Below are 56,378 nucleotides of genomic sequence, written 5' to 3'. Positions count from 1 at the left end.
TTCTGTCGCGCTTTATGAAGGACGAGCGGCTCCGAAATTTCCCGACTACGTAATCGCACCGGACACGATCGTGTCGAAGTTGCTGCAAGTATCACCGGAGCTTACTAGGGAGGACATGGGAAGCGGTCTGGTTCGACTTACTCTGCCTAAGGCAGTGTAGGTTTCCAGGCTATCCACTCCGGCGCTCTGCTGACCGTTGGTTGACTGTGGCAATCGAGTATTATGGCTCGCTTATCGCCAGTGACCGGGCCGTGCTGCTCGCCAACCTCGAACTTTTGACGGCCCGTCCTTGTGTTGACGGGCCGTTTTCGCGTGGTATTCAGTTATGCCGTTGGCCCGCCTGCCATGCCGGATGGACGCGGGGTTCCACTTCTCCCGCGGGTGATTGAGGTTGTTGGGGCAGGTCAGCAGGGAGCCGTTGCAGTAGCTGGAGCACGAGAGCAACGGCACCCCCCCGGTGGGAGATGGCGATGTTTCGGCTCAACCTGCTGCTCCGCAAGCGGAAGTGGCCGTCGACCAACTGGTCCTGGCAGGCGTGACATCCTTGTTGTTAGTTCAATCTGGATGACATTGAGAAATGCTTCACCGAGGGCGCCGCCATAGGCTGTTTTTGGGGAGTGATCGGGAACCTTCCCGCAAGTAAGATCGGGAAGGCCGTCAAAGGAATTCCCTGAGATCGTCAAGGCTATAAAGCGGCTTACTGGGTTCGGCACCTTCCTTGATGAATCAGCCAAGGCGAAGAAGCTCGTCAAGGCGGCCCAGGAAGTCCTTGACAAATTCCGCAAGAAGCTTCCAGGCTGTGCAACAAGGCCCGGAATCACGCCAGCTTTGGCACTCAAAGCGGCCATAAACTGTGGAATCGGCAATGCGCTTAAATGCTGAAAGGCGAAGACTTACACCTTCGGCCAGAACTCTTTCACTCTGAGGAAAGCCGATCTCGCTCATATTTTGGAGGGTCGCCACCCCTCCTACCTGCGAGGGGACCCGGGTAAGAATACGTTGTTCGATGCCAATATGAGTATCGGTGACGTGAAAGAAGCTATATCCGCGGTCATGTGGCAAAACTACGAGAAGCTGCGCACCGCCGAGTACGGGCAAGGAAAGTGGGATAAGATATTCGGGGAAATGCAAGGGTGTGCAATACACCCTGGGGTTTGGGGATGGCGTAGCGGGGCAGTTTTTTCCGACGAAGATCGTGACCCCCGGCCGTCTCGTGCCGTAGGAGCCTTAGGTTATGGCAATCCAGTTGCGAACTCTGGTGATCTCCAGTCTCGGCGAATTGGAATCCGTCCAAGAATGCAACACCCGGTTCTCTCGGGACAAATACGTACAAGGCGTCATCGAACTCGACATCAACCATATTCGCATCCTGGGGTGCAAAGAAGGGGACACGATCGATGCACTTTGGTCGCTGCTGGTCACGGCGCTCGAAAATTTTTGCGACGGAAGAGACTTCGTAATGCCGTTTCCTGAGCGCTGCTTTGTTCTCAGCCTGTCGCGGCTATCTGGCGGAAGAGTTGTTGTCAAGCTGGAGAGTGACGTCGAAAGGCGGGTTGCGGTAGGAGATGCCAGGGATGTCGTGGAGGCCCTGGCAAAGGGGGCGGTGGAGTTTTTTCAGGCCGTGCTGCGCACATCTCCAAAAGAGGAGTGGAGCTACCGGCGGGATCTGAACAGAGCAACTCTAATTCTGACGGGAGGGTGTGATCGCAGCTGAGTTATGGTCAGTGGTTGCGTCGAGGGAAGCGGTGTACGGGTTTCCGCCCGTTCCGGGGGGTTGATCCAGTAACGGAGTGAGGGGCCCGGATGGATGGACGGCCACCGGCTGATCTCCAAGGCGTCCAAGTCCCAAGGGAGATCAGCACGATGACCTCACCCGACGGCCTGCCCTTGCATACGCTCACCGACGAGCCTCGGGGAGTCCCGACCTGATCCGCGCAATGATCAAGACGTTCGCGGAGTCGATGATGTCCGCCGAGCCCGACGCCCTGTGCGGCGCCGGGTACGGGCAGATCAGCGACGAGCGCGTCAACCACCGCAACGGCTACTGGCCCCGGGAGTAGGACGCCCGGGGCCAGCACGGTGGAGTTGGCCATTCGCAAGCTCCGCAAGGGCAGTTACTTCCCCGCCTGGCTGCTCGGGCGCCGCCGCTGGGCCGAGCAGGACCGGCTCCGTTCCCTGTGTTCACCTTCGAAGTGGAAGGCGACCACACTTACTTCGCAGGCACCCCACAGGTACTGGTGCACAATGCCTGCAAACTGTTCGCTAACCAGTTACCGGCGGAACTTGCCACGGAGCTCGCCGAGGCCGGGAGGCTGGGCGTCACCCCTGCCAGGCCAGGAACAGCCAACTTCGACCCCTACCTCGATTTTGACGGCCATGGAGAAGAGATCAAGTGGGCAGTGCTGGAAGATGGTTCCCTGGTCATCATGCCCGAGGAGGTTCATGGCGTGGAACTCAAACACCCTGTGCTCAGCGGTTGGGCGCCAGTGCGTGCCGCGGGGAAGCCCAGGTAGCCGGCAGCAGGGAGGCCGGATATTGGGGCCTGTACATCAACAACAGCAGCGGACACTTTAAGCCGTCACTGAAAGCTTGGAGATAGGCAAGGCGGCGTTCGCGGCAGTGGGAATCCAGTTCTGATGAGCGATCACTTCAGCAGGCCTGACCTGCTCGACCTGGAAGGGCACATTCACCGCTGGTCACAGCACGGCTCGGAGCCAGTTGAGGGGGATGTAAACGACTGGCTCGCCGCCGCGGATCAGTTTGCCGCCAGGGCACTGGACCAACTCGGGACTACGCCGAGGTCGCGATGGCGGGATTCGGCCGAGGCATGGTCGCGGTTGCTGGCTGCGGCTGAGCGGTCTGCCGGTCATCAACGTGGCCAATGGCTGCTACGGGATCTCAGCCTGACTGCCGCCCTGTTGGAGAGAGCGGGCCCGGATCCGGGCAATTCTCTCCTTGATCCGGAGAGACTGCTGAACCGAGCCCTGGACGCCATGCCCATGAGACTGGAACAGGCTAAGGAGTTGGCTCGCGAGATTCGGGACGTGCCAGTGCCACAGTGGGGTCCGTACCGTGAGCAGATCATCGCCCTACGGCGGATCAGAGCTCACCCGACTCGAAGTTTTGGCTGGGCGTACGCGGCTTCGGCGACCAGCGGATCCCCCTGCCGGGTTCCCGGAGCGTGTTGCAGCAGCTGACGCCAGGCACCTGGATGTCCCTGGCTCAGGCGGCCGGGGCCGATGGCGGTCAGGGGCAGTTGCAGCCACACGGACGCTGCCGCGGCACATCGATTCCGGGGGAGCGCTCAGCCACCCTCCTCCAGGCGGAAGCCGACCTTCAGGCCCACCTGGAAGTGGGCGATGGAGCCGTTCTCCAAATGGCCCCGGATCTGCGTCACCTCGAACCAGTCGAGCTCGCGGAGCGTCTGCGCGGCGCGGGAGATGCCGTTGCGGATGGCGGCGTCCAGGCTCTGGTCCGAGGAACCGACGATCTCGGTCACCCGGTAGGTGTGATTGGACATGTCTCCACGGTGCGGCAGGGAGGGCCGGTGCGCATGTCCGTGCGGGCCGTCCGTGCCCACGGGGCGGAGCGGCAGCCGGCCGCGCCCATGCGCGGCGGAGCCGTATCCCGCCGGGCCCACGGGGCGGAGCCCCAGCCCGTCGCACCCACGCGGCGGAGCCGCAGCCCGCCGCGCTCACGCACGCCCGACGCGGGCTACGGCACCACCGTCACCGGCCACCGCCCCGCCTTCACCAGGCGGACCGCCACCGAGCCCACGATCCGGTGCCCCGCCTGTTCGGAGGCGCCCACCACCACCGCGTCCGCCTTGAGGTCGTCCGCGGCCTGTACCAGGCCGGTGTAGGGGTCGCCCCGGAAGGTGTGGAACTCCCAGCGCACCTGGTGCACTCCATGCAGCCGCTCGCTGGTGGCGCGGATCTCGGCGAGCAGTTCCTCGGCGACCTCCTCGGTCAGCTCCACCACCGGCGCCCCCAGCGCCGCGCCGCCGGCCAGTATCGGCTGGACATAGACCAGGGCGAGCAGCGCGTGCTGGCGGCGGGCCAGGCCCGCCGCGTAGGCCGCGGCGCGCCAGGAGGTGTCGGAGCCGTCCACGCCGGCCACGATCACCTTGGGCCCGTCGGTGCCCCGTTCGAAGCCGGACGGAGCGTTCCAGGGCCGGGGCTGCGGCTGGTGCTGGGGCTGGGGCTGCTGATTTCTCTCCTCGTTCACACGGGGAGGCTAACCGGCACGGACAGGGACAAGGCGAACCGATCCCCGGCATCGGTCCACCAATGGGTCATTTCCAGCCCGGCCGCGGCCAGCTCCGCCCGCACCCCCTCGGGGCGGAACTTGGCCGACACCTCGGTACGCAGCTCCTCCCCGGCCTCGAAGTGAATGGCCAGGTCAAGGGCCTGGATCTTGGCCACCAGGGTCTCCCTGGCACGCAGCCGCATCTCGATCCACTCCTGGTACGGGTCCCACAGCGCCACATGGTCGAAGTCGTCCGGATCGAAGTCCGCCGCCAGCTCGCGGTTGATCACCGCCAGGACGTTCTTGTTGAAGGCGGCGGTGACGCCCCGGGCGTCGTCATAAGCGGCCAGCAGCACCCGCTCGTCCTTGACCAGGTCGGTGCCCAGCAACAGAGCGTCACCCGGGGCGAGTTGGGCGCGCAGCCCGCTGAGGAAGGCGGCACGCTCGGCGGGCAGCAGATTGCCGATGGTGCCGCCGAGGAAGGCCAGCAGCCGTGGTCCGGGGGTGTCGGGCAGGGCGTGGTCGTGCTGGAAGTCGGCCACCAGGGCGTGCACCGAGAGCGTGGGGTGCTCGGCCCGCAGGGTGGCGGCCGCGCCGCGCAGTGCCGACTCGCTGACGTCCACCGGGAGATAGTGGTCCAGGCCGGGCAGCGCCCGGATCAGATGGCGGGTCTTGTCGGAGGAGCCGGAGCCCAGTTCCACCAGGGTGCGGGCGCCGGTGGCCCGGGCGATGTCCGGGGCGCGGCTCAGCAGGATTTCGCGCTCGGCCCGGGTGGGGTAGTACTCGGGCAACAGGGTGATCTCGTCGAAGAGTTCGCTGCCGCGGGCGTCGTAGAACCACTTGGGCGGAAGCCGCTTGGGGGAGTTGGTCAGGCCGCGGGCGACGTCCTCGCGCAGGGCGGCGGCGGTGGCGTCGGGCGGCAGGGTGCGGGAGAGGGCGAACTGGCTCACGTACGGCGCTCCTTGCGCGAGGAGGGGGGAGGGGGAGGGAGGTGACGAGGCCGGGAACCGCGCGGGGTCACAGCCCTTGGAGAGTGAGGTGCTCGCGGTCCGCGCTGAGCAGGGTGCGGTCGGGGACCTCGGTCCAGCCGGGGTCGTCGTCATATGGCTCGGAGGCCACCACCACCCGCTCCGGGGGAGCGGCCAGGTACCACAGGGTGTCCCCCCAGGCGGTGGCGGTGATGGCGGAGCCATTGGTGAGCAGCAGGTTGAGCCGGGAGCCTGGGGCGGCCCGGTCCAGGGCGCGCACCGTGTCGGCCAGTGCCGGGCCGGGCGGTGAACCGGCCAGCAGCCGGTGGCGCACCAGGGCCCAGACGAAGGCGGAGTCGCAGCGTGCCTCCAGCCGCAGCAGCACCCCGGGCGGCAGGCCGGCGGCCAGTGCGCCCGCCGACTCCGGCCAGCCGGTCAGTGCCCCGTTGTGGCTGAACAGCCAGCGGCCCTCGGTGAAGGGGGCCGCGGCGGCCTCGCCGTCACCGCCGGGTGCGGTGGCGTCCCGGACCGCGGCCAGCAGTGCCGGGGTGCGTACCACCCGGGCCAGGTCGGCGAAGGACTCGTCGGCCCAGATCGGCCCGGCCCGCCGGTAGCGGGCGGGCAGCGGGTCGCCCGGGGCGTACCAGCCGACGCCGAAGCCGTCCGCGTTGACCGTGCCGTACCGCTGCAGCCGCGGGGCCCAGGACTGGCGCAGCAGGGAGTGCGGCGGTGCCAGCACGCTCTCCGCGATGGGGGAGCCGGGGCCCAGCACCGCCAGGTGCCGGCACATCAGGGGTGCTCCGCGTCGCGGGCGGTGCGGAAGCCGGCGAAGATCTGCCGGCGGATGGGCAGGTCCCAGTTGCGGAAGGTGCCCCGGCAGGCGACCGGGTCCACCGCGAAGGAGCCGCCGCGCAGCACCTTGTAGGGGCCGCCGAAGAAGACCTCGGAGTATTCGCGGTAGGGGAAGGCGGTGAAGCCCGGGTAGGGCAGGAAGTCGCCGGCCGTCCACTCCCAGACGTCACCGATCAGCTGCCCCACGCCCAGCGGTGAGCGGCCCAGCGGATAGGCACCGGCGGGAGCCGGGCGCAGATGGCGCTGGCCGAGGTTGGCATGGCAGGGGGCGGGGTCGGCGTCGCCCCAGGGGTAGCGCCGGGAGCGGCCGGTGGCGGGGTCGTAACGCGCCGCCTTCTCCCACTCCGCCTCGGTGGGCAGCCGCCGCCCGGCCCAGGCGGCATAGGCCGTCGCCTCGTACCAGCTGACATGCAGCACCGGCTCCTGGGGCGGTACGGGCTCCAGCACCCCGAACCGCCTGCGCAGCCAGTCGCCGCCCTCGCGCCGCCAGAACAGCGGGGCGGTGAGCTTATGGCGCCGTACCTGTGCCCAGCCCTCGGGATGCCACCAGCGGGGGTCGGTGTAGCCGCCGTCCTCGATAAAGCGGAGGTAGGCGCCGTTGGTCACCGGCAGGGTGTCGATATGGAAGGCGGGCACGGTACGCCGGTGGGCGGGACGTTCGTTGTCCAGCGCCCAGGGTTCGGTGGAGGTGCCCATGGTGAACGGGCCGCCGGGAACGAGCACTTCGGACGGCAGCGCGGCCGCGTCGGGTGCGGCCGGCGGGGGATCGGGGGCGTGCAGCACGGCGGGACCGCTGCGCAGCTGATGGGTGATCAGCATGGTCTCGTCGTGCTGCTGCTCATGCTGGGCAATCATGCCAAAGGCGAAACCGGAGGCCAGCAGGGGCTTTCCGGTCAGCGGGCTGGCGGCCAGTACGTCCAGGGCCCGGCCGCGTACCTCGTCCAGATAGGCGCGGGCCTGGGCGGGCGGCAGCAGTGGCAGCGAGACCCGGCGGGCCCTGGGGTGTTCGAAGGCGTCGTAGAGGGAGTCGAGTTCGGGGCGCAGCGCGTCCTGACCGCCCGCCGCGCGCAGCAGCCAGAGTTCCTCCTGGTTGCCGATGTGCGCCAGGTCCCATACCAGCGGGGACATCAACGGCGAGTGCTGGGTGGTCAGTTCGCGTTCATCCACACAGCCGGTGAGCGCCTGGGTGCGCTCCCGGGCGGTGGCCAGGGTGGCGGCGGCACGCTGCCGCAGGACCTCCGGGTCCATCGGGGCGGCGGTCATGACAGCAGCTCCCGGCCGGTGACCCGGTCCAGCAGATCGTCGGCTGGGCAGCGGCCGCGTTCCACATAGCGGGCGGTGAACTCATCCACCGCGTCCAGCACCCTGGCCGGGGCGCCCAGCCGGGGCAGTGCCTCCCGGGCGGCCGCGAAGCACACCTGGGCCGCCGCCCGCAGATCCGGATCGGACAGTCCGTCCCGGGCCGCCCGGCGCCAGAGCCGGTTGCGCGGGGTGGGCTCCCGGCCGGCGATGTCGGCCAGTGGCTTGACCGCGCGGTGGGCGGTCTCCACCGCCACCGGGTCGTCGAACAGGGCGGCCGTCACCGCCACCGGCACCAGCCAGCCGTCCTCGCCCGGCTGCGCGTCCATCATCCGCAGTTCCAGATGGCCCTGCGGCCGGATCGGCGGGAAGAGGGTGGTGAGGTGGTAGGCGACGTCCCCGGCGGTGACCGGGCGCGGACGGCCGGAGCGCAGCCAGTCGCGCAGCGCCAGCCCGGACACCGGCTCCCAGGGGGCGTCCTGGTGGCGGATGAACATCACCGGGGCGTCCAGCGCGTACTCGGCCCAGGCCGTGCGCGGCTCCAGGTCCTCGGGCGGGGCCAGGGTGCGGCCCGGGTCCATCGTGGCGTAGGTGGCCTGGCGCATCGAGCGCCAGCCGCCCGGACGCCCCAGGTGCAGCGGGGAGTTGGCGAAGGCGGCGGCCAGTACGGCGCCCAGCAGATGGGCCAGCCGCCAGCGCCGCTGGTAGCCGAAGGGGCCCGGTCCCTCGTGCCCGGCGTCCAGACAGACCTGGACCGAGGCGGTACGGCACATGATGGTGCGGCCGGCCCCGTTCCAGCGGTCGTAGTAGATCTCCATCGCGTTGTAGCGGGAGTTGTGCACCACCCGCTCCGGCTGGAACCAGGGCTCCTTGCCGTAGCCGGAGAGGAAGAGGCCCAGTTCGCGCAGTTCCGCCCGGGCCAGCGCCAGATCGGCGCCGACCTCCTCGACACAGGCCGTCAGGGAAGCGGCGGGCCGGGAGCTGAACTCGATCTGGCCGCCGGGTTCCACGGTGAGCAGGGACCGCAGGGGCAGGGTGCGCAGCCGCTCGGCGGCGGCCGCCAGCCGGTCGGGCCCCACCGGGCGGACCGGGTTGTGCAGATCATGGACGAGCCACTCCAGCTCGACCCCCAGCAGCCTGGGCGGGCCGGTCTTGAAACAGATGCCGTGGACCAGCGCCTCCGCCTCGGCCTCGCCGACCGTTCGGTTGGAGCCGTCGCCGTAAGCCTTGCTTTCGTCGGTCACGCTCGGTGCCCTCCTGTCATTGCCCCTTGCCCTGTACCCGCAACAGGCCGCGGACACTCGGCGGGAGCCGCTCCGGGGGCCGGAACCGGACACCGGGGCTCAGCTCCAGTGTGGCCAGGACGCGCCGCGCCCGCCAGAGGCCGTGGTACGGCCCCGGGCGGGCGCGGGGAGGGGAAGGGGGCGAGGGCGCCCGGTCAGACGGGAAAGAGTTCGGTGAACGGGCCGGTGAGATCGCTGACTTCACGGCCGAAGGGCGCGTTGAAGTCCCAGATCAGGAAGAGCAGGAAGGCGATCAGCGCGGTATAGAGCCCGGCCAGCAGCAACTCGCGGGGCGAGCGCCGGATCCGCAGGGTGAAGACCAGGCCCACCGCGATCAGCGCCCCGCCGATCAGTCCGAACCACACCACCCCGGGCATGGTGTCATCGGCGTTCTGGGAACGGGCGTTGCGGGCCCCGTTGACGGCGCCCACCTGGTCCAGCATCGGCTGGTAGGACTGGCTCTCATGGTCGTTCTGCGGGGTGTAGGAGGTGACATCGGTGCGCAGCTTGTCCAGCAACTTGGTGCCCTGCTCGGTCAGTTGCTGCTTTTTGATCATCACCGGCCATTCCTTGTGCACCACTTGGCTCACATAGGCGTCCACATCGGAGCGGATCCGGTCCCGGGCGGCCGGGGCGAAGGCCTGGGCGCGCTCATGCACCTCGTGCAGCGCCTGGGCCTCGGCCAGCACGGTGGCCTGCGCGGCATTACGGGCCTCCCAGACACCGGCGATGGCCAGGCCCAGCACAATGGCATAGACCACGCCGATCATCATGGTCATGTACTCCATGACGTCGGGGCCGCCGCCCTCCCCGTCCGGATCGCCGGCCTTGGCGCGCTTGCGTTCTCTGAGCGCGACGACGCCCAGGACGACCGCGATCGAGGCGGCCATAGCGATGGCCAGAACCAGCCATTCGGACATGCGGATCCTCCGGAGGTCGGGCGGGGCGGATGCGGCCGGGGCCAACGAGAGCCGGGGCCTCGCACGCCCTCCAGGCCATGCGCTCACGACTTGAGATGGTGTGGTCCCGCGCGGGGCGCTGACCAGCCGCTCCGGCTACGTTCCTCCGATCTGATGAATAACGGTCAGGCTGTGCATATCCGGGCCCCCGCCGCCTTTTCCGGCTTATCCGGCGTTCTTATCCGGCGTCCTTGAGGGTGGCCCGTTCCAGGACGGCCGCCAGGTCGGCGCCGGGCGGCAGGGTGCCGAAGGCATGCCCCCAGTCCCCGCCCAGCCGGGAGGCGCAGAAGGCATCCGCCACCGCCGGGACGCTGTGCCGCACCAGCAGGCTGCCCTGGAGGACCAGGGTGAGCTGCTCGGCCAGGACCCGGGCCGTCAGCTGCGCCCGGTGCGGATCGTCCAGGGCGCCCAGCGTCCGGCGCAGCCGGGCGATGGCCGCGTCCAGCCGGGGATCGGCGCCCGCGGCGGCGTCCACCTCGGCCAAGTAGGCGTCCAGCGCGGCGGGTTCACGCCGCAGCGCGCGCAGTACGTCCAGCGCCGCCACATTGCCCGAGCCCTCCCAGATGGACAGCAGCGGCGCCTCCCGGTACAGCCGCGGCATCCCGGACTCCTCCACATAGCCATTGCCGCCCAGGCACTCCAGCGCCTCGGCGGCGTGGGCGCTGCCGCGCTTGCACACCCAGTACTTGCCCGCCGCCAGGCCCAGCCGGCGAAGCGCCCCCTCGGCGGGGTCGCCCGCCTCCGAGCGGTCCAGGGCGGCCGCCAGCCGCAGCGCCAGCACGGTGGCCGCCTCGGACTCCACGGCGAGATCGGCCAGCACATTGCGCATCAGCGGCTGGTCGATCAGTTCCGCGCCGAAGGCCCGGCGGTGCCGGGTGTGGTGCAGGGCCTGGCGCAGCCCGGCCCGCATGCCGGCCGCCGAGCCCAGCACACAGTCCAGCCGGGTCATATTGACCATCTCCACGATGGTGCGCACCCCGCGCCCCGGCTCGCCCACCGGCCAGGCCACCGCCCGCTCGTACTCGATCTCCGCGGAGGCGTTGGAGCGGTTGCCCAGCTTGTCCTTCAGCCGTTGCAGCCGCATGGCGTTGCGGGTGCCGTCCGGCAGCACCCGGGGCATCAGGAAGCAGGTCAGGCCGTCGGGGGCCTGGGCCAGCACCAGGAAGAGATCGCTCATCGGCGCCGAGGTGAACCACTTGTGGCCGGTGAGCACATAGGAGCCGTCCCCGGCCGGCTCGGCGGTGGTGGTGTTGGCCCGGACGTCCGAGCCGCCCTGCTTCTCGGTCATCGACATCCCCGCGATCAGGCCCCGCTTGCCCAGCGGCGGGCGCAGCCCGAAGTCGTACTCGGGGGAGGCCAGCAACGGCACGTAGCTGTCGGCCAGTTGGGGCTGGGCGCGCAGGGCGGGCACGGCGGCATAGGTCATCGAGACCGGACAGCCATGGCCCGGTTCGGCCTGCGCCCACACATAGAACTTCGCCGCCCGCACCAGATGGGCGCCCGGCTCCCCGCTCACCCAGGGCGCGGCGTGCTGCCCGCTCGCCACGGCCTCGGCCATCAGACGGTGCCAGGCCGGATGGAACTCCACCTCGTCGATCCGGTGGCCATAGCGGTCATGGGTGTGCAGCACCGGGGGCACCGCCTCGGCCAGCCGCGCCCACTCCTGGACCTCCTCCGAGCCGGCCCGCCGGCCAAGCGCCCGTACCTCCGCCTCGCCCCCGCCTCCGCCGTCCCGGCGCAGCGCCTCCAGCAGGGCCGGGTCGTCGGCGGTGCTGAATCCGGTCAGGGGCGGGGCCTGGTTGAAGACCTCATGGGTGGCACTCACGTCGACGACCTCCGTTTGACGGGGTACGGACAATCAGGTGCCGGTCATTATCGTCCTCGCCTGCGCTTTCCGCGGAATATGAGGAATCGGTGACAGTTCCGCCGAGTGGCAGGCGGATGGCGCATTCATGTGCTTACCCGATCGATACTGTCCGTATGTCACGCGTGCTTCTGATCGAGGACGACCGGGCCGTCAGGGAAGGGGTCACCCTCACCCTGCGCCGCCGCGGCCACCAGGTCGAGGCGGCGGCCACCGGAGAAGCCGGACTGGCCGCACTCGGCGCCTTCCGCCCCGACCTGGTGCTGCTCGATCTGATGCTGCCCGACACCAGCGGCTTCGAGGTCTGCCGCCGGATCCGCGCCACCCAGCAGATCCCGATCATCATGCTCACCGCCCGCGGCGATGACATCGATGTCGTCCTCGGTCTGGAGGCCGGGGCCGACGACTACATCGTCAAGCCCGCCCGCGGCGAGGTGCTCGAAGCCCGCATCCGCGCCGTACTGCGCCGGGCCGCCCCGCTGGACGGCGGCGCCGAACCGGCCCCCGCCCAGGCCGCCGAGACCCATGGCGACCTGACCATCGACCGGGCCGGCCTGCTGGTCTCCAAGAACGGCCAGGACCTGGCACTGGCCCCCTCCGAGATGAAGCTGCTGCTCTATCTGTCCGCCACCCCCGGCCGGGTCTTCAGCCGCCAGCAGCTGCTGGAACACGTCTGGGAGCACAGCTACCACGGAGATGCCCGGCTGGTGGACGCCTGTGTGATGCGGCTGCGCACCAAGGTGGAGGACTCCACCCGCTCCCCGAAGTACATCCAGACCGTGCGCGGCTTCGGCTACCGGTTCGGGCCCCTGTGAGAGGGCCGGTACGCCTGAGCCCATTGGCCCGGCGGCTGTCCCTGCGCACCCTGGCCAGCGGGCTGCGCGCCCGGCTGATCGTCGCCTTTCTGCTGGTCGCCGCGCTCAGCGCGTTCGCCACCGCGGCCCTGACCTTCCGCGCGGCGCGTACCGCCATCCTCCAGCACACCCAGGACACCGCCGTGGACACCCTGCGGGCCCAGGTCAGCTCGCAGGCCCCCGACCTGCACTTCCCGCCCTCCATCGCGGACCTGCGCACCTTCGCCCAGAACATCGAACGGGCCGGCGAGGCCCAGCATTGGGTGATCCATGTCCGCTACCGCGGCGGACCGGTCCAGCCACCCGTCCTCACCGGCACCGGTGATGTCATCGAGCCCGGCGTCGGCAAACTGGTCCAGCGCGGCCGGGCCGCCGTCCAGCGGATCTCCCTGAACGGCAAGCCCTGGCTCACCATCGGCCTGCCGGTCACCTACGGCGGCAGCGAGGAGCCCTCCGGCCTGGAGGTCTACGCCCGGCTTCCGCTGCGCAACGACGAGGTCAATGTGCGCGCCCTGGTCCAGGCCGCCCAGAACGGCGCCCTGCCCGCCGTGGGACTCTCGGTGATCCCCGCCCTGATCGCGGCCGGCGGAGTGCTGCGCCCGGTCCGCGAACTGCGCCGCGGCACCCAGCAGATCGCCAAGGGTGCCCTGGACACCCGGCTCAAGGCCACCGGCCGCGATGAACTCGCCGACCTGTCAAGGACGTTCAACGGCATGGCCGAGGCGCTGGAGCAGAACGTCGCCGAACTGCGCCGGATGGAGGCCAACTCCCGCCGCTTCGCCGCCGATGTCTCCCATGAACTGCGCACCCCGCTGGCCGCGATGACCGCCGTGGTGGACGTGCTGGACGAGGACGCCGACGGCCTGGACCCGGACACCGCCTACGCGGTCCGCCTGATCAGCGAGGAGACCGGCAAACTGGCCCGGATGGTCGAGGACTTGATGGAGATCTCCCGCTTCGACGCGGGCGCCGCCGCCCTGCATCTGGACGAGGTGGACGTAGGCGAGACCGTCCGCAAGACCCTCCAGGCGCGCGGCTGGCAGGACAAGGTGCACACCGAACTCCCCGAGGGGGTACGGGCCCGGCTGGACCCCCGGCGCATCGATGTGGTGGTCGCCAACCTGGTGGGCAACGCCCTGCGGCACGGCGGGGAACCGGTACGGGTCTCGGTGCGCGCCGAGCCCGCCGAACGCTCCGGGCCGGGCCCGCGCCTGCTGATCGAGGTCGCCGACCGGGGCGAGGGCATCGACCCCGAGGTCCTGCCCCATGTCTTCGACCGCTTCTACAAGGCGGACGCGGCCCGGGTCCGCTCCGAGGGCAGCGGGCTGGGCCTGGCCATCACCCTGGAGAACGTACGCCTGCACAACGGAACCATCCGGGCCGCCAACGCGCCCGAAGGAGGAGCCGTGTTCACCGTGGAACTGCCGCTGCGCACCGGGGGTGAGGAGGGATGAGAACGGTACGCGCGCTGGCCGCCGTACTGGCGCTGGGCGCCGCCCTGACCGGCTGCGGCGTGGACCGGACCGACGCCATCGACTTCGGCCGCCCGGCCACCGGCGTCAAGCGCCCCGGCGCCCCGGTCAACCAGGTCCGGCTCTACTGGGCCTATCCCGGCGGGGTGTTCGGCGTCTCCCGCACCACCGCCGGCCGCCTGGGCGCGGAGGATGCGGTCCCGCTGCTGCTGGCCGGGCCCAGCGAGGCGGAGCGGCTGCGCGGCTTCTACAGCGAGGTGCCGAGGACCGGGCCGGTCAGCGTGGTCACCAGCGATGAGCGGGTCCTGATCCGGATGACCGCGGACCCCACCCACTTCACTCCCAATGCCCGGGTGCAACTGGTGTGCACGGCTGCGCACAGCGCGATTCCGGGCAACCCGCCGCCCGGGGATGTCAAGGTGACGCTGTCCGGCGCGGGGAAGACGATCTCCGGCGAGACCTGCGCCAAGGACTGAGGGCTCGGGCGCATTCGTTGTGCTCCGGGTGCGGGCCGTCTTGGGCTGGTCGCGCAGTTCCCCGCGTCCCTGACGGGGCGCCCGGCGCCCACCCGGCGACGGTGCGCGCCGGGTCAGTTCGCGGCCTTGAAACCCCGCAACCGCAGGCTGTTGCCGACCACGAACACCGAGGAAAAGGCCATCGCGGCCCCGGCGATCATCGGATTGAGCAGACCCGCCGCGGCCAGCGGCAGCGCGGCCACGTTGTAGGCGAAGGCCCAGAAGAGATTGGACCTGATGGTGCCCAGCGTCCGCCGGGCGAGCCGGATCGCGTCCGCCGCCGCCCGCAAGTCACCACGGACCAGGGTGAGATCCCCCGCCTCGATGGCGGCATCCGTGCCGGTGCCCATCGCCAGCCCCAGATCCGCCTGGGCCAGCGCGGCCGCGTCATTGACCCCGTCACCGACCATGGCCACCGAACGCCCCTGCCCCTGAAGGCGCTTGACCACCGCCACCTTGTCCTCGGGCAGCACCTCGGCGATCACCTCCTCGATGCCCACCTCGGCCGCGACGGCCCTTGCGGCAGCCTGGTTGTCACCGGTCAGCAGGACCGGGGTGAGTCCCAGGGCGCGCAGCCGGCGCACGGCCTCGGCGCTGGTCTCCTTGACCGCGTCGGTCACCTCCAGCACCGCCCGCGCCGCACCGTCCCAGGCCACGACGATCGCGGTCCGTCCCGCCGCCTCGGCCTGCGCCTTCGCCCGTACCAGCTCCTCCGGCAGCGGCACCGCCAGCAGCTTCTCCCGCCCCACCAGCACCGTATGGCCGTCCACCACGCCCCGCACACCCAGCCCCGGCCGGCTGGTGAACTGCTCCGGGACCGGCAGGCTGCCGACCCGCTCGGCAGCCCCGGCGGCCACCGCCCGGGCGATCGGGTGCTCCGAGGAGTGCTCCAAGGCCCCGGCCAGACGCAGCACTTGGGACTCGTCCACCCCGTCAGCGGGATGGACGGCCAGCAGGGTCATCCGGCCGGTGGTGACGGTTCCGGTCTTGTCCAGCACCACGGTGTCCACGCCCCGGGTGGTCTCCAGCACCTCGGGCCCCTTGATCAGGATGCCCAGCTGGGCGCCCCGCCCGGTGCCGACCATCAGCGCGGTGGGCGTGGCCAGCCCCAGCGCACAGGGGCAGGCGATGATCAGGACCGCCACGGCGGCGGTGAAGGCGGCGGTCAGCCCGGCACCGCTGAGCAGCCAGAACGCCAGGGTGCCCAGGGCGAGGGCGATGACCACCGGGACGAAAACCCCGGAGATCCGGTCGGCCAGCCGCTGGGCGGCGGCCTTGCCGTTCTGCGCGTCCTCCACCAGCCTGGCCATCCGGGACAGCTGGGTGTCCGACCCGACCCGGGTGGCCTCCACCACCAGACGGCCCCCGGCGTTGATGGTGGCCCCGGTGACGCCGTCACCCACACCCACCTCCACCGGCACCGACTCCCCGGTGAGCATGGAGGCGTCCACGGCCGAACTGCCCTCCACCACCCGGCCGTCGGTGGCGATCTTCTCGCCGGGACGGACGACAAAGCGGTCGCCCACGGCCAACTCCTCGGCAGGAAGGGGTACTTCGCGCCCGTCCCGCAGTACGGTCACTTCCTTGGCGCCCAGTTCCAGCAGCGCCTTGAGCGCGGCACCCGCCCGCCGCTTGGAGCGGGCCTCGAAGTAGCGCCCGGCCAGGATGAAGGCGGTCACCCCGGCGGCGGCCTCCAGATAGATATTGCTCGCGCCCTCGCCACGGGCGATGGTCAGCTCAAAGGGGTGCCGCATGCCGGGCATCCCCGCGTCACCGAAGAACAGCGCCCATACCGACCACAGGAACGCCGCCGAGGTCCCCAGCGATATCAGGGTGTCCATGGTGGCCGCGCCATGGCGGGCATTGGTGACCGCGGCCCGGTGGAAGGGCCAGGCGGCATAGGTGACCACCGGGGCGGTCAAGGTCAGCGACAGCCACTGCCAGTAGGTGAACTGCCAGGCCGGGACCATGGCCAGCACCACCACCGGCACCGCCAGCGCCACGGCGGTGACCAGCCGCTGCCGCAGCGGGGCCAGCTCATCGGCTTCCCCGCCCGCCCCGGCCGGTCCCGCGGCGCGGGTACGGGCCGGGGCGGGCGGGGCGGCGGTGTACCCGGTGGCTTCCACGGTGGCCACCAGGTCGGCCACGGTGACATCGGTGCGATGGGTGACCTTGGCCTTCTCGGTGGCGTAGTTGACGGTCGCGGTCACCCCGTCCATCCGGTTGAGCTTCTTCTCTATCCGGGCCGCACAGGAGGCGCAGGTCATACCGCCGATGGCCAGCTCGACCTCGGCGGTGCCGGTGGTACTGGGGGGCGCGGTGGTCATTCGCTGCTCCTCGGGTGGTTTCCCATACCCCTAGGGGGTATCTATTGAGCACATGTATACCCCCGGGGTGTATGCCACGCAAGAGCTCGCCGGTTACCCCGGGCGGGTATGTGCCAGGTTCCTCGCCGGGCGCGCCATCGGGGGCGTGGGGCGTGACCGGGCACGGACAGCCCGCACCCCGGACTGGGGGCCCGGCCATGGGTACGACCGGCCACCGACGGCCCGCAGACGCGGCACCGTGCGGCAGCCCCGCTCAGGGGCGCGGGGAACTGCGTGGCCGGCCCGGGGCGGCCCGCACATTACGACGCGACCCAATGTGTGGGGCCGCCCCACTCTCCGGCACCCCGGGCGGGGGCTACGGCTGGAGGCCGCCCAGCCGCCCTTCCAGCACCACCAGCAACTCGGCGAGGATCCGCGTCAGCTCCGCCCGGCGGTCCTCGTCCAGCCCGGCCAGCAGGGACTGCTCATAGCCGAGCTGCTGTGGGATGAGCCGGTCGATCAGCTCCCGGCCGGCCTCGGTCAGGGAGAGGTGGGCCACCCGCCGGTCCCGGTCGTCGGCCCGCCGGGAGACCAGGCCGCGTTCCTCCAGCGCCCGCAGCCGCTTGGTGACCGCCGCCCCCGAGGCGAAGGTCTCCCGGGCCAGCTGCCCGGGGGTCATCTCCCGGCCCATCCGCCGCAGGGTGCCGAGGATGTCGAACTCGGCCCGGTTGAGCCCCTCGCCGGCCAGCGGGGCGTCGGTGGCCTGCTGCAGCAGGGCCGAGCAGCGGTTGAGCCGGCCGATCACGGCCATCGGGGCGGTGTCCAGGCCGGGGTGGACCTTCTCCCACTGGCGCAGCACGCGTGCGACGATGTCCTCGGTCACGGGGGCGGTCCTCTGTGGTCGGGTGCGGTGAACTGGCTCGATTCTGCCGGGTCCGCGCATGCCTACGCCCCGTAGGGGCGTGCCGTCCATGGCCTTGAGGATCCAGCGCGGGCCGTGGGTGGCTGGTCGCGCAGTTCCCCGCGCCCCCTAAGGGTGCCCCCGTTGTGTTGCGAGTGCGGGCCCTGGGTGGTTGCTCGCGCAGTTCCCCCGCGCCCCTGGAGGCGCTCCGTTGTGTTGTGGGTGCGGGCCATCCGTGGCTGGTGGCGCAGTTCCCCGGGCCCCTGGTAGGGCGCAGCTGGTTGCGTGGGAGTGCGATCTGTCCCCGCGGCGCTTACGAGGGGGACCCCAGCAGCCGGGTCAGCCTCGCATGGGCCTCGCGCTCCACGGCTGCCGCCTCCGCCGGTGCGGTGACCCACCATTCGCCCGTGGCCACCTCCACGGCCTCCCGCAACTCCACCAGCGCACCGGCAAGTTGGTGCCGGGAGCCCGGCTCATCGGCCACCGTGCGCAGCCGGGTCACCGCCCGCTCCGCCCGGCGGGCCGCCCGTCGGTTGGTGACCAGCACACACGCCGCCAGACCCAGCACCGCCCCCACCACCGTGTCCAGCCAACGGTCCGCTGCCAGATGCCGGGCCGGGTGAGCGGCGGCGAATTCGCCCAGGAACAGTGCCATCGGCGTCACCCAGACCGTGCCCAGCCAGTAGTTGCACGCGATGGTCGCCTCCGCCGCCACCTGCAGGGCCAGGGTGATCAGCACCAGGGCCACCGCCCCGGTGCGGGCGAGCGGCAGCAGGGCGGTGAAGACCGCCAGGCCGAGCAGATTGCCCAGCACCCGCTGGACCCCGCGCTGCCAGGACAGAGCGGTATGGGCCTGGCAGACGGACGCGGCGGTCACCACCGCCCAGTAGGGGTGGCCGAAGCCCAGGGCCAGCGCCGTCCACCCGGCGGCGCAGCCGCCCAGCGCCACCCGGACCCCGGCGGACGGTGACAGAGGGGCGGACGGGCGCGGCATCTCCGGCTCGGCGGGCACCGTGACCCGGGACGGCGGAACCGGCCCGCCACGCCGCAGTACCCGGGCCCGCGTCCGCAGTGACTCCGCGGCCGCCGGATCCGCCGCACCGTCCGCCAGTGCCCGCTCGGCCTCCGCCACCAGCGGGCGCAGCGCCTCACGCAGCGCGGAACCGGCGATCGTACGCCGGGCCGCGCCGACCGCGGTGATCACCGCATGGCGGGCCCGCGCCTGCCCATCCGTCCCGGCGCCCCGCAGCCGGGCCGCCGCCTCCAGCGCGCGGGCCGTGGCGATCCGCTCCGGCCCGTACGGCCGTACCAGGCCCGGCGCCATACAGACCAGCCAGGCAAGTAGCCCCGACAGCACCACCAGGGCCAGATGGGCGGGCACCTCACCGGGCCGCTGGGGGACGAAGAAGGCCGTTGAGGTGACGAAGGTCAGCACGATATTGCCGGGCGGCCCCACCCCGGCCGCGTCACAGCCCGTCTTATGCGCCGCCGCCACCAGCGCCGCAAGCGCCACCCGCAGCGCCGGGGACGGCACCAGCGCGGCGCAGGTGAGCGCCAGCCCCACCCCGGCGACCGCGGCCAGTACCACTCCGCCCACCAGCCGGGCCCGCGCCCGGTACGGCCGGTCGTGGCCGTACAGCGCGCACAACGCGCCTGCGGCGGTGTAGAGGGCCAGGTCGAGGCGGCCGAGCAGGAGCAGCGTCAGCTCGGGGACGGCCATGGCGAGCGCGGCGCTGAACGCGGGCTTGTGCCAGATGTCGGCGGGCGGGTTCAGCCGGAGCAGGCCACGGAGGGGGAGAGGCTTTGCCATAAGTGAAAGGTTAGCAAGTGTTTTACTTGTGAAATGGTTCGGTGAGCACCCGTCGCCGGCACTCCCCGGGAGTGCCCCAGGCGCAGCGAAGGGCCCGGGCCCGCCCGATCCACAGCGACAGGTCGTACTCGGCGGTATAGCCGATCGCCCCATGGACCTGGAGCGCCGCCCGCGCCGCCGCGTACCCCGCCTCACCGGCGGCCACCTTGGCCGCGGCCACATCCGCGGCCGCCCGCTCCGGGGCGGCCGCCAGCGCCACGGCCGCCCCGTACACCAGCGGCCGGGCGAACTCCAGGCCGATCAGCACATCCGCCAGCCGGTGCTTGACCGCCTGGAACGAACCGATGGCCACCCCGAACTGCCGCCGCTGCCGGGCGTACTCCACGCTCCGGTCAAGCAACGCCTGTCCCACACCCAGCGCTTGGGCCGCCGTGGCGAACGCGGCCCAGAGGGTGGCCTCTTCAACAGCCGCCCGAGCGGCCGGCCCGTGCGCCAGCGGCTCCCCGCCGCGGGGCGGCCGGCTGAGCCGCCGCACCGGATCCAACGAGGACCCGGCCCCCGGCCCGCCCCCGATGACGGCATCCAGCGGCTCTTGGCCGCCCGCCACCCCGCATGCCCGAGCGTTCCCATCAGCCGGCTCCGGCCCCGCCGCCCCGCATGCCCCCCGCCACAGCCGCACCTCCGTCTCCCCGGCGACCACCACCGCATCGGCCGTCTCCGCGTCCAGTGCGTAGCCGTCCGATGCCGGCGCCGCCAAGGACAGCAGGGCGTGCCCGGTGCTCACCCGGGGGAGCCATTCCTCGGCCGCGCCAACACCGCCCAGGCGCCCCAGCAGTATCGCCGCCGCCACCGTTTCCACCAGCGGACCGGGCACCGCATGGTGTCCCAACTCCTCGAAGGCCACGGCGATTTCGACCGGAAGCGGGCCGCAGCCGCCGTGCTTCTCCGGCACCGCCAAGGCGAACACCCCGGCGTCGCCCAGCCGTTGGCACAGGGCGCGGCCCGGGCCGTACTCCCCTCGCGCCCATGCCCGGGCAGCCGCCGGCGCATCGGAGGCCGCCAGCAGCCGGGCCAGGGTCCGGCCGAACTCCCGCTGCTCCGTATCCAGGGAGAACCTCACCCGCGGCGTCCCTTCGGCAGGCCGAGCAGCCGCTCGGCGATGATGTCCCGCTGGATCTCATTGGTGCCCGCATACAGCGGACCGGCCAGGGCGAAGGTGTGGCCCGCCGCCCAGTCGCCGCAGTCCTCCTGCGATGGACCCAGCAGCTCCAGGGCCGTCTCATGCAGCGCCAGGTCCAGCTCCGACCAGAAGACCTTGGTCAGGCTGGCGGCCGCTGCCCCGCCCCCAACGGCCGCCCCGCCCGCGCCGGCCGCTCCGCCCCCAGCAGCCGCCCCGCCCCCGCCGGCCGGCGCGTATCCGTACAGCCGGTACGCCCGCGCCCGGATCAGCGCGTCCGCCACCCGCTCGCCCAGGGCCGGGTCGCCGGACTCCCGCCACAGCGCCCACAGCCGCCGCGCGGCGGCAGTGAAGCGGCCGGGGGAGCGCAGCAGCAGGCCCCGTTCGCTGGCGGCGGTGTCCATGGCCACCTGCCAGCCCCGCCCCGGCTCGCCCACCACATCCGCGTCCGGTACAAAGACCTCGTCCAGGAAGATCTCGGCGAAGGCCGGAAGGCCGTCCAGGCGGGCGATGGGCCGCACCGTCACCCCCGCCGCGTCCAGCGGGAACATCAGATAGGTCAGCCCCCGGTGCGGCCGTGCCTCCCCGGGGTGGCTGCGGAACAGGCCGAAGGCGTGGTCGGCGAAGGCCGCCCGCGAGGACCAGGTCTTCTGCCCACTGAGCAGCCAGCCACCTGCCGTGCGCACGGCCACCGAACGCAGTGCCGCCAGATCCGATCCGGCCTCCGGCTCCGACCACGCCTGGGCCCACACCGTCTCGCCACGGGCCATCGCGGGCAGTACCCGGGCCCGCTGCTCCTCGGTGCCATGGGCGAACAGCGTCGGCGCCAGCAGCTGGGTGCCGTTCTGGCCGACCCGGGCGGGGGCGCCCGCCGCGTGGTACTCCTCCTCGAACAGCAGCCACTCCACCATGGAGCACCCCCGCCCGCCGTACTCCACCGGCCAGGACACCACCGCCCAGCCGGCCTCGTACAACTTCCGCTCCCAGGCCCGGTGCCGGGCGAAGCCGCGCTCGGAGTCCAGGGGCGCAAGCGGGACGCGGGGTACGTTCCCGGCGAGCCAGGCACGGGCCTCGTCCCTGAATCCCCGTTCGGCGGCGCTGAGTTCCAGATCCACTTAGGACTCCTTCATCGCCCGCACATCCATCCCGCCGAGCGGATCCGCCGAGGTCTCCGCGTTGTGCGCATGCGCCAGGTGGTGCAGGGCGAAGGCCGCATCCAGGCCGGAGTGCAGTCCCTGGAGGTCCTCGGCCTGGTTGACCGCCCGTTTGGCCAGTGCCAGGCCCAGCCGCGGCATCCGGGCGATGCGTTCGGCCAAGTCCCGTACATAATCCGCGAGTTCCGTACGGGGCACCACCGCGTTGACCATGCCCAGCTCATAGGCGCGCCGGGCGCTCATCCGGTCGCCGGTGTAGAGGAACTCGCGGGCGATCCTGGGCGGCATCACCCAGGGGTGGGCGAAGAACTCCACCCCCGGAATGCCCATCCGCACCACCGGATCGGCGAAGAAGGCGTCCTCACTGGCCACAATGAGATCGCACACCCAGGCCAGCATCAACCCGCCCGCCACACAGGCCCCTTGAACCGACGCGATCAGCGGCTTGGGCAGCTCCCGCCAGCGTCGGCACATGCCCAGATAGACCTCCGACTCCCGGGCGAAGCGGGCCTCCGCGCCGCTCTTGTCCGAGTGGTCCCACCACAACCCGGCCCGCCGCTCGAAGGGGAGATGGGCGTCCCGGCCGGGGGAGCCGATGTCATGGCCCGCGGAGAAGTGCTCACCCGCGCCGGCCAGCACCACCACCTTGACCTGGTCATCGGCGGCGGCCCGGCCGAAGGCGCCGTCCAGGGCGTAAGTCATCGCGGAATTCTGGGCGTTGCGGTATTCGGGCCGGTTCATGGTGACGGTCGCGACCGGGCCGAGCCGCTCATAGCGGACTGTCATCGCCGATCCTTCCCTAACAAGTGTTAGGTAGGTTAACGTACCGTCATGAGCAGCGTCGAGCAGGCGCCCCCCTATCTCCCGGGCCACCAACTGCTGTTGGGGCGCAGCGCGGTCATCACCGCCGCCGCCGGGACCGGCATCGGCGGCGCCACCGCCCGCCGTTTCCTGGAGGAGGGCGCCGATGTTGTCCTCGGTGATGTGCACACCCGCCGCCTGGCGGAGGCGGTGGCCGCGCTGGCCGCGGAGTTCGGTGCGGACAGGGTGGCCGGGCTGCCCTGCGACGTACGCCGCGAGGGCGCCGTCGGCGCCTTGCTGGATCTGGCCGAGGACCGGCACGGACGACTGGACGTCCTGGTCAACAACGCCGGTCTGGGCGGCACTTCGGAGCTCACCGAGATGACCGACGAGCAGTGGGAGCAGGTCATCGGCACCAGCCTGACCGGCACCTTCCGCTGCACCCGCGCCGCCCTGCGCCGGATGCGGGCCGGCGGCACCGGTGGCGTGATCGTCAACAACGCCTCGGTGCTGGGCTGGCGGGCGCAGCGCGGCCAGGCCCACTACGCGGCCGCCAAGGCGGGGGTGATGGCCCTGACCCGCTGTGCGGCGGTGGAGGCGGCCTCCTATGGCGTACGGGTCAACGCGGTCGCCCCCAGCCTGGCCGTCCACCCGCATCTGGCCAAGGTCACCACCCCCGGCCTGCTGGCCGAACTCAGCGCCCGCGAGGCCTTCGGCCGGTCCGCCCGGCCCTGGGAGGTGGCCAACGTGATCGTCTTCCTGGCCAGCGACTACTCCTCGTATATGACCGGGGAGACGGTCTCGGTCAGCAGCCAGCACCCTTGACCGGCATCAGCAGCCGACACCCGTAACCGACAATGGAACCGTGCCGACCAGCAAGAAGACCGAGACCACCAGCCCCGCGGCCGGGCGCCGCCGGGAGCTCCTGGCCACCGCCGCCGAGGTGTTCGCCGCCCAGGGCTACAACGCCACCACGGTCCGCCGGATCGCCGACGCGGCGGGGATGCTCGCGGGCAGCCTCTACTACCACTTCGACTCCAAGGAGTCGATGCTGGACGAGATCCTCGCCACCTTCCTGGGCGAGCTATGGGCCGGGTACGAGACGGTGCTCGCCGCCCGGCTCGGCCCCCGGGAGACCATCGAGGCCCTGGTCACCGAGTCCTTCCGGCAGATCGACCGGCACCGTGCCGCGGTCGCCGTCTACCAGAAGGAGGCCCGGCACCTGGCGGACCATCCGCGCTTCGGCTATCTCGCCGAATCCCAGCGGAAGTTCGAGCGGGTCTGGCTGGGCACTCTGGAACGGGGCGTCGCCCAGGGAGTGTTCCGCGCCGACCTCGACCCCGGGCTCGCCTACCGCTTTCTGCGCGACACGGTGTGGGTGGCCGCGTCCTGGTACCGGCCCGGCGGCCGGCACGGACCGGAGGAGATTGCCCGCCAGTATCTGTCCATGGTTCTGGACGGCATGGCCGTACGACCCTAGGAGTCCACGATGGCCGAGGCATTCATCGTAGAAGCGGTACGCACACCGGTTGGCCGCAAGGGCGGCGCACTGGCCGCCGTTCACCCGGCGGACCTGGGGGCGCATGTGCTCCATGCGCTGCTGGAGCGCAGCGGAGCCGATCCCGCCGCCGTGGACGACGTGATCTTCGGCTGTCTGGACACGGTGGGGCCCCAGGCCGGTGATATCGCCCGCACCAGCTGGCTGGCCGCCGGGCTGCCCGAGTCGGTGCCCGGCGTCACCGTGGACCGTCAGTGCGGATCCTCCCAGCAGGCCGTCCACTTCGCCGCCCAGGCGGTGCTCTCCGGCACCCAGGACCTGGTGGTGGCCGGCGGGGTGCAGAACATGTCCATGATCCCCATCGCCTATGCCGCCCGCCGGGCCGCCGAGCCGCTGGGCCTCACCGAGGGGCCCTACGCCGGTTCGGCGGGCTGGCGACGGCGCTATGGCGACCGTCCGGTCAGCCAGTTCCACGGCGCCGAACTCATCGCGGAGCAATGGGGGCTGACCCGCGGGGAGATGGAGGAGTACGCCCTGCGCTCCCACCGGCGGGCGGTACGCGCCCTGGACGAGGGCCGCTTCCGGGCCGAGACCGTCCCCTACGGGGAGCTGACCATGGACGAGGGCCCCCGGCGGGACACCTCGCTGGAGCGGATGGCCGCGCTGGACCCGCTGCTGCCCGGCGGCCGGCTGACCGCCGCGCTGTCCTCGCAGATTTCCGACGGGGCCGCGGCCGTGCTGATCGCGGGGGAACAGGCCGTCAGCCGGTACGGGTTGACGCCCCGGGCCCGGATCCACCAGCTCGCGGTGCGCGGCGAGGACCCCATCCGGATGCTCACCGCGCCCATCCCGGCCACCGCCCATGCCCTGAAGCGGGCCGGGATGAGCATCGAGGAGATCGACCTGGTGGAGATCAACGAGGCTTTCGCCCCGGTGGTGTTGGCCTGGCTCCGGGAGACCGGCGCCGACCCGGAGCGGGTCAATGTCAATGGCGGGGCCATCGCCCTGGGCCATCCGCTGGGCGCCACGGGAGCGCGGCTGCTGACCACGCTGGTCCACGAACTGGAGCGAAGCGGTGGACGGTTCGGGCTTCAGGTGATGTGCGAGGGCGGTGGGCAGGCCAATGTGACCATTGTGGAGCGGGTGTAAGCGGGCTGCCACACTGGCCGGGTGATGGAACTCAACGGACGCCCCGCCGATCCCGAGGCGCTCAAGGCCCTGGCGCTGACCAACTACGGGCACTTCACCACGCTGCGGGTGGACGACGGGCGGGTGCGCGGGCTGGCGCTCCATCTGGAGCGGCTGGTACGGGACTGCCGTGCCGTCTTCGGCGCGGAACTGGATGCCGGGCTGGTACGGGCATACCTCGCTCGTGCGGCGGTTGGCGGGGGCTCGTTGGCGGTCCGGGTGACCGTCTTCGATCCCGGCCTGGACCTGGGCCATCCGGCGGGGGCCGCCGATCCGCATGTCCTGGTCACCACCCGGCCGGCCGGCTCGCTGTCGCTGCCCCCCATGCGCGTGAAGACCCTGCCGTATGTGCGGGAAGTCCCGTTGGTGAAGCACACCGGGCTCTTCGGTGCGTTGCATGCGCGGCGGGCGGCGCAGCTGGCCGGTTTCGACGATGCGCTGCTCATGGGGCCCGGGGGCCTGGTGACCGAGGGCGGTACCTGGAACGTGGGGTTCGTCGCCGCGGACGGGACTGTCGTCTGGCCGGAGGCGGAGGTTCTGCCCGGGGTCACCATGGCATTGCTGCGGCGCCATTTCCCGTGTGCGGCAGCCCCGTTGCAGGTGCGGGACCTGGGTGCGATGCGGGCCGCCTTCGCGACCAACGCGGCCATCGGGGTGCGGGCCATCACCGGGATCGACGAGTTGCGGTTCGCCGCGGATGACCCGGTGCTGGGGCGGTTGCGGGCGGCGTACGCGGGGGTGCGGGGGGAGCCGCTATGAGGTGCGGTGCGGCGCCGTTGCCGCCTGCGGCGGGCTCACCCCACCCACGGGCCTCCCGTGGCCCTTGTCCGGGTGGCTGGGCTCCCCCGCGGGGGCTGAGCGCCGTCGGCGGCATGACGCCGGCGGCGGGCGACCATCCACCGGAGAGCTCAACCGCCCCGGGATAGGGCCACGGGTGGTGCGTGGGTGGGGCAGGCCCCGCCGCAGGCGGGGAAACGGCGCCGCACCCGCCAACGGTGCTCAACACCCGGCTGCACTCGGAGCCGTGCTCACCCCGGCTGCACCCGGAAACGGTGCTCACCCCGCCGCAGGCGGGAACCGCAACCCCATCGGATTGGGATCCGGCAACACCGCCGCGCACGCAACCGCCAACGGCCGCAGCAACTCGGCGACCTCGCCGGCCGCCGAGTCCCGCCAAGGCCGCGACGCCGCCAGATCCGTCGCATCCTCCACCTCCGCCAGCAACCCCCGCCCCGCCTCCGTCGCGGTACCGTCCGCGGCCAGCAGGCCCCGTTCCGCGAGCCGCAGTGCCGCCGCGTCCCACTCCTCGTCCGTCCAGCCCCGGTTCGGCTGCAACATCGAACGCGGCACATCGATCCCGGACCGCAGTACCAGTACCTCGCAGCCGTCCAGCCCGGCGGCGATCAGCGCCGCCACATGGCCGTCCCCACGGTGCTCCCGCAGCAGTGTGGCCGCCTGCCACAGCCGGTCCAGCGGATCGACCGGCAGTCCGAGCGCCGCGTTGGCGGCGGCCAGCACCCGCCCGCCGCAGTCCAGTTCACCGGCCCGCTCGCCCAGCATTGCGGCCGCCTTCTCCACCTCCCGTTCCCGGCCGGCCAGCAGCCGGGCCAGGGCGGACCGGGCGCCCAGCCGTCGTGTCTCCAGGGCCTGCCCGGGGGAGGTGATCTCCCATACCGAGGGCAGTGCCCGGGCCACCATTCCAGGCGCGAAGTTGAGGAAGGAGGCCGTCACCGGCTCCGGGCCGACCGGGCCCAGGGGCGCGGCGCGGCCCGCGAAGTACCCGCGCCAGAAGCCACGCAGCCCTGCCTGCTCAAAGGCGTCCTTCGCCGCCGGCGCGAAGTAGGTGACCGCATGGATGGGTTCGAACAACTGCCAAAGGGCACGGGCGTCGCTCACGCGTACCTCCGATCGACGGACAGGGACGGCCAGCCTCGCAGAATTGCCGCCGCTTCCGCCACGATCCCCTCGATCAGCTCCGCACAGGACGGTATGTCCTCGATCACGGCGGCCACCTGGCCGGCCGCCATCACCCCGGAGTCCACCCGTCCCTCCACCATGGCCGCCCGGAGCAGCATCGGGGTGTTCGCCGCCAACAGCACCTGGGCCCAGCCCAGTCGCCGGGCCCGCCGCAGGGCCAGGCCGTCCCTCAGCAGCCCGCCCCAGCCCAGGCCGGAGACCCGGCGGAAGGCGGCCGCCTGCCGGAGCGCCCGCCACAACAGCCGTACCGGACCGGCTCGTTCCAGGGAGGCGACCAGGGGCGTACGCAGCATCCGGTGCGGCAGCCCGTCCACCTTGCGGGTGACGATCACATCGCCGGCCGAGGCGGCCAGATAGGCGGCCTTCACCGGCGCGGGAACCGTGCTGTCGGCGGTGAGCAGAAAGCGGGTGCCCATGGCGATGCCACAGGCCCCGTAGGCCAGCGCGGCCACCAGGCCCCGGCCGTCATGGAAGCCGCCCGCCGCCACCACCGGAATGTCCACCGCGTCCACCACCTGCGGCAGCAGCACCGTGGTGGCCACCTCGCCGGTGTGCCCGCCGCCCTCCGCGCCCTGGACCAGCACCGCGTCCGCGCCCCAGGCGGCCACCTTTTCCGCGTGCCGCCGGGCCCCCACGGTGGGCATCACCACCACTCCGGCGTCCCGGAGCCGGGCGATCAACTCCCTTGACGGGGCCAGGCCGAAGGACGCCACCCGCACCCCCTCCGCGGCCAGGATCCCGGCCCGTTCCGCCGCGTCGCCCGCGTCCGCGCGCAGATTGACGCCGAAGGGCCGGTCGGTACGTTCCCTGATCTCCCGGATGGCGCACCGGAGCTGGGGGACGGTCATGGTGGCCGAGCCCAGTATCCCCAGTCCGCCCGCCCGGGCCACCGCGGTCACCAGCCGGGGGCCGGCCACCCAGCCCATCCCGGTCTGCACCACCGGGTGCCGCACCCCGGTCAGCCGGGTGAGGGCGGTGTCCAGCAGCGGTGCGTTCATCCCGTCACCTCCCGCTCACGCAGCCCTTCCGGGTCCAGCACCTCGCGGATCAGGCGGAGTTCGGCCTCGGTGGGCTCACGGGTCACCGGGACGTCCCCGGGGATGTCCAGGGGGAAGCCGGTGGCCGCCCGTACCCGCTCGGCGGTGACGCCCGGGTGCAGGGAACGGACCCTTATGGTGCGGTCCGGGGTGGCGAAATCCAGGACCGCCAGATCGGTCACCACCCGGCGGATGTCCACCGCCGGGCCCCGGCCGTACCCCACCCCGCACACCATGTCCACCCGCTCCACCAGCACCCTGGGCGTATGCCGGGGGATCCAGTAACTGACCGTGTTGTTGAGGGTGTTGACGGGGGCCCCGCGCACCCCCAGCAGCTGGCGTGCGGGGCGGCGGACGTCACCGATGCGGCTGATGTTCTGGTTGCCGTGCCGGTCGAGCTGGGCGGCGCCCATCATCACATGCCGCCGGCCGCCCATGGCCAGTGCCAGATGTCTGCGGTAGGGCAGCCAGCCCTCCACCGCGCCGTCCGCGCCGACCAGCAGCGACTCCCCGTCCGTGAGCAGCAGTTGCGGCGCGAAGGTGAGCCGGGCCAGCCGCGCCCCCAGGGCGGGAATCACTCCCATCGGGGAGGCCAGGATCTCGCCGTCCCCGCGCCATGCCTCGGCGCAGGCCACCACACACACCTCGGCCCTGCTCATTCCGCACCCCGGCGGGCGGCCGCCACGGCGGCCCGGTAGTCCGCCTCGTCCCCGGACAGCAGCAGGGCCGGCGACTCCCCGGAGCGGGCGCCGCGTACATAGGCGGCCAGAAACTCCTCGTCGCGGCCGTAGTCCGGCACACAGGAGGTGAAGTGCGCCCCGCCCGGGGCCTCTATCACCCCGGTGACACAGTGCCGCTGCACCAGCAGCGACTGCGGACCGCCCGCGCTCGCGAACTCCTCGGTGTCCACACAGCGTTCACAGGACACATACGCCTCCCGGGCCGCCTCACAGAACAGGTCGTCGAAGTAGGGGTCCGGGCCCAGATACTGGGCATTGCCGCGCCGGTCGGCCCGGTTGAGGTGGACCAGGGCGGCATCCAGGGTGAGGGCCGGCACCGCGACCAGCTCCTCCCCGTCCCGGTAGGGGGAAACCACCGTCCGCAGACCGGGGTTGAGCCCCAGCACATCGGAGCCCAGCCCGGCCCGTACCGGCAGGAAGGGCAGCCGGTGCGCGGCCGCCGTCAGCCCCCACATCAGCATGGCCTCGTCCAGTTCGGTCAGTTCCGGACGGCCGTCCCGCTCCCGGGCGGCCCGGTAGTGCGGCTCCAGCGCCACGGAGTCCAGGGTGACAAAGGCGGTGATCAGGCGGCGGATGCGCCCCGCCGCGGCCAGCAGCCCGACATCGGGGCCGCCATAGCTGACCACCGTCAAGTCCGTGATGTCCGACCGCAGTAGCGCTCTGACCAGCGCCATGGGTTTACGGCGGGCGCCCCAGCCGCCGATGCCCACCGTCATACCGCTGCTCAGCCGGGCCACGGCCTCATCGGCGGTCATCCGTTTGTCGGCCGTCATCCGCTGGTCCGCGGCCCGCTGCCGGCCTGCCGTCATGGTGCCTCCCCCTGCCCGTTCCCGGTGGTGTCCCGGGCCTTGTCCACAAAGCCCCGGCGGTGGCGGTCGCCCAGGCCCGCCAGATTGGCCTCGAAGGTGAAGCCCTGCTCATAGCGGTAAGCACGGCGGACATCCACCGGGTCGATGCCATTGAGCGCGGCCTTGGCCATCCGCAGCAGGGTGCCGTCCTTGGCGGCGATCTCCCGGGCCAGCGCCAGGGCGGCCGGGCCCAGCTGCTCCTGGGGCACCACCCGCCACACCGCGCCATGGCGGTGCAACTCCCGGGCGTCAATGGTGCGGGCGGTGAAGTACAGGGTCCGCAGCAGATGTACGGGCACCAGGCGGGCCAGATGGGTCGCGGCGCCCAGCGCCCCCCGGTCCAGCTCCGGCAGCCCGAAGGTGGCGCCCTCGGCGGCCACCACGGCATCGGCATTGCCGACCAGGCCGATGCCGCCGCCCAGACAGAAGCCCTGGACGGCCGCGACCACCGGGACGGCACAGTCGTAGACGGCCGCGAACGCCTCCGCGCAGCCATGGTTGGCGCCCAGCAGCGCCTGATGGCCGGGGGAGCGCTGCAACTCCTTGAGATCCACCCCGGCGTTGAACCCCCGGCCCGCCGCAGCCAGTACCACACAGCGGATCTCCGGGTCCGCGCCGGCGGCCCGGACCCGCTCCGCCAGCGCGTACCAGCCCGCTACCGGAAGGGCGTTGACGGGCGGATAGTCCACCGTGATCACGGCGATGCCCGGTTCGGGGTGTGCGGTGGAGACACCCATCGGGGAATCAGCTACCTTTCCACCAAACGTTTGTTAGGTGCCCTGAGTTGTGACGGTAGCAGCGCAGCCGCCGTTGTGGGAGGTGGCCGGATGAACGGTGCCGTGGTGGTGGTCACCGGTGGTACCCGCGGGGTGGGCGCGGGCATCGCCGGGGCCTTTCTGCGCGCGGGCGCACAGGTGATCGTCTGTGCCCGCCGCCCGCCCTCCGAGCCGGTGGGCACCGCCCGCTACCTGCCCGTGGACGTCCGCAAACCGGCCCTGATCCAGGCGCTGTTGGATCGGGTGGCCGCCGAGTACGGCCGCCTGGACGTCCTGGTCAACAACGCCGGTGGCACGCCCCACCACCCCCTGGACGCCGAGCCATGGCATCGTCATGCCCGGATCCTGGAACTCAACCTCACCGCGCCCCTGATGGCCTCGCTCGCCGCCCACCGGCTGATGCGCGCCCAGCCGGGCGGCGGCTCCATCCTGATGATCGGCAGCGTCAGCGGCTCCCGGCCCTCGCCCGGCACGGCGGCATATGGCGCCGCCAAGGCGGGACTTGAGCACCTGGCCCGTTCCATGGCCGTGGAGTGGGCCCCGCTGGTGAGGGTCAACACCCTGATCCTGGGCATGGTGCACACCGAATCGGCGCAGACGCACTACGGGGACCGGGAGGGTGTCGCGGCGGTCGCCCGCACCGTGCCGGCCGGGCGGCTGGCCGAGCCGGAGGAGGTGGGCGAGGCCGCGGTCTTCCTGGCCTCCGAGCGGGCGGCCTACATCACCGGTGCCGCCCTGCTGCTGCACGGCGGCGGGGAACGCCCCGCCTTCCTGGCCGCCGCCAACGCCCAACACCCCACACCAGACGGGAGACTGCCGAATTGAACGGGATCTGCACCGGCCGGGTGGCCGTGGTCACCGGCGCCGGACGCGGCCTGGGCCGCGCCCACGCACTGGCCCTGGCCGCCGAGGGCGCCGCGGTGGTAGTCAACGATCTGGGCACCGGCCCCGGCGGCGAGGGCGGCACCGGTGACCCGGCCCGCCGGGTCGCCGCCGAGATAGCGGACCGCGGCGGCCGGGCCGTGGCCCACACCGGCGACATCGCCACCACCGAGGGTGCCGTCTCGCTGATCGCCACCGCGCTGGAGACCTTCGGCCGCCTGGACGCCCTGGTCAACAACGCCGGTTTTGTACGCGACCGGATGCTGGTCAATCTGGACGAGGACGACTGGGACGCGGTGATCCGCGTCCACCTGAAGGGCCACTTCCTGCCCCTCCGGCATGCCGCCGCGCACTGGCGGGCCCAGGCCAAGGCGGGCCGCGCCCCCGACGCCCGGGTGGTCAACACCACCTCCGGCGCCGGGCTTTCCGGCAGCGTGGGCCAGGCCAACTATGCCGCCGCCAAAGCCGGCATTGTGGCCCTGACCCTGGTCGCCGCCGCCGAACTCGCCCGCTATGGCGTCCAGGTCAACGCCATCGCCCCGGCCGCCCGCACCAGAATGACCGAGCAGGTCTTCGCCAAGGCCATGGCCGCCCCCGCGGACGGCACCTTCGACGCCATGGCCCCCGAGAATGTCTCCCCGCTGGTGGTCTGGCTGTGTGCCGCCGACTCCACCGGAGTCACCGGCCAGGTCCTGGAGGCCGACGGCGGCCGGATAGCGGTAATGGAGGGCTGGCACCCCGGCCCCATCACCGACAAGGGCGACCGCTGGACCCCGTCGGAAGCGGGCACGGAGCTACGCCGCCTGCTCACCCAGACACGGGCGGCGCGGCCGGTGTACGGGGCCGGTTGAAGTGTCTGGGCGAGCTCCCCGGCTGTCTCCGCTTCCCGGGGACGAGTGCCGGCCGTCACCGGGTGGCCCGGCCGCGTTCGCCCGCTCGCGGCGAGCGAGGCGGCCCGCCGGTACCCGGCGGGGGTGTGATGACCGTGGGGCACCGGGAGACACGCAGCCGTCCGGGGTGCCAACTCCCGTACGTACGCCCGGCGCAAGTCCGCGCGGACCAGGGTGCGCGACCCCCCGTGGCAAGGCCCGGATGGGGCGGCCATGTCACGCATGAACATTGTCGGCAAGGGCCCCCGGGCACGGCGCGAACACCCCGCACACAGCGCAGCCAGAGCATGCGATCTCCGACCCGTGCGTGGCTTGTCCTCGCTGGACCGTCGATCTGGTTCCCCGACGGCCCGGTGACGGACCTCAAATCGGCTTGCGCCACACGGAGATGTGCTTCCTGGAGTCCTGGGTGAACGGCGCCCCGTCCCAGTCCGCGACCCGGCGTTCCAGCCGGAGCCCGGCGATCCGTGCCATCAGATCGAGCTCCGCCGGCCAGGCGTACCGGTGCCGTGACTTGCCATGGCGGTAGCGGCCGTCGTCGTCGCGGGTGAAATGGTGCGAGACAAGAATCTGCTCGGCCAACTCGAAGGTGTCGAAGCCGGAATGCGCGTCGGAGACATCGAACGGCACCGCGACCTGGCCGGGCGGCAGGAACCGCAGCGGAGGCACGTTCAGTTCGATGACAAACCGGCCGCCGGGCCCCAGATGGCGTGCGGCATTGCGGAAGCACTCGACCTGCTCGTCCTGTGTGAGCAGGTTCGAGATGGTGTTGTACACGAGATAGACCAGGGTGAACTCGCCGGGGACGACGGTGGTGGCCATGTCCCCGATGGCCACGGGCAGGGTCTCCTCGTCGATCTTGCGTCGGAGGACCGCTGCCATGTGCTCGGACAGTTCGATGCCCACCACCGGCACACCGCGTTCCCGGAGGGGGATGCCCACTCGTCCGGTTCCAATGGCGAATTCCAATGCCGGGCCGCCTCCGGCGAGTTCGGCGAGAAAGGCGAGAGTCGGACCGAGGACGGCCGCCGAGAACATCTCGCTCTCCTCGGCGTCGTAGCGGTCGGCGATGGCACGGGTCCACAGCTCACTGCTCGTCACGGTGACCACCTTGCCGGGTGCCCCGGGGCAGTGTCTACGCATTTACGTTCCGGCGGGACCTGCTCACTGCGGTTCGGGGGCGGTCCGGTAGCGATCTGGCGGCATCCGGCCGATGGACTGCCCCGGCCGCCTGCACCAACCTGACGGATTACCTCCAACCTGACGGATTCCATGCGTTCTTGAATTGCAGGCCAAGCCTGGCAACCGATCCGAGTCGCCGACCCGTATATGGCCGGATTCCCCGCGCGAGGCATGCCGCGCCGGGTGTCTCCCTGCCGCAGAGGAATCGGATTTCCCAATCCCCTTTCCTGGATTGTGATGTGCACCACCTTGTCGGTGAGAAGTGGGCATGGATAGCGTCTGGCGCCGGACACCGAAAGGTCGTCCCGCACAACTAATCTGTCAAGTAAGGGAAATTGGGGGGATCAGGCATGCGTATCAAGCGCATAGCTCAGGCGGTTGGCACCATGGCGCTCGCACCGGCCCTGGTGCTGGGGCTGTCCACGGCGGCGCACGCCGACGGGGATGTGCACTGGATCCACAAGAACGACGACAAGGCCCTGAAGGTGACCTGGGCTCACGACCACCCGGACCGCCTCACGGTCTCCGGCGGCAATTCGGACATCTGGACCGACTGGCACGACGTGGCCCAGAGCGACGGGAGCTGGCTCGAGAAGAGTCAGGTGGACCTCAACTACTGCATGACGGCCTACTACGACCACGATGTGTACATGGAGCGCTGCAGCGGCAATAACTTCCAGCGCTGGGACGAGGTCAACACCGGCAACGGCTGGAAGCTGGTGAACCGCCAGACCCATGAATGCCTCGACAGCAATGGCAGCTCCGTCTATATGCATGAGTGCAATGACGGCAATAAGTACCAGCTTTGGTTCTGAATCGGCCTTCCCTAATGCTCCAGCCGCACTTCGTGAGCGGTCCGGTCAGCAAATTGACACTTGCGTGGGCCGGTAATCGAACGCCAGAGTGACCGTCCACTCGTGACGATCCGACAGCAGACCTATCGTCAGCGCCCTGCGATCGCAGGGCGTCGGCGTCACCCTGTACCCGATTACCAGAAGGACACATCACCTATGTCCAGCGTGCGCAACAAGATCGCGCTCCTCGCAGCCACGGCCGGCCTCGCCGTCGGCACCGTGGCCCTGGCCACCCCAGCCGGCGCCGACGTCATCTCGGGCGGGGACCTGCAGTACTGCCGCTACCAGATCTGCCTGTCGTACAACGGCGACGCCAACGGCGGGTGGTGGACGTCGAACGCCGAGGAGTGGGCCGACCTGGCAGGCCAGACCTTCCACAGCGGCCAGAGGCTTCCCACCCTTGAGGTCGGTGTCGGCCAGCCCGTCAAGAACGCCGCCGCCTGGGTCGGCAACGGCGGCACCCGGGACATCTATGTGTACGTCAACAGCCAGCGCTACGGGTGGGGTGCCTACGACGTGGTCTACCCCGGCCACGGCGGCGACCTGCAGGTCACCCGGAACAACGAGGCCGCGTACTCGGTCAACCCCCACTAGTGATCGCCGCCGGCTGATGGCCGTGGGCGATCCCATCCCGTACTCGCCCACGGTCGTGCACCGATCTCCGCCGGGCCGGCCATGCGCACCGCGTGGCCGGCCCGGCCGGCTCCACCTCTGCTCCAGGAAGGTCCCCACCGCTGTGCCGCACCTCCCGCACCGCGTGTCCGCCGGATCCGCCGCACTCCTCGTCACGGCGCTCGGCGCCCTGCTGGCCGGCTGCTCCGGCTCCGGCCACCCGGCAGCCGCCCCGAACCCCGCGGCCGCCGCACCGACCCTGGCGGACATCCCAGCCACGCCCAGTGCGGCCGTCCCGTCCACCGCCCCGAGCGACCTGAGCACCCTCCGCCTGCCGGTGGAGCAGTACATTCTCACCCCGGCCGACAACGCCCAGCTGAACCAGGCCACCTGGGTGCTGGCCGGTGACTGCATCCAGCAGCACGGCGTCACGTTCCCGACGCCGGCCCCCCTCACCCACCAGCGCAGCGGCAGTGAGGTCCCGCGCCGGTACGGACCGGCGGACCCGGCCGTCGCCGCCAAGGACGGCTACCACAATCCGGCCGTGACGGAGCAGGACAAGATGCCGCCGACCGACAGCATGGCCTCGCTGTCGGCCGCCGACCGCGCCACGGTGAACCGCTGCCGCGCGATCGCCCAGAAACAGCTCAGCGGGGACGCGGCCTACGGTTCCTCCTCGATCGGCGAACAGATCAACTCCCGCAGCTACATCAAGGCCACCGCCGACGACCGGGTCACGGCCGCCTTCGCCGCCTGGTCCGGCTGTATGAAGACCGCCGGCTACGCCTACGCCTCACCGATCGACGCCTACAACGACCCCCACTGGAGCGCCTCGCCCACGGCAGAGCAGCAGGAGATCGCCACCGCCCAGGCCGACATCACCTGCAAGCGCCGGACCAACCTGATCGGCATCTGGTACGCGGTCGACGCCGCCTACCAGCAGCAGCAGATCGAGGCGCACCAGGCCGAACTCGACCGCGACCGCGCCTCCGAACAGCGCCAACTCGGCAAGGCCCGCAAGGTGTTGGCGCGGAGCCCGGGATCGAACTGACGCAAACGATCACCGATACCGCTGCGCCACTGCCGTGAAGGCCGCCTTGGGTTCCCATTCCATGTCGGGGTAGGTCTGTCCCATGCGCCCTTCGAGGAGTTTGACGATGCCCAGGCCGGCCCGGTCCAAATCGTCCCTGGGGTCGCCGTCCGGGCGGTGCGGGTAGCCGGGCAAGGCGAACAAGAACACGAACGCGCTGTCCACGCCCTCGGTCTCGAAGATCTCCAGCAGTTCGCTCAGATATGCGGCCTGGCCGGCCTCGTCACGCTCGTATATGCCGTTCAGCCGTACAGGGGCCTTGGTCTTGGGGTCGTGCTCGACCACTTCCAGCACCCGCCCACCGCGGTCTCCCGCGCCTCGGTAGGCCGCGGTGCCGAACCCGGTGATGGCGAGTGGCTTCGGGCCTTGGGCCAGGGTGCGCACCGCGTCCCGGAACCGGTCGGCTACCTCGGCGGAGCGGATCAGCTCGAACGTCACAAAGTCGAAGGGAGTCCAGTCCACCTGCTCGAACTGGATGGATGCATAGGTGAGTTTGCCCTGGAAGCGCTCGCGGACCATGGCCGCGGCGTCGCGGAGGAATGTGTTGATGCGCACGCCGAGTTCGCGCATCGCTTCGGCCCGCCGCTCGGGTTGGCTCATCAGCTGCTCGACCCGCTCCTCGGGGCTGTCTCCGGGCAGGAACCCGCGGTTCATCACGCTCAGCTCGACGCCCGCGACGAACACAACTGTGGCTCCCTGCTGCCGGAGCCGTTCCGCTCGCTCGGCGCAGTCGCGGAAGAGCGTGAGGATCTGCTCCGGATCCAGCTCCAGCGGATAGGGCGAGAACCAGACCTCCAGGCCGAGCTCGGCGGCGGCATCGGCGGCCAGCTCCAGTCGGTCCGGGTCGCCGCCGATGATCTGGACTGCGTTGCAGTGCAGGTCGTCGCGGATGATGGCGAGCTCGCGCCGGACCACCGCGGGGTCGAAGTCCTCGCGGGATATCCGGCCGTGCACCACGAATCCGGTGTCGTAGGTCATTCCCCTTGCTCGCATGGTGACGTCCTCTCTGTCGGTCCCGATCGGGTCGAGGCTGACAGAAAATGTGCGTGCACGCAAGTTTTCGTATGCGCAATTTTGCGCGCGTGCAGCCCTGTGTGGAACGCTGGCATCGTGACGACACCACCACGAGGGCTGCGGGAGCGGAAGAAGCAGGCCACGCGCGAGGCGCTACGCGAGGCGGCCCTGCGCCTGGCCATGGAGCGCGGACCCGACCAGGTGCGCGTGGAGGACATTGCTGAGGCGGCCGGGGTCTCGCCGCGCACCTACAACAACTACTTCGCCAGCCGCGAGCAGGCGATCGTCTCCGCTGTTACCGCGGACCGGGAGGCGCGCATCGCGGCGGCGGTCGCGGCCCGGCCCGCAGGAGTGCGCCTGGCCGACGCCGTCACCGAAGCAGTGGTCGAGCAGTACACAAACACCGGCGAGCGCGAACACAAGGCGCTGGTGCTGATCACTGCCCAGGCCGCGCTGCGTGACGCGTTCCTCGATTCCGCCGCCGGCATCGAGCCCCCTCTCACGGCGGTGATCGCCGAACGCCTGGACAACGCCGAAGCGCACACAGCCCGCGTCCTCGCGGCAAGCGTGGCCGCGGCAGTTCGCATCGCGCTGGAAGGCTGGCTCCGGCCGGCCGGGAAGGCAGAGGCCGCCGAGAGTTTCGCCGCCGGAGGGCTGGTCGTGCCCTCCGGCTCACTGCCCGACCGGCTCCGCATGGCGCTGGCCCCGCTCGCGCCCGCATTCGACGCCGCCGAGCAACGCACCCAGCCGTGAAGCCGGCCGTTCATCGAGGTAGCGGCCGAGGCGGAACGCGCCGCGATGACCGTGTGGGAAGGCTTGCCCGACGGCGAGAGCGTGCGTGACCACCTGGAGGACAACCGGCCGGCGTTCCTCGACGCAGCCCGAGCAGTCATGGGATGACCCACTGGCGACCGGCGCAGATCGTTTACGGGACAACCCTTATGCGGCGGGGCCGCATCGTGCACTTGCCCCGTGACCTTTGGCGGCGGAAAACGGATCCGCCGCAAGGGACCCGCCCCTCAGGACACCACATCCTTCCCCCGGAAATGCCGGAACCCCAGCGCGAACAGCACCACCGCATAACTCGCCGAGACCGCCGTCCCCTTGATCATCCCGCCCCATTCCGCCTGCGGCTGGAGGACGTCCGCCCAGGCGTACTGCCAGTGCGCGGGCAGGAAGTCGCGCCAGTGGCCCAGGGCGGTGATCGCGTCCAGGACATTGCCCACGATGGTCAGGCCCATTGCGCCGCCGACCGCGCCCAGTGGGGCGTCGGTGACCGTGGAGAGCCAGAACGCCAGGGCGGCGGTGGCCAGTTGGCTTACCAGGACGTAGCCGGTGATGGCCGCCAGGCGGGCGGCCGCCGTTCCGGCCGGGAGGGTGCCGCCGGTGGGAATGTGCAGCGGGCCCCAGCCATAGGCGACCGTACCGGCCGCCAGGGCCACCAGCGGCAGCAGGGCGACGGCCGCCGCGCTGAAGGCCAGGGCCACCACCAGCTTGCTCAGCAGCAGCCGGGTGCGCGGCACCGGTGCCGCCAGCAGATAGCGCAGCGAGGACCAGCCGGCCTCGGCGGCCACGGTGTCCCCGCAGAACAGGGCCACCGGCACCACCAGCACAAAGCCCGCCGAGACAAACAGCGCGGTGGCCGCGAAGTTCACCCCGGAGGCGGTGGCGGTGTCGATCAGCGACACCCGCCCGTCGCGGGAGCCGTCGTGCCCGCCGATGGCGAAGGCGGCGATCAGGACGAAGGGCAGCACCGCCAGCACCGCCCCCACCACCAGCGTGCGGCGGCGCCGCAACTGCCGGGCGGCCTCCACCCGCAGGGGAAGCGTCCGCCGCGCCCGGTAACCGGGCGCGGACTCCAGTGCGGTGCTCATGCCGAACCTCCGATCAGGGTCAGGAAGGCGTCCTCCAGGCGGCGATGCGGGCCCACACTCGACACCGGAACCTCCAACCGCACCAGTTCGGCGAGCAGTTGCGCCGTGCTCGCCCCGTCCAGCCGTACCAGCAGGCCCGTTTCGGCGGGCACCGCCGAGCCCACGCCCGGCAGCGCGGCCACCTTCTCGGCCAGCACCTCCGACACCTCGCCCTCGACGCCCACCAGCAGGGTGTCCCCGGCGCCGGTGATCTCCGCCACCGGACCGGCGGTCACCAGCCGGCCCCGGTCCATCACCACCAGATGTGTACAGCTCTGCTCGACCTCGGCCAGCAGATGACTGGAGACGATCACGGTGCGACCGGCCGCCGCGTAACGGATCATGACCTCGCGCATCTCCCGGATCTGCGGCGGGTCAAGGCCGTTGGTCGGCTCGTCCAGGATCAGCAGATCCGGCAGCCCCAGCATCGCCTGGGCGATGGCCAGCCGCTGCCGCATGCCCTGGGAGTAGGTGCGCACCGCCCGGTCCAGCGCCGACCCCAGACCGGCGATTTCCAGCGCCTCGTCCAGATGCGCGTCCTCGGCGGGGCGGCCGGTGGCCCGCCAGTACAGGTCCAGATTGGCCCGGCCGGACAGATGCGGCAGAAAGCCCGAGCCCTCCACAAACGCCCCCACCCGGGAGAGCACCGGGGCGCCCGGCCGGATGGCATGCCCGAACACCCGGATCTCGCCGCCGTCCGGACGGATCAGGCCCATCAGCATCCGCAGGGTGGTGGTCTTGCCCGCCCCATTGGGCCCCAACAGGCCCAGCACCTGGCCGCGTTCGACCCGGAAGGACAGATCCTGGACGGCGTACCGGTCGGCCGACTTGGCGTACCGCTTGGTCAGACCGGTGATCTGCAAAGGGACTTCGGCCGGCCGGGGATCCGGCGCGGCCGGCGCGGCGGAGCGCCGGCGGCCGGTCAGCAGCAGCGCCGCCGCCACCGCCACGGCACCCAGCGGCATGCCCCAGGTCCACCAGGGCAGTGCCGAGGAGCCGGTACGCACCCCCGGCGCGGTCGGCACGCTCAGCCCGCCGCCGGCCAAGGACACGGTGTAGGTGGCCGGCTGGACCGGTGAGGCATAGCCCAGGTCGGTGGCGGCGAGCACCAGCCGCATCCGGTGCCCGGCCTCAAAGGTGTGGTCCACCGCGGGCAGCCGCAGCTCCACCACCCGCCCGTCCCTGGCATCGGTCACCCTGACCGGGGCCACCAGCTGACCGGGCAACCGCTGCCGCCCGTCCGGCCCCACGTCATAGACCTTGGCGAACAGCACCGCCTCCCCGCTGTCCGAGGCCACCTTGACCCGGGCCACCGGGGCGCCGGTGACATGGACGCCCTCCTTGAGCCGGGCGGAATCGAAATGGGCGTACTGGCCGGGGAAATCCAGGGACACCCCCAGGCCCAGGCCCGACAACTGGCTCGCCCCGCCCAGTCCGGGCAGCGTGGAGACGGCGGGCGGCCCGGCGCCCGCCGGGTTGGCAAAGCGCTGCTCCCGCCCGGTCAGGGCGATGGGACGGGGGTCATTGCGCAGCCCCGGATAGCTCCGGTCGCTCGCCCCGCGCAGCTGGGGCTTGCCGGCCGTGGTGTCCAGGCCGCCGGTGCGGCTCACCCGGAACACCGGGCCGGTGTCGGCGCTCCGGTCGTCCTTGAGGTAGCGGTCGAACCAGGCGCGGGCGCGCCGGCCGATCCGGTCCTGCTCGCCATAGCCGGTGTCATGGCCGCCGGCCACCCAGTCCACGGCGACCGGTGCATGGTTGCGGCTGATGGCCCCGGCTGCCTGGTCGGCCTGGTCCAGCGGGAAGAGCGAGTCGCTCTGGCCCTGCACAATCAGCGCCGGGACCCTGATCCGGCCGGCGACGGCGGAGGGGCTGCGCTGCTCCAGGAGTTGCCGGGCCTGGGCGTCCGGCCGCCCGGCCACCGCCACCCGCTGGTACATGGCGCACAGCTCCGGCTGGAAGCGGCCGCAGCCGGTTCCCACCGCTCCCTTCCGGCCGCTGTTCGAAGCGGAGCCGCCGGCCGGGGCCGAGGCGGCAGTGGAGCCGGTGGTGAAGAAGATGCCGGACCACAGCTTTTTGAAGACATCGCCCGGGAACAGCGCGTCCGCCAGATTCCAGTAGGTGATCTGCGGGGCGATGGCATCGACCCGTTTGTCGTACCCGGCCGCCAGCAGGGCCAGCGCACCGCCGTAGGAGGCGCCCGCGATGCCCACGCGCGGGTCGCCGGGCTTGTCCAGCCGGACCTCGGGCCGTTTGGCCAGCCAGTCGATCAGACGGCTGACATCGGCCACCTCGGCGTCCGGCGCATTGAGCCCGATACGCCCGGTGGAGGCGCCGAAGCCGCGCGCCGACCAGGTGAGCACCGCATAACCGTCGCGGGCCAGCTCCTCGGCCTGGCCACGCAGCTCGTCCTTGCTGCCGCCGAAGCCGTGTGCCAGCAGTACAGCCGGACGGCGGCCGGTGGAACCGGCGGTGAAGAAGGAGGTGTCGAGGCGGACGGTCGCCTTGGATCCCGGGCTCTCCGGCATGGTCAGGAACCGGTCCTCCCGGTGCACGGCGGGCGGGCCGGAGGCGGACGCGGCCACCCCCCAGGTGCCCGCGCCGGCCAGCACGGCCAGCGCGGCCACCACGGCCGCCAGTCGCCCACGCCCGGGGCGGCGCACAGTGATGCGGGGCAGCTTCATGCGGGAAAGGGTATGCGGAGCCGCCCACCGGTCCGGCGGCACGGTCCCCCCGGTCCGGCGGCACGGTCCCCCGGTTCGGCCGGCACGGTCTCCCGTTTTCGGATGGCACGGCCCCCGCTTCACACCCCGGCCAGCTCCGCGAGCCTGCTCACCGTGTTCCAGTTGCGGGCGGTGGCCACCTCGGCCGGCGACCGCCGGGCCAGCGCCTGAGCCAGCCTGGAGTCCCGCAGGCCGTCCGGGCAGAGCAGATACACCTCCCGCTCGCCCAGGGCGAAGACATCGGGGAGGTAGGCCGCCGGATCGAGATCGGCCACCGGGCCCGGCCGTGCCGGAGCGGACAGAAAGGTCACCAGAAGGCGGGCGGGCAGAAAGTCCCGGCCGGCGAAGGGGTTGGCGTCGATCACCCGTCGCAGGTCCGCCGCCTCGCGCACCACACAGCGCACGGGGAAGCCCAGCCGGTCCGCCAACGCCCGCTCCAGGGAGGCGGTGAGCTCCTCCGGGCCCGCCCCGTCATGGGTGAACACCGCGTTGCCGCTGTTGAGATGGGTACGTACGGCACCGCCGCCGAGGCCGGTGAGCAGCTCGCGCAGCGTCTGCATGGGAACGCGCCTTTTGCCGCCGACATTGATGCCGTGCAGCAGCGCCACATAGGTCGTCACCGCCTCACCCTAATCCGCCCCCAAGGACTGTCAACGACGGGTTGACACCCTCCAACTGTCAACCTACGGTTGTCACATGACCACTTCAGTACGGCTCGACGATCTGATCGACGCCATCAAAAAGGTCCACTCCGACGCCCTCGACCAGCTCACCGACGCGGTGCTGGCCGCCGAGCACCTCGGTGAACTCTCCGACCACCTCATCGGCCACTTTGTGGACCAGGCCAGGCGCTCCGGGGCCTCCTGGGCCGACATCGGCAAGAGCATGGGGGTCACCCGGCAGGCCGCCCAGAAGCGCTTTGTCCCCTCCGGAATCGACCCCAGTGAGGGCTTCAGCCGCTTCACCCCCCGGGCCAGGAAGGCGGTGGCCAACGCCCAGGAGGAGGCCCGTAACGCGAGCAACGACCACACTCTGCCCGAGCACTTGGCGCTGGGACTGCTGACCGTGGGCGGGTTCGGTGCCGAGGCCATCACCGCACAGGGCCTCACCCTGGAGGCCGTCCGGCAGGCGCTCACCGCCCAACTCCCGCCCGCCGCACCGCAGATCCCCGCGCTGATCCCCTTTGACTCCGGAGCCAAGAAGGCGCTGGAGCTGACCTTCCGGGAGGCGCTGCGCCTGGGGCACAACTACATCGGTACGGAGCATCTGCTGCTGGCCCTGCTGGAGTACGAGGACGGCAAGGGGGTGCTCAGCGGACTGGGCCTGACCAAGGCGGCCGCCGAGGCCTTTGTGATGGAGAAGCTGGCGGAGTTCGTTGCGCACGACGACTCGGCCGGCTGAGCCCCGCGATCTGCCCGGCTTCCTGGGGCTGGCCGGGCAGGTGGAGCAGTGGTTCGGCCCCATGGTGACGGACCCCGGATTCCGGGCCGCGGTGGAGAAGAACATCCGCCGGGGTACGGCCCTGGTTGCCGTCACCCCGGACGGCGCCGGCCCGCTGGGTGCCCTGCTGTTCGGCGCCAAACCGCCCATGTACCACGTGCATTGGCTGGTGGTGGCCGAGGGCGTGCGGGGGCGGGGCATCGGCCGGGCGCTGCTGGCCGACGCCCTGCACAGGTTCGTCCGCCCGCCCGGCACGGTCGAGGTGGTGACCCTTGGTGAGGACCACCCCGGTGCCCGGGAGAGCGGTGCCCGGGTCTTCTACGAACGGCTCGGGTTCATCCCGGGCGACCCGGAACCGCCGGGCCCGGAGGGAGGTTCCCGCCAGCGCTATCGACTGGCCTTGTAACGCGGGGAGTTGGGGCGGTGCGGTGGGGGACACGGCACCGCCCCTCCGGCAAACGGCACCTCAGTGCATCGCGGTGAAGAACTCCAGATTGTGTTCGTCGGGGTCATTCACATAGAAGGCCCGCGCCCCATTGAGGTGGTTAACCTCATTCGGCTTGGTGTGGTACGGGTCGGCCCAGTAGGTCAGCCCCCGCTCCTGCACCCGGGCGAGGATGCCGTCGAACTCCTCCTCGGACACCAGATAGGCGAAGTGCTGTGAGGCGATCTTCTCCGGCGGCACGATGTGGTCGGCGTAGTCGATGGTGACCCCGTTCTCCAGACGCACGGCCGCGAAGGGCCCGTTGGCCTCCGGTTCCGGAGCGCCCAGCAAGTCGGTGAGGAAGCGGGCGGCTTCAAAGCGGTTGGTGCTGTTGACCACCGTGTGGTCGAGACGGGCGGGCATGGTGCTCTCCTTCTGGCGGCTGCTGCGGTCCCCGGAGTTGCCCCCTCGGTAAGGGGCTCTCCTGTGATGCACCAATGACATTAGAGGGGCTCCGCGGGTGCGGCAACGGACTGCGGACCTAGTCCGTCAGCTCGGCCCGTATGCGTCAAAAGGCGTACTGCGCAAGCCCGTAGCCGAACGACCAGTCGATGGACTCGTTCTCCGTGACGGTGATCAGCACATTGCGCGGGTCGGTCCCCGCGTACTCCTGGGCGTACTCCGCGGTCCGCCGGTAGAGCGCCTTCTTCTGTGCGGCGGTGCGCCCGGAGCGCATGGTGATGGCGATGACCACCAGCCCCTCGTCCCGGGGAACTTGCGGGTAATTGCCGTAGAGCAGCGTGCTGTTGGCCCCCTGATGACTGGTCAGGATCTGGAAGCGGTCATTGGGCGGAGTGCCGATGGTCTCGGTGAAGGCCTCGAGTACGGCGCGGCCGAGGGCCTGAAGCCGCTCGTTGTCGGCGTTCACCGCGTCAATGCGGACAAGTGGCATGGCGATGCGTCTCCTTGGAAGGCTGCAAGTGCCGTACATACTAGTAGGTACAGAAGAGGTGGCGGCAGCGGGTAACGGCCCGAGCGTTACCCTGGCGGCTATGGCCACAGAAGATAAGCTCGCCTTCCGCTTCGACTGCGGTGCCACCTGGTTGAACTTCCTTGCCACCCAGGGCCGTACCTTCAGCGCGGCCCCCGTGGAGCGGCTGGCCACGCCCGGCCGGCTCGCCGAGTGGCTGGAGCACTGCGAGCTCTCCCCGGAGCGCGCACCGGATGCGGCGGACCTGCGCCGGGCGCGGGCCCTGCGTGAGACGCTGCGTGCCCTCGCCCTGGCCACCGTCGCCGAACAGCCGCCGCCCGCCGGCGCGGTCGCCGAACTGACCGCCTTTCTGGCCGGACATGAGGACCCGGTCCGGCTGACGGTGGAGGGCAGGCTGCGCCGCCAGGCTCCGGCGACCACCGCCGACGCCCTGGCCAGGATCGCCCGCCAGGCCGTGGACCAGCTGACCGGCTCCGACCGGCTGGCTCTGAAGAGCTGCCCGGAGGACGACTGCCGGGGGGTCTTCAGCGACCCGCCCGGACGCCGCCGCTGGTGCCCCTCCCCGGCCTGTGCCAGCCGGGGCAGGGTACGCGCCCTGCGCGCCCGCCGCGGCGCCGCCGCCCCCAAGTAGCCGGAACCCCTACCTCCGCCTTGGCAACCCCGCCGGTCCGGCCGAAGCTTATGGGCACCGCATCGGCAAGGGAGGAGGGCGGAGATGGGTATCTGGGGCCAGGACTGGGCCAGTTACCAGTCATCGAGGCCAAGCACCAGAGGGCTCTCGTTCGCCTTCGTCAAGGTGAGCGAGGGCCTGTCGTACATCAATCCCAAGTGGGTGGCACAGCGCGACCACGCCAAGGCCCATGGGCTGGTCTGGGGCGGCTACCACTACCCCCATATGGGCAACCGGCCCGCCGACGAGGCCGATTACTTCCTGTCCCAGGTGAACTGGAAGCCGGGGGACCTGGTGGTGCTGGACTGGGAGGGCTATGACGACGCCAACAGCCGGGTTTCCCGGGCGCACCAGGCCGCCTACAAGGAAGCCTGGCTGCGGTATGTGAAGGCGCGGCTGCCGCAGAACGGCGTCGGCATGTACTGCAACCTGGACTACTGGCGGAATGTGGACACCACTTCCTACTACGGCGACTTCCTCTGGATCGCCACCGCCGGGCGCCCGGCCGGGGATCCGGGCATCCGGGCCGCCTGGATGTTCCACCAGTACAGCGATGACGGAGTGGACCGGGACTACTGCCATCTGCACAGCACCGCCCAACTCCGGTCCTGGGCAGAATCGTTCCGGCACAAGGCTCCCGCTCCTCGCCTCCAGGAGGAAGAGATGATCGCCTTCTTCACCGTGCCCGCCAATACCGACTTCGACCTGCCGGTGGAGCCGGCCGGAACCACCGACGCCCCCCAGGGCGGGGCACGCAATGCCGCGATCTGGTTGGCGCTGACCCCACAGGGCGCGGACGGCCAGGTCACCACCGCCTTCCACCGGGAGGGCGGTTCCTGGGACCGCCCGGCCGGTCCCGCGCGGGTCTCGGTGGCGGGCTCCAAATTACTGCTGCCGCTGCCGTCCGACGGAACGGTGGACAAGGTACGGATCCACTCCACCGTGCCGCTGGTCGGCTATCTGGTAGGACGGCAGGCGGTCTAGCGCGCCGGTCGCTTTCGGACACTCGAAATGTGCGAAAAAACGTGATCGAAGTCGCCGGCGGCCCGACGGCCGTCTAGGCGTGCAGAATATTGGCGCCCGCCGCGCGGAGCTCCTCCACGGCCGGGGTGCCGCGCGGGGCGTCCGTCACCACCAGGCTGAGCTGCTCGACCGAACAGATCCGGCCGAGCGCCACCCGGCCCAGCTTCTCGGCGGTGGCCACCAGGATCACGCGCTGCGCCGCGCGCACCGCGGCCCGCTTCACATGGACATCGTCCAGGTTGTAGGCGGTGGCCCCATTGGCCGCGTCCACTCCGCAGCAGCCCAGGATGAAGGTGTCGAACCGCAGGTCCTCAAAGGTGCGGACGGCCATCTCCCCGTAGAAGGACAGCTCGCCCGGCCGGATCTGGCCACCCGGCAGCAGCAGCCGGATGCCCTCACCCGCGGCCAGCGGATGGGTGGCGTGCAGCGAGAGCGGGGTGACGGTCAGCCGCCGCTCGGCCATGGCCTCCGCGATGGCCACCGCGGTGGTGCCGGTGTCCAGGGCCACCGTCTCACCGTCGTTGAGCAGTCCCACCACCACCTTGGCCAGCCTGGCCTTGTCCTCACCGCCGATCATCGCGCGCACGGCATATGGCGGTTCCACACCGCTGAGCAGGGTGTTCACCGCGCCGCCATGGACCCGGCGCAACGCGCCCCGGGACTCCAGCAGTTCCAGGTCGCGGCGGATGGTCATCTCGGACGCCTCGGTGGCGCGGGCCAGCTCCGCGACCGAGGCCCGGTTACGTTCGGTCAGTAGGGACAGGATGAATCGGTGACGTTCGGCAACAGTCATGGGCCTGATGTAGCACGTCAACCACGCGCACTGCGACTTTCGCTCCCGGCGGCCGTGCGCTCGGCCGACCGGAACGTTACTCATGGGGTTGACTTTCTCCCACACCAGATGTGTACTCACACGACGATCATGTTCATAGTCCTGGAGGACACTTATGGCCGTCCCCGGCAGCCCGCCGGACCACCCCGTCACCCCGCCGCTCTTCAGCCGCGCCGCCGTCGTCGCCTCCTGCGCCGGCTTTGTGGTGATCGGCGCCCTGCAGGCGCTCTACGGACCGGCGATCCCCGCCCTGCGCAAGGAGTTCGGCATCGTCCCCGCGGTGGCCGGACTCTCGCTCAGCGCCCACTTCATCGGGGCGCTGCTGGGGGTGCTGGTCTTCCATGTCCTGCGCGGCAGGGCGGGCAACCGGCAACTGCTGGGCGGCTCCTATGCGTTGATGGCCGCCGGAGCGGTGATCTTCGCGCTGGCCTCGGCCTGGCCGCTGGCGCTGGCCGGGGCGTTCATCACCGGCCTGGGCTTCGGCGGCATCGACTACGGGCTCAACCAGCTGTTCTCCCTGGGCTTCGGCAACCGCAGCACCGCCATGCTCAACCTGCTCAATGCCCACTTCGGCATTGGGGCGGTGGCCGGACCGGCGCTGGTGGGCTGGCTGGGCGCCCGCCACTACCCGTGGATCTTCGGCGCCATGGCCGTGATCTCCGTCCTGCTGATGTGCACCCTGGGCGGCGTCGCCAAGGAGGAACCCGCCCCCGAGGCCACCACCCACACCTCCGGCGCCACCTCCCGGGTGCTGCCCCTGGTCGCCGCCTTCATCGGTGTCTATGTCTTCCATGTGGCCATCGAGACCGGCGTCGGCGGCTGGGAACCCACCCATCTGGAGACCTTCGGCTATGGCGCTTCCGCCGCGGCCACCGCCACCTCCGCCTACTGGCTGGCCATGACCGTGGGCCGGTTCGCCGCCGTGCCGGTGACACTGCGCTTCTCCGCGCCCGCCATCACCATCGTCTGCTGCCTGGGCATGGCCGGCTTCCTGCTGCTGGCCACCATCCCGGACGCCGCGCCCTACGCCTATATCGGGGTGGGCCTGATGATCGCCCCGATCTTCCCCACCTGCCTGCCCTGGCTCAACCGCTCGGTGCCCACCCTCGCCGGAGCCGGTGCCTATGTGATCGCCGCCTCGATGATCGGCGGCGTCGCCTTCCCGCCCCTGCTGGGCGTCGCCATCGATGTCTCCGGCGTCAAGGCGCTGCCGGTACTGCTGTTCGCCCTGGCCATGTGCTGTGTGCTGCTCAGCCTCTGGCTCACCCGGGCCACCTCGGGCGCCCGTCACCGCACCGCCAACCCGCCGCCCGCCCCGGCGGCGTCCGCCGACTCGGAGGTGACCCTGTGACCGCCGTCCTCTTCGATATGTTCGGCGTCATCGCCCGCCAGCAGTCCCCGGCCTCCCGGGCCCGCCTGGCGCAGACCGCCCAGGTGCCCGCCGAAGCCTTCTGGGACGCCTACTGGTCGCTGCGTCACCCCTATGACCGGGGGGACCAGCTCGGCCCCGAGTACTGGGCGAAGGTGGCCGCCCGTCTGGGCACCCGCTTCGACGAACAGCGGACCGGCGAACTGATCGCCGCCGATGTGCACAGCTGGAGCGAACTCGACCAGGAGATGGTGGAGTTTGTCTCCGCCCTGTCCCGGGGCGGCGTCCGTACCGGGCTGCTGTCCAACATCCCCGAGGAGCTGGCCGCCCACTACGAGCAACAGCACACCTGGCTCGAGCACTTCTCGGTGCTGGCCTTCTCCTGCCGGATCGGCCACGCCAAGCCCGAGCCGGGCGCCTATCTGTGGTGCGCCGAGCACTTCCAACTGCCGCCCGGGGGCATCCTGTTCGTGGACGACCGCGAGGACAATGTCCGGGCCGCCGAGGCGCTGGGCATGCGGGTGCATCTGTTCACCTCGCGGGACAAGCTCCGGCAGGCGCTGACCCGCGCGGGCATCCGGTGAACGGCGCGGTCGTCCGATGAAAATGCGTCACCAGCAGTTCGCCCTGACCGACCCGGTCTTCTATGAGACGCCCTACCAGGTGCGCCCGGAGGACGAGCGGTTCGCCGTGGGCGAGCGACCGCTGCCCGAGGAATGGCAGCGCGAGGAGAGCGGCCCCTGGCTGCACCTGCGCCCCAAGGATCTGCAACTGCCCGCCCAGGGCTGGAAGATCCATGGGTAGCGGCGCCGTCGAACTCCACCAGATGGGTCTCGAAGTCCGCGCACATGTTGCACGTGGTCTCTTCGATGCGCATCAAGTGCGCGTCGGTGAACACGTTGTGCCGGTGTTCGCCACGAAATCCACGCCGCACCTGCAAGAAGCTCACATTTTCTGTCAGTTTTGACGGATCCGTAATCGACCGTAAGCCAGTCGTCGTACGGTGATCGGTATGAAGCTCCGGTACAACGTCCGGGTGTACCCGAGCGCTTCTCAGTGCGGCAGTCTGGCGAGGGCGTTCGGGAGCGCACGCGTCGTATGGAACGACGCCCTTCGCCTTTGCTGTGACGCCTACGCGAAGGGCCTGCCGCGTCCCACGGCTGCAGAGTTGTCGAAACAGGTCATCACTCAGGCCAAGAAGACTCCGCAACGGGCCTGGCTGGCCGAGGTGTCCGCCGTGGTGCTCCAGCAGTCCCTGCGCGACCTGGAGCGTGCGTACAGCAATTTCTTCGCCTCCCGGAACGGCGCCCGCAAGGGCCCGAGGATGGGCCCGCCGAGGATGAAGAAGAAGACCGCCCGGCAGACGGTCCGTTTCACCTCGAACGCCCGCTGGTGCATCACCGATGGCGGGAAGTTGCGGCTTCCGAAGATCGGTGATATCGAGGCGCGCTGGTCCCGTCAACTTCCCTCGAAACCGTCATCGGTGACGATCATCAAGGATGCCTCCGGCCGGTACTTCGCATCGTTCGCGGTGGAGGTGGAAGACACACCTCTGCCCGTGCTGGATGCGGAGGAGACGGATACCGGAATCGACCTGGGTCTGACCATGTACGCCGTACTGCGGGGCCGGAAGATCGCCTCCCCGAAGTTCTTCCGTCGGCAGGAACGCAAGCTGCGGCGGGCCCAGCGGGCGCTGTCCCGCAAGCGGAAAGGATCGAATAACCGGCGCAAGGCCCAGCAGGCCGTCGCGAGGATCCATGCCCGCATCGCCGACCGGCGACGCGACTTCATCGAGCAGGAGACCACCCGCATCGTCCGCGAGAGCCAAGCGGTCTATGTGGAAGACCTGAATGTGAAGGGCATGGCCATCCGCCGCGGCAGGCTCGGCAAGAGCGTCCACGACCAGTCCCTCGGCAGGTTCATCCGCACCCTTGCGGCCAAGTGCGCACGGTACGGAAGGACCTTCGTCACGATCGACCGGTGGTTCCCCTCCACCCAGCTGTGCTCCCATCCCGGGTGCGGGCGGCTTACCGGCCCCAGGGGCCGGGAGGATCTGCACGTGCGCGTGTGGGCCTGCGCGGAGTGTGGAACCCGGCACGACCGGGACGAGAACGCCGAGGCCAACATACGCGCCGCTGGACGGAAACGTGCTGCTGAGATGGGGTACGGGGCGGAGCGTCGAAACGCCTGTGGAGAGCACGTCAGACCCCGCAAGCCGGGGCAGCGCTCGGTGAAGCGGGAACCCACCCGAAGCCTCGCCGCCACACGCGGCGAGGCAGGCGGGAATCACCCACGTTGACGCGGGTGAGGACGTCAATGCAAGTAGGAGTCTGCCCCGCTCCGCTCGCCGCACCGCATCCAGCATGCAGTCGTAACACGGCGCCGGGCCGGGGATTCTGACGTCGCCGGCCCGGCGCCGTTGGCGTGTTCGGGAACCTATCTCCCAGCATTCCTGTTTGGAACAGTCATCGATGGGCCAGGTCGATCACTCCTGATGTGATGTTGATGGTCATAGCGCCGCGTTTTGAACGCCGGAATCCCGGGTACCGGGTGGCCTCCTCTGGATATCCGCCGGTCAGAGCGGTATCTCGGTGGAGAGTTCGTACAAGAACCTTCAACAAACGATCTAGGCAAACGAACGCCAGCTCTGTTAGCGTCGATCGCGGATTCCCCGCCGGTCCCCCTGGTCACATCCGACCCAGCGGACCGGCCAACTCCCCCCCGACAGCACCTACTTGCTCATGGAAAGGGGATCTCATGGACGTCAAGGACGTTCGGGATCTGATCTACTACCCCGTCAGCGCGCAGAAGTTCGCACGCGGTGAGGGCATCTTCCTCTACGACGAGGACGGCAACGAATACCTCGACTGCGCCTCCGCCACCTTCAACCTCAGCCTGGGCTACAGCCACCCGGCCGTCGTCGCGGCGATGAAGGAGCAGTTAGACCTCTTCACCCACCTGACCTCCTCCATGCAGAGCGACCCGATCAACGGGCTGGTGCGGAGACTGGTGGAGGTCTCCCCGGACAACATCACCAAGGTCCACCCCAAGGTCTCCGGCGGCTCCGAGGCCAATGAGGGCGCCATCAAGATGGCGCAGTACGCCACCGGCAAGTCCGAGGTCATCTCGCTGTTCCGCAGCCACCTCGGCCAGACCATGATGATGACCTCGATGTCCGGCAACGCCTTCCGCAAGGCGCCGTTCCCCTCGCTCTTCCCGCGCACCCTCCAGGTGCCCGACCCCTACTGCTTCCGCTGCTTCTACGGCCAGAAGCAGGGCAGTTGCGGGATGATGTGCGTGGACCGCATCGAGGACTTCCTGGAGTACGCCAGCACCGGCCAGGTCGCCGCCATCGTGGTCGAGCCGATCTCCGGCAACGGCGGCAACATCGTCCCGCCGGACGGCTACTTCCAGAAACTGCGCGCCTTCTGCGACGAGCACGACATCGTGCTGATCTTCGACGAGATCCAGACCGGCATCGGCCGCACAGGCGAGATGTTCGCCGCCCAGCACTTCGGGGTGGAGCCGGACGCCATCACCACCGCCAAGGGCCTGGGCGGTTCCGGCGCCCAGGTGGCCGCCATCCTCACCAACGACCGGCTGGCCGGCCTGCCCGCCAACCACCACTCCTTCACCTATGGCGCCAACCTGCTGGCGGCCTCGGCGGCCAATGTCACCCTGGACATCATCCGCCGGCCGGAGTTCCTGGCCAATGTCCGGGCCACCGGCAACTACATCATGACCCGCCTCGACGACATGCGGACCCGCTACCCGGCCATCGCCGACCCCCGCGGCGTGGGCCTGATGATCGGCTTCGAGATCGTGGACGCCGAGGGCGAGCCGGACGTCAAGCTCACCAACCACCTGGCGAGTGCCGCCATGCAGCACGGCCTGATCCTGCGCACCTCCCGCTATGGCTACGGCAATGTGCTCAAGATCCGCCCGCCGCTGATCCTCACCCTCGACCAGGCCGAGCTGCTGTGCGACCGCCTGGAGAACCTCTTCCTCGCGGAGCTGGCCTCGTGAAAGACCTTCTCACCGGCCTCGGCCAGCATGTGCGCAATGAGCTGATGGCCTACGCCGACCGCGGCCTGGCCCGGCAGGTGCACGGCGACTCCCCGGGCGGCGACGCCCAGTTCGATGTGGACGAAGTCGCCGAGCGCGCGGTACTGGAGTACCTCAAGGCCAACGCCACCGTCCCACTGGCCGTTTACACCGAGGACGGCTCCCTGGTCGAGCTGGCGCCCGACCCCCGATACGTCCTGGTCGTGGACCCCATCGACGGCACCCGGCCCACCTCGGCCGGCCTGGAGATGGGCATGGTGTCCATCGCCGCCGCCCCGCTGGGCGACGGCCGGCCCACCCTGGCCGATGTCACCGCCGCCCATCTGCTGGAGATCAAGAGCGGCGCCTGGATCTACGGCGACGACGAGGAAGGGCTCTCCAGCGGCGGATACACCCACCCGCTGCCCCGGCTGAGCACCACCACCGACCCGGCGAAGATGTTCTGGTCGATCGAGTTCAACGGCCACCCCATGCACCTGATGAACGCGGCCTACGCACATCTGGTGGACCAGTCGGCCAACACCGGCGGCGTCTTCGTCTTCAACAGCGCCTCCTTCTCCATCTCCCGTGTGATCACCGGGCAGTTGGACTCCTATGTGGACATCGGCAACCGGCTGCTGCGCGACCACCCGGCCACCGAGGCCGAATTCCTGCGGGCCGGCCGGGGATCGATCCTGCACCTGTTCCCCTATGACATCGCCGCCGCCGTCTACCTGGCCAAGCTCGCCGGGGTGACCATCACCGACGCCTATGGCGAGGACCTGGGCAGCACCGAACTGCTCGACCTCAACCCCATGAACCAGCAGTCGTGCATCGCCGCGGCCACCCCCCAGCTCCACAAGGAACTGCTCGGAGCCATCCGCTGGGACCTCCCGGGCATCGACACCGCAGGAGGCGCCGCGTGAAGGCCCTGATCCTCAACGAACAGCGCGGCCTGACCCTGGTCGAGCACCCCAAGCCCGAGCCCGGGCCCGCCGATGTGGTGGTGCGCGTGGTGCAGACCGGCATCTGCGGCACCGACCGCAGCGTGCTGGTGGGCAAGTTCCCCGCCAATCCCGGTGTGGTGATGGGCCATGAGGCGGTCGGCGTGGTGGACTCCACCGGCTCCGCCGTCACCGCCCACCGGCCTGGCGACCGCGTCATCATCAACCCCACGCTCTACTGCGGCAGTTGCCAGACCTGTCTGGAAGGTCACTGGGACTTCTGCGCCAACAAGGCAGGCACCGAGGTCGGCCTCGACCTGGACGGCGCCTTCGCCGAGTACATCCGGCTGCCCGAGCGCTTTATCCACGCCATGCCGGAGGAGATGAGCTTCGACCGCGCGGTGGTCGTCGAGCCGCTGGCCTGCGCCCTGAACAACATCGAGGCCGGGCGGCTGCGGGCCGGCGAGACCGCGGTGATCGTGGGCGGCGGCCCGGTGGGCGTGGTGTGCGCCCTGGCCGCCTGGCACTACGGCGCCCGGGTACTGCTCACCGAGCCCGACCCCTACCGCCAGGAGCTGTGCCGCGAGGTCTTCGCCAAGGCCGGCGCGGACCGGGTCACCGTCCACACCCCCGACGACGCCCAACTCGCCCGCCGCGGTGATGTGGTGATCGACACCGTGGGCAACCTGCTGGAGCAGAGCCTGGCCTATGCCGCCAACCGCGGCCGGGTGGTCATCATGGGCTACAACAGCAAGGCCGAGGCCACCGTCCGACCGCTGGAACTCCTCCAGCGCGGACTGCGCATCATCGGCGCCGGTGACTACAACAGCCAGTTGTTCCCCAAGGCGATCGAGCTGGCCCGCTATCTGCCGCTGGAGGAACTGGTCACCCACCGGTTCTCCCTGGAGGAGCATGAGCAGGCGTTCGCCGCCCTGGCCGCGGCCCCCGGCACCCCCTACTCCGCGCTCAAGGTCGTACTCGCCCCGGACCCGGCCGGAGCCCAGCGGTGAGCACTGACCTCGCAACCGCTCTGCTGCCCGGCCTCAACCGGCCGGCGGTCATCGGGGAATACCCCTACTACCGCGCGGAGCCCGGCCGTTGGGCGGTCAACCTCCGCGAACTGCGCGCCCTCGGCGTGGACATCGTCTCCTGCTACCTGCCCTGGCGGTTCCATGAAACCGCCCCGGGCGCCTTCGACTTCACCGGCGCCACCGACCCCCAGCGCAACATCACGGGGCTGCTGGACGCCGCGGCCGAAGCCGGGCTGGCGGTGCTGCTCAAACCCGGACCGTTCATCCACGCCGAGGTCCAGCTGGGCGGCCTCCCGGACCGGCTGTGCGAGCCGGGCCGGGCCCCCTACACCGCACTGGCGGGCACCACGCTGACCTCCCAGGCCAAGCCGCTGCCCAGCCTGTTCGCCCCGGAGATCCGCCAGGAGACCGCCGGCTGGCTGCGGGCCGTCACCGACCAGGTGATCGGCCCGCGGCTGGCCCCCGCCGGGCCGGTGGTCGCCGTCCAGCTGGGCAACGAGGGCATCTGCGGTGACGCCCATCTGCCCATCACCGGCCAGGACGGCGGCCCGCACGCCCGTGCCGCGTTCGCCGCCTGGCTCACCGGCCAGGGGCTCGACGCCGAGGCCCGGCAGGCGGAGCACGACCTCGACCGGTGGTCCGGGGACCTGCGCCTGCTGTGGTCCCGTTGGTCCGGCCAGGCCATCGCCGATGTCTGGCACTGGCTGGCCGGGCTGCTGCCGGAGTCGGTGACCAAGGTGGTCAACGTTCCGCTGGCCCCGGTCGCGGGAGACCGGCCCACGGTGGACGCCTGGGCCGCGCGCTCCGCCACCATCGCCCGCTGCGGCTACCGGGTGGGGCACACCGAATGGGTGGGCAACCCCAGCGCCGACCCGGAAGCCTTCCGGGCCCATCTGCTGGGCATCCGGCTCGGCCGCTCCGACGTCCTGGAGGCCAACTGGGGCTTCACCTGGACCGACAAGGGCTTCGCCGAGCCGCGCACCCCGGTGTTCAACGCCCTGCTGGCACTGGCACTGGGATCGTCCACCGTCAGCGTCTACACCGCCTGCGCCACCCGCTCCTGGGGCGCGGACATCGATATGGACGCGGACGGACTGCGGGCCGAGGGCGTGGATCCCGCGCTGCACGAGCCCCCGTACTGCCCGGGCGCCCCGGTCACCGAGGACGGCGCACCCGGCGCCACGGCGGAAGGACTCCGGCTGCTCGGCGCGTTCCTGGACCGCTTCGGCCCCGACCTGCTCACCAGCGAGCTGCACCGGGACGCGGTGCTCGGCATCGACCGCGCCCTGCCGGAGGCCGATGCCTGGGTCCCGGAGCAGGACAGCGCCCTGCGGCAGACGGCCGCGGCCGTGCAGGATCTGCTTGCACGGCGGGGGCTGCTGGTGGATGTCCGGTGGCTGGACGGCCGGCCGGTGACGGGTGCGTTGCGGGCCGGGCCGGAGGGGGAGGGGCTGGTGCTCCGGCCCGGCGCCGTGCCTCCGGGGGCCGTCGCGGAGTACCTGGCGTCGCTGCTCCCCGAGGGGGCGGCGGAGTGGGCCAATGAGGGCGGGCGGGCTTGTGTGATCCGCCGCACGGGGCCGGATGCGGAGTTCATCGCGGTGTTCAACCCGACGGACGCTGCTGACCGGGTTGCCGGTCGAGTCGGCGGCCGGGCCTGCGAGATCACCGTGCCGGGTGGTACGGCCGCTGTTGCGGTGGTGACCGGTTCCACCCTGGCCGGGTGGGTCGCCACGCCTGCGGCTCCGGGCGGGCTCTCGGTCGAACTGACCGTGGATGGACGACCGGTGGACGACCTGCGCGTCCTCCCCGCGCTCGGGTAGGCGTTCCGCGCTGCGCGGTTGTGGGCAGTCGTTCCGCAGGGCGATGGGGGCACCCCCGGCCGGAGGTTGGGGGAGGGTGGGCCCAACCGGCCATCGGGGTGCACCC

The 56,378-nt window shown here is 70.9% G+C and carries 56 protein-coding genes and 1 pseudogene (1 of these 57 running past the window's edge); 29 read left to right on the top strand and 28 right to left on the bottom strand.

What is annotated here, in order from left to right:
- Nucleotides 1–160: the end of a hypothetical protein gene (locus tag CV755_RS07675; RefSeq protein ID WP_109279417.1), read on the top strand. 422 nt of this gene lie to the left of the window's left edge; the window shows 160 of its 582 coding nt (coding positions 423–582); its start codon lies beyond the left edge, outside the window; the stop codon is at nt 158–160.
- Between the two features lie 566 nt (nt 161–726).
- Here the strand turns inward: CV755_RS07675 and CV755_RS34110 are convergent.
- A complete protein-coding gene (locus tag CV755_RS34110) occupies nt 727–945 on the bottom strand; it encodes a hypothetical protein (protein ID WP_153068607.1) in 219 nt (72 codons plus the stop codon).
- Between the two features lie 289 nt (nt 946–1,234).
- On the opposite strand from CV755_RS34110, the gene CV755_RS34105 reads away from it, so the two are divergent.
- The 3 genes and pseudogenes from CV755_RS34105 to CV755_RS34910 all read left to right on the top strand — a co-directional run bounded on the left by CV755_RS34105 (nt 1,235) and on the right by CV755_RS34910 (nt 2,513).
- Nucleotides 1,235–1,714 carry a hypothetical protein gene (locus CV755_RS34105; RefSeq protein WP_153068606.1) on the top strand — a complete coding sequence of 160 codons (480 nt, stop codon included), beginning with the start codon at nt 1,235–1,237 and terminating at the stop codon, nt 1,712–1,714.
- Between the two features lie 149 nt (nt 1,715–1,863).
- Nucleotides 1,864–2,160, top strand: a pseudogene (locus tag CV755_RS07670) (transposase); the annotation flags it as partial.
- Nucleotides 2,161–2,177: 17 nt separating this feature from the next.
- Complete coding sequence (locus tag CV755_RS34910) at nt 2,178–2,513, top strand: hypothetical protein (protein WP_162605213.1); 336 nt, start codon at nt 2,178–2,180, stop codon at nt 2,511–2,513.
- Nucleotides 2,514–3,304: 791 nt separating this feature from the next.
- Here CV755_RS34910 and CV755_RS07665 read toward each other — a convergent pair.
- The 8 genes from CV755_RS07665 to CV755_RS07630 all read right to left on the bottom strand — a co-directional run bounded on the left by CV755_RS07665 (nt 3,305) and on the right by CV755_RS07630 (nt 11,434).
- Nucleotides 3,305–3,520, bottom strand: a complete 216-nt coding sequence (locus CV755_RS07665; protein ID WP_109279416.1) for a dodecin — start codon at nt 3,518–3,520, stop codon at nt 3,305–3,307.
- Between the two features lie 194 nt (nt 3,521–3,714).
- Entirely contained in the window at nt 3,715–4,125 is a 411-nt protein-coding gene (locus CV755_RS07660; RefSeq protein ID WP_241561056.1) for a universal stress protein, read from the bottom strand.
- Nucleotides 4,126–4,223: 98 nt separating this feature from the next.
- The gene (gene egtD, locus CV755_RS07655) at nt 4,224–5,198 is read right to left on the bottom strand and encodes an L-histidine N(alpha)-methyltransferase (protein ID WP_109279414.1); all 975 of its coding nucleotides are present in this window, start codon (nt 5,196–5,198) and stop codon (nt 4,224–4,226) included.
- A 67-nt stretch (nt 5,199–5,265) separates the two neighbouring features.
- Nucleotides 5,266–6,006, bottom strand: a complete 741-nt coding sequence (gene egtC / locus CV755_RS07650; RefSeq protein WP_109279413.1) for an ergothioneine biosynthesis protein EgtC — start codon at nt 6,004–6,006, stop codon at nt 5,266–5,268.
- Nucleotides 6,006–7,331, bottom strand: coding sequence for an ergothioneine biosynthesis protein EgtB (gene egtB, locus CV755_RS07645; protein WP_109279412.1), 1,326 nt, complete (start codon nt 7,329–7,331; stop codon nt 6,006–6,008). Before egtB ends, egtC begins: the two co-directional genes overlap by 1 nt.
- Nucleotides 7,328–8,611 carry an ergothioneine biosynthesis glutamate--cysteine ligase EgtA gene (gene egtA / locus CV755_RS07640; RefSeq protein WP_109279411.1) on the bottom strand — a complete coding sequence of 428 codons (1,284 nt, stop codon included), beginning with the start codon at nt 8,609–8,611 and terminating at the stop codon, nt 7,328–7,330. The genes egtB and egtA overlap by 4 nt, the downstream gene beginning before the upstream one ends.
- 194 nt (nt 8,612–8,805) lie before the next feature.
- On the bottom strand, nt 8,806–9,570 hold the full coding sequence (locus CV755_RS07635; protein ID WP_109279410.1) for a bestrophin-like domain: 765 nt from the start codon (nt 9,568–9,570) through the stop codon (nt 8,806–8,808).
- Between the two features lie 217 nt (nt 9,571–9,787).
- Nucleotides 9,788–11,434, bottom strand: coding sequence for an acyl-CoA dehydrogenase family protein (locus CV755_RS07630; protein ID WP_109279409.1), 1,647 nt, complete (start codon nt 11,432–11,434; stop codon nt 9,788–9,790).
- A gap of 155 nt (nt 11,435–11,589) precedes the next feature.
- On the opposite strand from CV755_RS07630, the gene CV755_RS07625 reads away from it, so the two are divergent.
- The 3 genes from CV755_RS07625 to CV755_RS07615 are packed head-to-tail and all read left to right on the top strand — an operon-like array spanning nt 11,590 to nt 14,275.
- Nucleotides 11,590–12,288: a response regulator transcription factor gene (locus tag CV755_RS07625; RefSeq protein ID WP_109279408.1), complete on the top strand. Its 699-nt coding sequence runs from the start codon at nt 11,590–11,592 to the stop codon at nt 12,286–12,288.
- Between the two features lie 14 nt (nt 12,289–12,302).
- Entirely contained in the window at nt 12,303–13,781 is a 1,479-nt protein-coding gene (locus CV755_RS07620) for an ATP-binding protein (RefSeq protein ID WP_422070522.1), read from the top strand.
- Nucleotides 13,778–14,275 carry a hypothetical protein gene (locus tag CV755_RS07615; RefSeq protein WP_109279406.1) on the top strand — a complete coding sequence of 166 codons (498 nt, stop codon included), beginning with the start codon at nt 13,778–13,780 and terminating at the stop codon, nt 14,273–14,275. Before CV755_RS07620 ends, CV755_RS07615 begins: the two co-directional genes overlap by 4 nt.
- Nucleotides 14,276–14,388: 113 nt before the next feature.
- Here the strand turns inward: CV755_RS07615 and CV755_RS07610 are convergent, their stop codons facing one another.
- The 6 genes from CV755_RS07610 to CV755_RS07585 form a co-directional block, all read right to left on the bottom strand.
- On the bottom strand, nt 14,389–16,641 hold the full coding sequence (locus CV755_RS07610; RefSeq protein ID WP_109279405.1) for a heavy metal translocating P-type ATPase: 2,253 nt from the start codon (nt 16,639–16,641) through the stop codon (nt 14,389–14,391).
- Between the two features lie 355 nt (nt 16,642–16,996).
- Nucleotides 16,997–17,503, bottom strand: coding sequence for a MarR family winged helix-turn-helix transcriptional regulator (locus CV755_RS07605; RefSeq protein ID WP_109279404.1), 507 nt, complete (start codon nt 17,501–17,503; stop codon nt 16,997–16,999).
- Between the two features lie 331 nt (nt 17,504–17,834).
- Nucleotides 17,835–19,331, bottom strand: a complete 1,497-nt coding sequence (locus CV755_RS07600) for an FUSC family protein (RefSeq protein ID WP_109279403.1) — start codon at nt 19,329–19,331, stop codon at nt 17,835–17,837.
- A 22-nt stretch (nt 19,332–19,353) separates the two neighbouring features.
- Nucleotides 19,354–20,451, bottom strand: coding sequence for an acyl-CoA dehydrogenase family protein (locus CV755_RS07595; RefSeq protein ID WP_109279402.1), 1,098 nt, complete (start codon nt 20,449–20,451; stop codon nt 19,354–19,356).
- On the bottom strand, nt 20,448–21,623 hold the full coding sequence (locus CV755_RS07590) for an acyl-CoA dehydrogenase family protein (RefSeq protein WP_109279401.1): 1,176 nt from the start codon (nt 21,621–21,623) through the stop codon (nt 20,448–20,450). The genes CV755_RS07595 and CV755_RS07590 overlap by 4 nt, the downstream gene beginning before the upstream one ends.
- Nucleotides 21,624–22,448 carry an enoyl-CoA hydratase gene (locus CV755_RS07585; protein WP_109279400.1) on the bottom strand — a complete coding sequence of 275 codons (825 nt, stop codon included), beginning with the start codon at nt 22,446–22,448 and terminating at the stop codon, nt 21,624–21,626.
- 45 nt (nt 22,449–22,493) lie between these two features.
- On the opposite strand from CV755_RS07585, the gene CV755_RS07580 reads away from it, so the two are divergent.
- Genes CV755_RS07580 through CV755_RS07565 form a run of 4 tightly spaced genes read left to right on the top strand, consistent with a single transcriptional unit; the run spans nt 22,494 to nt 25,908 of the window.
- Complete coding sequence (locus tag CV755_RS07580) at nt 22,494–23,288, top strand: SDR family oxidoreductase (protein WP_109279399.1); 795 nt, start codon at nt 22,494–22,496, stop codon at nt 23,286–23,288.
- A 40-nt stretch (nt 23,289–23,328) separates the two neighbouring features.
- A complete protein-coding gene (locus tag CV755_RS07575; protein ID WP_109279398.1) occupies nt 23,329–23,943 on the top strand; it encodes a TetR/AcrR family transcriptional regulator in 615 nt (204 codons plus the stop codon).
- A gap of 9 nt (nt 23,944–23,952) precedes the next feature.
- Entirely contained in the window at nt 23,953–25,110 is a 1,158-nt protein-coding gene (locus CV755_RS07570) for an acetyl-CoA C-acetyltransferase (RefSeq protein WP_109279397.1), read from the top strand.
- Nucleotides 25,111–25,134: 24 nt separating this feature from the next.
- A complete protein-coding gene (locus tag CV755_RS07565) occupies nt 25,135–25,908 on the top strand; it encodes an aminotransferase class IV family protein (RefSeq protein ID WP_338323632.1) in 774 nt (257 codons plus the stop codon).
- A 297-nt stretch (nt 25,909–26,205) separates the two neighbouring features.
- On the opposite strand, the gene CV755_RS07560 is transcribed toward CV755_RS07565, so the two are convergent.
- Genes CV755_RS07560 through CV755_RS07540 form a run of 5 tightly spaced genes read right to left on the bottom strand, consistent with a single transcriptional unit; the run spans nt 26,206 to nt 30,488 of the window.
- A complete protein-coding gene (locus CV755_RS07560; RefSeq protein WP_241561035.1) occupies nt 26,206–27,045 on the bottom strand; it encodes an SCO6745 family protein in 840 nt (279 codons plus the stop codon).
- Nucleotides 27,042–28,109, bottom strand: coding sequence for an NAD(P)H-dependent flavin oxidoreductase (locus tag CV755_RS07555; protein ID WP_109279566.1), 1,068 nt, complete (start codon nt 28,107–28,109; stop codon nt 27,042–27,044). The genes CV755_RS07560 and CV755_RS07555 overlap by 4 nt, the downstream gene beginning before the upstream one ends.
- 11 nt (nt 28,110–28,120) lie before the next feature.
- Entirely contained in the window at nt 28,121–28,822 is a 702-nt protein-coding gene (locus CV755_RS07550) for a CoA-transferase subunit beta (RefSeq protein WP_109279395.1), read from the bottom strand.
- Complete coding sequence (locus CV755_RS07545; protein ID WP_241561034.1) at nt 28,819–29,712, bottom strand: CoA transferase subunit A; 894 nt, start codon at nt 29,710–29,712, stop codon at nt 28,819–28,821. Before CV755_RS07545 ends, CV755_RS07550 begins: the two co-directional genes overlap by 4 nt.
- Nucleotides 29,709–30,488, bottom strand: a complete 780-nt coding sequence (locus tag CV755_RS07540) for an enoyl-CoA hydratase family protein (protein WP_109279394.1) — start codon at nt 30,486–30,488, stop codon at nt 29,709–29,711. Before CV755_RS07540 ends, CV755_RS07545 begins: the two co-directional genes overlap by 4 nt.
- 90 nt (nt 30,489–30,578) lie before the next feature.
- Here CV755_RS07540 and CV755_RS07535 point away from each other — a divergent pair, with 90 nt between their 5' ends.
- Both CV755_RS07535 and CV755_RS07530 read left to right on the top strand, forming a co-directional pair.
- A complete protein-coding gene (locus CV755_RS07535; RefSeq protein ID WP_109279393.1) occupies nt 30,579–31,352 on the top strand; it encodes an SDR family oxidoreductase in 774 nt (257 codons plus the stop codon).
- On the top strand, nt 31,349–32,260 hold the full coding sequence (locus CV755_RS07530; RefSeq protein WP_109279392.1) for an SDR family oxidoreductase: 912 nt from the start codon (nt 31,349–31,351) through the stop codon (nt 32,258–32,260). The genes CV755_RS07535 and CV755_RS07530 overlap by 4 nt, the downstream gene beginning before the upstream one ends.
- Before the next feature lie 402 nt (nt 32,261–32,662).
- On the opposite strand, the gene CV755_RS07525 is transcribed toward CV755_RS07530, so the two are convergent.
- Nucleotides 32,663–33,400, bottom strand: coding sequence for a class I SAM-dependent DNA methyltransferase (locus CV755_RS07525; protein ID WP_161968614.1), 738 nt, complete (start codon nt 33,398–33,400; stop codon nt 32,663–32,665).
- 431 nt (nt 33,401–33,831) lie between these two features.
- Here CV755_RS07525 and CV755_RS07520 point away from each other — a divergent pair, with 431 nt between their 5' ends.
- The 3 genes from CV755_RS07520 (at nt 33,832) to CV755_RS07510 (ending at nt 35,998) form a co-directional block, all read left to right on the top strand.
- Entirely contained in the window at nt 33,832–34,296 is a 465-nt protein-coding gene (locus CV755_RS07520; RefSeq protein ID WP_109279390.1) for an RICIN domain-containing protein, read from the top strand.
- Nucleotides 34,297–34,491: 195 nt separating this feature from the next.
- Entirely contained in the window at nt 34,492–34,929 is a 438-nt protein-coding gene (locus tag CV755_RS07515; protein WP_109279389.1) for a hypothetical protein, read from the top strand.
- Nucleotides 34,930–35,092: 163 nt separating this feature from the next.
- Nucleotides 35,093–35,998 carry a hypothetical protein gene (locus CV755_RS07510; RefSeq protein WP_109279388.1) on the top strand — a complete coding sequence of 302 codons (906 nt, stop codon included), beginning with the start codon at nt 35,093–35,095 and terminating at the stop codon, nt 35,996–35,998.
- A 9-nt stretch (nt 35,999–36,007) separates the two neighbouring features.
- On the opposite strand, the gene CV755_RS07505 is transcribed toward CV755_RS07510, so the two are convergent.
- Nucleotides 36,008–37,015 carry a hypothetical protein gene (locus CV755_RS07505; protein ID WP_109279387.1) on the bottom strand — a complete coding sequence of 336 codons (1,008 nt, stop codon included), beginning with the start codon at nt 37,013–37,015 and terminating at the stop codon, nt 36,008–36,010.
- Between the two features lie 132 nt (nt 37,016–37,147).
- Between CV755_RS07505 and CV755_RS07500 the strand changes: the two genes are divergently transcribed.
- Nucleotides 37,148–37,804, top strand: coding sequence for a TetR/AcrR family transcriptional regulator (locus CV755_RS07500; protein ID WP_161968613.1), 657 nt, complete (start codon nt 37,148–37,150; stop codon nt 37,802–37,804).
- Between the two features lie 266 nt (nt 37,805–38,070).
- On the opposite strand, the gene CV755_RS07495 is transcribed toward CV755_RS07500, so the two are convergent.
- The 3 genes from CV755_RS07495 to CV755_RS07485 form a co-directional block, all read right to left on the bottom strand.
- Nucleotides 38,071–38,925 carry an ABC transporter permease gene (locus tag CV755_RS07495; protein WP_109279386.1) on the bottom strand — a complete coding sequence of 285 codons (855 nt, stop codon included), beginning with the start codon at nt 38,923–38,925 and terminating at the stop codon, nt 38,071–38,073.
- Nucleotides 38,922–41,645 (bottom strand): alpha/beta fold hydrolase, encoded by a 2,724-nt coding sequence (locus tag CV755_RS07490; protein WP_109279385.1) that lies wholly within the window; start codon nt 41,643–41,645, stop codon nt 38,922–38,924. The genes CV755_RS07495 and CV755_RS07490 overlap by 4 nt, the downstream gene beginning before the upstream one ends.
- Before the next feature lie 119 nt (nt 41,646–41,764).
- The gene (locus tag CV755_RS07485) at nt 41,765–42,304 is read right to left on the bottom strand and encodes a DUF1697 domain-containing protein (protein ID WP_109279384.1); all 540 of its coding nucleotides are present in this window, start codon (nt 42,302–42,304) and stop codon (nt 41,765–41,767) included.
- A gap of 76 nt (nt 42,305–42,380) precedes the next feature.
- On the opposite strand from CV755_RS07485, the gene CV755_RS07480 reads away from it, so the two are divergent.
- Nucleotides 42,381–43,085, top strand: coding sequence for a Clp protease N-terminal domain-containing protein (locus CV755_RS07480; protein WP_109279383.1), 705 nt, complete (start codon nt 42,381–42,383; stop codon nt 43,083–43,085).
- Nucleotides 43,060–43,530 carry a GNAT family N-acetyltransferase gene (locus CV755_RS07475; protein WP_241561033.1) on the top strand — a complete coding sequence of 157 codons (471 nt, stop codon included), beginning with the start codon at nt 43,060–43,062 and terminating at the stop codon, nt 43,528–43,530. The genes CV755_RS07480 and CV755_RS07475 overlap by 26 nt, the downstream gene beginning before the upstream one ends.
- Nucleotides 43,531–43,590: 60 nt before the next feature.
- Here the strand turns inward: CV755_RS07475 and CV755_RS07470 are convergent, their stop codons facing one another.
- Both CV755_RS07470 and CV755_RS07465 read right to left on the bottom strand, forming a co-directional pair.
- Nucleotides 43,591–43,971, bottom strand: coding sequence for a VOC family protein (locus CV755_RS07470; RefSeq protein ID WP_109279382.1), 381 nt, complete (start codon nt 43,969–43,971; stop codon nt 43,591–43,593).
- Nucleotides 43,972–44,116: 145 nt separating this feature from the next.
- The gene (locus tag CV755_RS07465; RefSeq protein WP_109279381.1) at nt 44,117–44,500 is read right to left on the bottom strand and encodes a tautomerase family protein; all 384 of its coding nucleotides are present in this window, start codon (nt 44,498–44,500) and stop codon (nt 44,117–44,119) included.
- 100 nt (nt 44,501–44,600) lie between these two features.
- Between CV755_RS07465 and CV755_RS07460 the strand changes: the two genes are divergently transcribed.
- Nucleotides 44,601–45,170 (top strand): CGNR zinc finger domain-containing protein, encoded by a 570-nt coding sequence (locus CV755_RS07460; RefSeq protein ID WP_109279380.1) that lies wholly within the window; start codon nt 44,601–44,603, stop codon nt 45,168–45,170.
- 84 nt (nt 45,171–45,254) lie between these two features.
- Entirely contained in the window at nt 45,255–46,193 is a 939-nt protein-coding gene (locus CV755_RS35530; protein WP_109279379.1) for a glycoside hydrolase family 25 protein, read from the top strand.
- Between the two features lie 73 nt (nt 46,194–46,266).
- Here the strand turns inward: CV755_RS35530 and CV755_RS07450 are convergent, their stop codons facing one another.
- Nucleotides 46,267–47,025, bottom strand: coding sequence for a DeoR/GlpR family DNA-binding transcription regulator (locus CV755_RS07450; RefSeq protein ID WP_109279378.1), 759 nt, complete (start codon nt 47,023–47,025; stop codon nt 46,267–46,269).
- 154 nt (nt 47,026–47,179) lie between these two features.
- Here CV755_RS07450 and CV755_RS07445 point away from each other — a divergent pair, with 154 nt between their 5' ends.
- The 8 genes from CV755_RS07445 (at nt 47,180) to CV755_RS07410 (ending at nt 56,272) form a co-directional block, all read left to right on the top strand.
- A complete protein-coding gene (locus CV755_RS07445; RefSeq protein WP_109279377.1) occupies nt 47,180–48,415 on the top strand; it encodes an MFS transporter in 1,236 nt (411 codons plus the stop codon).
- Nucleotides 48,412–49,017 (top strand): HAD family hydrolase, encoded by a 606-nt coding sequence (locus tag CV755_RS07440; RefSeq protein WP_206608393.1) that lies wholly within the window; start codon nt 48,412–48,414, stop codon nt 49,015–49,017. The genes CV755_RS07445 and CV755_RS07440 overlap by 4 nt, the downstream gene beginning before the upstream one ends.
- A 16-nt stretch (nt 49,018–49,033) precedes the next feature.
- Nucleotides 49,034–49,237 (top strand): class III lanthionine synthetase LanKC N-terminal domain-containing protein, encoded by a 204-nt coding sequence (locus CV755_RS34905; RefSeq protein WP_153068605.1) that lies wholly within the window; start codon nt 49,034–49,036, stop codon nt 49,235–49,237.
- A gap of 208 nt (nt 49,238–49,445) precedes the next feature.
- Nucleotides 49,446–50,732, top strand: coding sequence for an RNA-guided endonuclease InsQ/TnpB family protein (locus CV755_RS07430; RefSeq protein WP_241561032.1), 1,287 nt, complete (start codon nt 49,446–49,448; stop codon nt 50,730–50,732).
- A gap of 458 nt (nt 50,733–51,190) precedes the next feature.
- Nucleotides 51,191–52,459, top strand: coding sequence for an aspartate aminotransferase family protein (locus CV755_RS07425; protein WP_109279375.1), 1,269 nt, complete (start codon nt 51,191–51,193; stop codon nt 52,457–52,459).
- Complete coding sequence (locus CV755_RS07420) at nt 52,456–53,403, top strand: inositol monophosphatase family protein (protein WP_109279374.1); 948 nt, start codon at nt 52,456–52,458, stop codon at nt 53,401–53,403. The genes CV755_RS07425 and CV755_RS07420 overlap by 4 nt, the downstream gene beginning before the upstream one ends.
- A complete protein-coding gene (locus CV755_RS07415) occupies nt 53,400–54,431 on the top strand; it encodes a zinc-dependent alcohol dehydrogenase (protein ID WP_161968612.1) in 1,032 nt (343 codons plus the stop codon). Before CV755_RS07420 ends, CV755_RS07415 begins: the two co-directional genes overlap by 4 nt.
- The gene (locus CV755_RS07410; protein ID WP_109279372.1) at nt 54,428–56,272 is read left to right on the top strand and encodes a beta-galactosidase; all 1,845 of its coding nucleotides are present in this window, start codon (nt 54,428–54,430) and stop codon (nt 56,270–56,272) included. The genes CV755_RS07415 and CV755_RS07410 overlap by 4 nt, the downstream gene beginning before the upstream one ends.
- The last annotated feature ends 106 nt before the right edge of the window (nt 56,273–56,378 follow it).

This window comes from Streptomyces orinoci (assembly GCF_003121295.1).
Lineage (GTDB): Bacteria > Actinomycetota > Actinomycetes > Streptomycetales > Streptomycetaceae > Streptomyces > Streptomyces orinoci.
The sequence above is the reverse complement of the archived record's forward strand: the minus strand, read 5'-3'. Positions and strand labels throughout refer to the sequence as shown.

Bases quoted from the DNA above. Each gene is read 5' to 3' on its own strand.
- CV755_RS34110 (WP_153068607.1), bottom strand. From the start codon at position 945: ATGAGCGAGATCGGCTTTCCTCAGAGTGAAAGAGTTCTGGCCGAAGGT.
- CV755_RS34105 (WP_153068606.1), top strand. From the start codon at position 1,235: ATGGCAATCCAGTTGCGAACTCTGGTGATCTCCAGTCTCGGCGAATTG.
- CV755_RS07665 (WP_109279416.1), bottom strand. From the start codon at position 3,520: ATGTCCAATCACACCTACCGGGTGACCGAGATCGTCGGTTCCTCGGAC.
- egtC (WP_109279413.1), bottom strand. From the start codon at position 6,006: ATGTGCCGGCACCTGGCGGTGCTGGGCCCCGGCTCCCCCATCGCGGAG.
- egtB (WP_109279412.1), bottom strand. From the start codon at position 7,331: ATGACCGCCGCCCCGATGGACCCGGAGGTCCTGCGGCAGCGTGCCGCC.
- CV755_RS07635 (WP_109279410.1), bottom strand. From the start codon at position 9,570: ATGTCCGAATGGCTGGTTCTGGCCATCGCTATGGCCGCCTCGATCGCG.
- CV755_RS07625 (WP_109279408.1), top strand. From the start codon at position 11,590: ATGTCACGCGTGCTTCTGATCGAGGACGACCGGGCCGTCAGGGAAGGG.
- CV755_RS07615 (WP_109279406.1), top strand. From the start codon at position 13,778: ATGAGAACGGTACGCGCGCTGGCCGCCGTACTGGCGCTGGGCGCCGCC.
- CV755_RS07610 (WP_109279405.1), bottom strand. From the start codon at position 16,641: ATGACCACCGCGCCCCCCAGTACCACCGGCACCGCCGAGGTCGAGCTG.
- CV755_RS07600 (WP_109279403.1), bottom strand. From the start codon at position 19,331: ATGGCAAAGCCTCTCCCCCTCCGTGGCCTGCTCCGGCTGAACCCGCCC.
- CV755_RS07585 (WP_109279400.1), bottom strand. From the start codon at position 22,448: ATGACAGTCCGCTATGAGCGGCTCGGCCCGGTCGCGACCGTCACCATG.
- CV755_RS07580 (WP_109279399.1), top strand. From the start codon at position 22,494: ATGAGCAGCGTCGAGCAGGCGCCCCCCTATCTCCCGGGCCACCAACTG.
- CV755_RS07570 (WP_109279397.1), top strand. From the start codon at position 23,953: ATGGCCGAGGCATTCATCGTAGAAGCGGTACGCACACCGGTTGGCCGC.
- CV755_RS07565 (WP_338323632.1), top strand. From the start codon at position 25,135: ATGGAACTCAACGGACGCCCCGCCGATCCCGAGGCGCTCAAGGCCCTG.
- CV755_RS07550 (WP_109279395.1), bottom strand. From the start codon at position 28,822: ATGAGCAGGGCCGAGGTGTGTGTGGTGGCCTGCGCCGAGGCATGGCGC.
- CV755_RS07545 (WP_241561034.1), bottom strand. From the start codon at position 29,712: ATGACGGCAGGCCGGCAGCGGGCCGCGGACCAGCGGATGACGGCCGAC.
- CV755_RS07540 (WP_109279394.1), bottom strand. From the start codon at position 30,488: ATGGGTGTCTCCACCGCACACCCCGAACCGGGCATCGCCGTGATCACG.
- CV755_RS07535 (WP_109279393.1), top strand. From the start codon at position 30,579: ATGAACGGTGCCGTGGTGGTGGTCACCGGTGGTACCCGCGGGGTGGGC.
- CV755_RS07520 (WP_109279390.1), top strand. From the start codon at position 33,832: ATGCGTATCAAGCGCATAGCTCAGGCGGTTGGCACCATGGCGCTCGCA.
- CV755_RS07515 (WP_109279389.1), top strand. From the start codon at position 34,492: ATGTCCAGCGTGCGCAACAAGATCGCGCTCCTCGCAGCCACGGCCGGC.
- CV755_RS07505 (WP_109279387.1), bottom strand. From the start codon at position 37,015: ATGACCTACGACACCGGATTCGTGGTGCACGGCCGGATATCCCGCGAG.
- CV755_RS07495 (WP_109279386.1), bottom strand. From the start codon at position 38,925: ATGAGCACCGCACTGGAGTCCGCGCCCGGTTACCGGGCGCGGCGGACG.
- CV755_RS07490 (WP_109279385.1), bottom strand. From the start codon at position 41,645: ATGAAGCTGCCCCGCATCACTGTGCGCCGCCCCGGGCGTGGGCGACTG.
- CV755_RS07480 (WP_109279383.1), top strand. From the start codon at position 42,381: ATGACCACTTCAGTACGGCTCGACGATCTGATCGACGCCATCAAAAAG.
- CV755_RS07470 (WP_109279382.1), bottom strand. From the start codon at position 43,971: ATGCCCGCCCGTCTCGACCACACGGTGGTCAACAGCACCAACCGCTTT.
- CV755_RS07465 (WP_109279381.1), bottom strand. From the start codon at position 44,500: ATGCCACTTGTCCGCATTGACGCGGTGAACGCCGACAACGAGCGGCTT.
- CV755_RS07460 (WP_109279380.1), top strand. From the start codon at position 44,601: ATGGCCACAGAAGATAAGCTCGCCTTCCGCTTCGACTGCGGTGCCACC.
- CV755_RS35530 (WP_109279379.1), top strand. From the start codon at position 45,255: ATGGGTATCTGGGGCCAGGACTGGGCCAGTTACCAGTCATCGAGGCCA.
- CV755_RS07450 (WP_109279378.1), bottom strand. From the start codon at position 47,025: ATGACTGTTGCCGAACGTCACCGATTCATCCTGTCCCTACTGACCGAA.
- CV755_RS07445 (WP_109279377.1), top strand. From the start codon at position 47,180: ATGGCCGTCCCCGGCAGCCCGCCGGACCACCCCGTCACCCCGCCGCTC.
- CV755_RS34905 (WP_153068605.1), top strand. From the start codon at position 49,034: ATGAAAATGCGTCACCAGCAGTTCGCCCTGACCGACCCGGTCTTCTAT.
- CV755_RS07430 (WP_241561032.1), top strand. From the start codon at position 49,446: ATGAAGCTCCGGTACAACGTCCGGGTGTACCCGAGCGCTTCTCAGTGC.
- CV755_RS07425 (WP_109279375.1), top strand. From the start codon at position 51,191: ATGGACGTCAAGGACGTTCGGGATCTGATCTACTACCCCGTCAGCGCG.